The organism is Aeromonas sp. FDAARGOS 1410 (assembly GCF_019048745.1).
GTDB classification, from domain to species: domain Bacteria; phylum Pseudomonadota; class Gammaproteobacteria; order Enterobacterales; family Aeromonadaceae; genus Aeromonas; species Aeromonas jandaei.
The window spans coordinates 485,001-541,130 of record NZ_CP077401.1 but is presented as its reverse complement, the minus strand read 5'-3'; the positions used below and the strand labels follow the sequence as shown (position 1 = coordinate 541,130).

Sequence of the window (56,130 nt, the reverse complement as noted above, 5' to 3'; positions counted from 1 at the left end):
ATTCAGGTATTGCAGGCCATTCGCGAGCATCACCCCAATCCTGTGCTGGTGTTGTCGGCCCGCGATTCTGAGCAGGAGAAGGTGCGGCTGCTGGATGCCGGCGCCAACGACTACATGAGCAAGCCGTTCGGCATCGGCGAGATGATGGCCCGCATCCGCGTGCTGTTGCGCCAACGTGCTGGCGTCAGCAGCGGCGAACGGCGCCACTTCCCCCAATGCGGCCTGACGCTTGATGTCAGCAGCCACAAGGTGACCATGAAGGAGGAGGAGATCCCCCTCTCCCGCAAGGAGTTCGCCCTGTTGCAGGCGCTGGTGTGCCACCCCGGCAAGCTGGTGATGCAGACCCAGCTGCTCAATGACATCTGGGGGCCGAGCCACAAAGAGGACACCCACTACCTTCGCATCGTCATCGCCAGCCTGCGCAAAAAGCTGGGGGATAACCCCCAGCAACCGACGCTTATCGAGACCGAATCCGGTATCGGCTACCGCTTTATCGGCAACTGACGTTTCACGTGGAACGACGCCCGCAGCAAATCAGCGCCAACAGACCACAGCCACTCAGCAACAGGCCGAGATCCTGCAATCCGGCCGCCACCGCCAACCCCAGACTGAGCAGCAGGTAGTAGCCAAGCCCGAACAGGGCGCCAGCGCTGCCCGCTACCTCGCGATAGGCCAGCAGCGCCTGACTCAGCACATTGGGGATAGCCAGCCCGAAGGCCACCACCACACCCATCATGGGCAACAGGAACCAGAGGCTGGACTGACTCGCCCAGACCAGCAGCCCGGCGACCAGCGCCAGAGCGCAAGCCAATCTGACCAGAGATGACGGCAGCCACCCCCTCCCCAGCAGATGCTTGTTGAGCAGGCTGCCGAGCAGAGTCGCCAGCGCCAGCAAGATCCCCGAATAGCCAAACTCGCCGGTGCTCAATCCCAATCCGGCAAACAGGAAGGGGGCCAGACTGTAGTAGCCAAACAGCATAGTGTTGAACAGGGCGACCAGCATGGCACTGCGCCAGAGTCCGCCATCCTTGATCATCCGACACGCCAGCGGCCAGAGCGCGACTCGTTGGCTGGTGGCCGGACGGGTTTCCGGCAACTGCCAGCAGGTCACCAGCAGCAAACCTACTGCCAGGACCAGCAGACCGCTGAACACCCCGAGATAGCCGAACCCGCTCGCCAGCTGGCCACCACTGAGCAGCCCCAGCACCGGACTGAGTGAGAGCGCAATGCCCATCACCGAGAAGACCCGCGCCAGATCGCAGCCCTGATAGCTATCGCGCAGCATGGTCTGGGTCACCACGGATCCCACCGCGGCGCCAAAGGCCGAGATAACCCGGGCCAGCAGCAGGGTTTCAAACTGATTGGCCAGCAGCGCCAGCAGGGTGCCAACGCCATAGGTGAGCAGACCCGCCAGCATAGCGGGACGGCGCCCAATCAGATCGCAGAGCCGCCCCCAGCAGACCACGCCCACCGCAAACGCCAGAAAATAGACCGAAAGGGTCTGGGATGCCTGCCCTTCGCTCACCCGAAACTGGGTAGCGATGTGGGTCAGGACCGGGCTGTAGATGGTCTCCACAATTTGGGGAAACATCATCAATCCCACCACCAGCCAGAGCGGTGGCAACTTGTTGTTCATGACAAACCTCCTTCACAAGAGGTCGCCATTCTAGAGAGATGCCGATTGTCTGATTACAATAAGCAGGACTATAAACATCAAAAATCGGACATATGGCCTTTATTCTTCCCGATCACCCTTTTGACCCCGACCAGCTGACGGGCAGCGTGATCGGCATCGCCTCCGCCCTCGGCTGGCACGACTCGGGCCGGCATCAGCATCAGCGCCATCAGCTGCTGTTCGCTCAATCCGGCTGCATGACCATGGAGCTGGAAGGTCGGGTCTGCCTGCTGCCACCCACCCGCGCCGCCTGGCTGCCAGCGGGCACCGCCCACCGGGTACTGATGCGCGGTGTCGTCGCCTACCGATCCCTCTACTTCCAGCCGCACCCCGAGTTGCCCGGCACGGTCGAAGTGCTGGCGGTCAATCCGCTGCTGCACGAACTGATCGAACGGATGGCGCTCTGGCCGTGGGACAAACCGCAAGAGCAGCAACAACGGACGGTGGCTCTGTTTATGGAAGAATTGAGGCTGGCGCCGCGGGAGTCGTGGCAGTTGCCGCTGCCGACCGATCCCAGACTGGGCGACTGGCTACAGCAGTTGAAGCGGGGAGATGCCCTGCCGGAGCGGCTCAATCAGTTAGCCGGACAGATAGGCGCCAGTGACAAGACCATTGGCCGCATCTTTATGCGGGAGACAGGCATGAGCTATCAGGCGTGGCGTCAGCAGTGGCGGCTGTTGCACGCCATGGAGCTACTGGCAGAAAGCGAGTCCATCAGCCGGATTGCCGCTGCGCTGGAGTTCTCCAGCGACAGCGCCTTTATCAGCTTCTTCAAACAACATACGGGACAAACCCCCCTGCGCTACCTCAACTCTCAGGGTGAGTCGCCACAGCCTGGCTCGCCTCCACCACCAGGGTATCCAGCGCCAGCGGTTTGAGGTTGTGCAGCGCATCCTGCACCACGGCATGGGATGCCTGTTGCAACTCGCTCTGCACATCCTGATCCAGCTGGGCACTCTCCAGCTCGGGCCGCGGGTTTTCGTTGGCCATCACGTTCAGGCTCAGGGCACTCACAATCAGGGTAGCGATCAGGCTTTTCATCTGGTTTGCTCCGGTATGGTTGAGATGACCAGATAGCTATTCCAATAGTTGTGCCAATCCTCATGCAATTCATAACATGATGATTTTGTTTAAATTAACTATCTTGCGATACCAAATTGAGTCGCAAAATGCATCCCGCCCAGTCATTTTTAAACCAACAGTTGGTGATTTTAACCACGCTTGATTTTTGCACCATGTTCCACGTGGAACGTCCCATCTTTTTGATCGACACCCGCTTTTAAACTGAGCTATGGTGCTACATCCCCGTAACTCAAATCTGGATCTGTCACTGAATGGAATTTTCCTTGTTCGGCGAGAAGTTCACTCGCCACGCCGGTATTACCCAACTCATGGATGACCTCAATCAGGGGCTGACCAATCCGGACGCCATCATGCTGGGTGGCGGCAATCCGGCCCCCATCCCCGCCATGCTGGAACGCTTTCAGGCCGAGGCCAAGAGCCTGCTCGACAACGGCGAGCTGGTCAAAGCGATGGCCAACTACGACGGCCCGCAGGGCAAAGACAGGTTCACCAAAGCGCTGGCAGCCCTGCTCAGCAAGGAGCTGGGATGGGATATCTCGGCCCGCAATATCGCCCTGACCAACGGCAGTCAGAATGCCTTCTTCTACCTGTTCAACCTGCTGGCCGGTGAATTTGCCGATGGCCGCAAGAAAAAGGTGCTGTTCCCGCTCGCCCCCGAATACATCGGCTATGCCGACTCGGCGCTGGCCGACGACTACTTCGTGGCCTACAAGCCCACCATCGAGAAACTGCCCGATGGCCAGTTCAAATACCACGTGGATTTCGAGAGCCTGCAGGTGGGTGACGACATCGGGGTGATCTGCGTCTCCCGCCCGACCAACCCGACCGGCAACGTGCTGACCGACGAAGAGATCGAACACCTCGACCAGATCGCCCGCGACAAGGGAATCCCGCTGCTGATCGACAACGCCTACGGCGTTCCCTTCCCGGGCATCATCTTCAGCGAAGCCAAGCCGTTCTGGAACGCCAATACCATCCTCTGCATGAGCCTCTCCAAGCTGGGCTTGCCGGGCACCCGCTGCGGCATCGTCATCGCCGACGAGAAGATCATTCAGGCCATCACCAACCTGAGTGGCATCATCAATCTGGCGCCGGGCAGTCTGGGCCCCGCCATCACCATCCCGATGATAGAGAGCGGCGAGATCATCGCCCTCAGCGAACAGGTGGTTAAGCCCTTTTATCAGCAGAAGGCGGAGCTGGCGGTACAGCTGCTGCGCGAAGCGATCCCCGACCCGCGCTTCCATATCCACAAGCCGGAAGGCGCTCTCTTCCTCTGGCTCTGGTTTGAAGGCTTGCCGATCCACTGTCAGGAACTCTATGAGCGACTGAAGGCGAAGAACCTGCTGATCGTGCCGGGTCACTACTTCTTCCCCGGCATTGATGACCCCGAGTGGCGCCACAGCCAGGAGTGCATCCGCCTCAACTACTCCCAAAGCGAGGAGCTGGTTCGCCGCGGCATCGCCATTCTGGCCGATGAAATAAACACCCTCTACGCCGGCTAAGTCAGTCCGGCCAGCCAAAAACAGAAAGGCCTGCATCTGCAGGCCTTTATTGTTTATCGCGATCCGGTTTGCTTAGCCGGGCAGCGCCAGCTGCTCGGGTTTGCCGATCGGGATGGCGCGGGGCTTGAGCGCCTCCGGCAGTTCGCGAGCTAGGTCGATGGTCAACAGACCATGCTCCAGCTTGGCGCCCTGCACTTCCACGTGCTGGCTCAGCTTGAAGGCAAGCTCGAAGTCGCGCTCGGCAATCCCCTGATGGAGGAACTGACGCTCACCGGCCCCAGCTCCTTTGCGACCCTTCACCTTGAGGGAGCCGTTTTCGGTCTCCAGCTCCAGCTCTTCGCGCTCGAAGCCAGCCACGGCAACCGTGATGCGATAGCCATCCTGATCGCGCTTTTCGATGTTGTACGGGGGGTAAGCGGCGGTCTTCTGCTCGAACAAACCTTCCAGCTCACGGGCCATCCGCTCGAAGCCGACGGCGTTGGAATAGAGATGAGAAAAATCGAGGTTACGCATAATCCTATCCTTCTAATAAGCAACAGGTTCAACTCTCCACAGGCCCGTCATCGGCACCCGGGAAATTTTAAAATTTCAGTGAATTCAGGCTATCAGCCGTTGATCTCGATCTTGCGCGGCTTCATCGCCTCAGGCACTTCACGCACCAGCTCGATGTGCAGCAAGCCGTTTTTCAGGTCGGCCCCTTTCACCCGCACATAGTCGGCCAGCTGGAAGCGGCGCTCGAAACCACGTTCGGCGATCCCCTGATAGAGATAGTTGCGCCCGGTGTCGGCCTGCTTGTTGCCCTTCACCGTCAGCAGATTTTCCTGGAAGCTCAGCTCCAGCTCTTCCTGGGTAAAGCCCGCCACCGCCATGCTGATGCGGTAGTCGTTGTCACCCAACTGCTCGATGTTGTAGGGGGGGTAACCGGCATTGCCATTGCTGGCCGCAGATTCGATGAGATTTGCCAGACGATCGAAACCGATGGCAGAACGATAGAGCGGAGAAAAGTCGATAGAACGCATAGTATTACCCTCTTGTGAGCGATAACGGATTTTTTGCCCTCCTTATGGACGGGCACCTGGTCGAAACCTCTGTCGAGCGTTCCGGCCTTGTTACCTATATAGGGGCTCACTTTTTCCTTTCAAGGGGATTTTTTCAAATTTTTTAAATGGCCGCGCCGACCTGTTGAACATCAACCTGTTGGCCCGATAGTGATGATAATCGACCCGTGGGCCACTGATGGCAACTCGCTCCGTCTCCCATAATTGGTTGCATATCCACCAGCCAACATGGAGCCATCCCATGAAGATTACCCAGGTTCGCAACGCTACCTTGCTGCTCGACTATGGCGGCACCCGCTTTCTGATCGACCCCATGCTCTCGGCCAAAGGGGTCTTCCCCGGCTTTGAGGGCACCGCCAACAGCCAGCTGCGCAATCCGCTGGTCGAGCTGCCGCTACCGATAGATGAGCTGGTCGATGTGGATGCCGTTATCATCACCCACAACCATCCCGACCACTGGGATGACGCCGCCAGAGCCCTGATCCCCAAGCATCTGCCGCTCTTGGTGCAACATCAGAAAGATGCCGATGCCATTCGTGCCAGTGGCTTTGAGGATGTACGCCTGCTGAGCGACCAGCCCGAGTTTGCCGGCATTCGCCTGCAGCAGACCGGTGGCCAGCACGGCAGCGACCAGTTGATGGCGGTACTGGGCGAGCGCATGGGAGAAGTGTGCGGTGTGGTCTTCTCCCACCCCGATGAACAGTGCCTCTATCTGGCCGGTGATACCATCTGGCATCCCCGGGTCGAGCAAGCCCTGCAACAGCATCAACCCGAGGTCATCATCCTCAACTGTGGCGATGCACAGGTGCCCGGGCTCGGTTCCATCATCATGGGCAAGGAAGATGTCGCCGCCGTTTATCAGGCCGCACCGCAGGCCACGCTGATCGCCAGCCATATGGAGGCGGTCAACCACGCCGTGCTGTCGCGCCAGGAGCTGCGCGACTATCTGGCGGAACGGGGCATGATGGATCGGGTACGGGTGCCGCAAGATGGCGAGGCGATATCGCTGTGACCCGCAGGAGGGCCATGCCAGACATGGCCCTTCGGCTTTCACTACCGAACGCTTATGATGAGTGGTCTGCGCGCAGAGAGGAGCCAACACCATGACCACCCCGATCGTTGCCGTGGTGACCTTCGATCACTTCAGCCCTTTTCACTGCGCCGTCCCCTGCCTCATCTTCGGCGATATTCTGCCGGGCCAACCGCTGTTCGAGCTCAAGATCTGCTGCGGCGATGGCAACCCTCATTCACGCTCGGCGCAAGGCTTCACTATTCAGGCTCCCCATGGGCTGGAGGTGCTGGCCGAGGTGGAGATCATCGTTATTCCCTTCTGGCACGACCCGGCTGCACGGCCACCCGCAGCGCTGCTCGATGCCCTGATTGCCGCCAGAGCCAGAGGTGCCCGACTGGTCGGGCTCTGTCTCGGCACCTATGTGCTCGCCTACGCCGGGCTGCTCAATGGTCGCAAGGCATCGACCCACTGGGAGTACGAACAGGATTTCTGCCACCGCTTTCCCTGCGTGCAGCTCGATACCAACGCCCTCTATGTGGATGACGAGGGGCTGGTCACCTCGGCTGGCACTGCCGCCGGGTTGGACTGCTGCCTCTATCTGGTACGCCAGTACCACGGCTCGGCCATCGCCAACAAGGTGGCGCGGCGGCTGGTGATCCCGCCTCACCGGGAAGGGGGCCAAGCCCAGTTTATCGAGCAGCCGGTGCCCGCCTCCACCCGCGATGTCCGGATGAACCAGTTGCTCGATCACCTGCGTGCCCATCTGGCCGAGCCTCACACCCTGGACTCTCTGGCAGATCTCACCCTGATGAGTCGACGCACCTTTACCCGCCGTTTTCATCAGGCAACCGGCCTCTCGGTGGGTGAATGGCTGCTGGCGGAGCGGCTCAGGCGCAGTCAGGAGCTGCTGGAGGTAAGCGGCCATTCCATTGATCGCATTGCCGAGATTGTCGGCTTCAAAAGTGCCACCTCCCTGCGTAATCACTTCCGCGCCCGCTTTGCCATCTCTCCAAGCGAGTGGCGACGATCTTTTCGCGGCAACAATGTCTGATGACATCCTCTATACCCGTTCACTCCGCTATGGCAGGCTAACCAGAGATCCCGAGGAGTCATCCCATGTCCCGTTCCGAACGCCTGCTGGCCCTGCTCCAGCTGCTGCGCGGCCACCGTTACGCCATCACAGGCGCGGAACTGGCCAGCAAGCTTGGCATCAGCCTGCGCACCCTCTATCGGGATATCGCCACCCTGCAGGCGCAAGGTGCCCATATCGAGGGTGAACCAGGGATCGGCTATGTGCTGCGTCCCGGCTTCATACTGCCGCCATTGATGTTCAATGAAGAGGAGCTGGATGCACTGGTGCTGGGGTCACGTTGGGTCGTCGCCCACGGTGACGGATCCTTGAGTGCATCGGCCAGCAGTGCGCTGGCCAAGATAGAAGCCGTGCTGCCCGCCGACTATCGCCAGCAGCTCCAGAGCAATGCCCTGCTGATCGGCACCTCCCGCAGCAACAGCCTCACCGATGAAGCCCCGCTGCGCAGTGCCATCCGCCAGCAACGCAAGGTGATCCTGGGCTATCGCGACCTCAAGGATGAGGCCTCTGAGCGCACCGTCTGGCCCTTTGCCCTCGGCTACTTCGAACAGGTACGGGTACTGGTGGCCTGGTGCGAACTGCGTCAGGGCTTTCGCCACTTTCGGGTTGATCGCATCACCCGGATGCAACCGCAAGATTGCCGCTATCCCAAAAGCAGAGAGAGCCTGCTGAAGGAGTGGCGCGCCACCCAGCAGATCCCGCAGCCGAAATTCATTGCTGACAGAAACTGACAGCAGGTAGCGCCATGCTGACGGGGTCGGCGCCGATGTGCCATCTCATCAGCAAGGAGCATCACCATGTTAGTCCCCCAGTTCACCATCCTCTACGTTGCCAATCCGACCCGCAGCGCGCTCTTCTACCGCGAGTTGTTCGGTCGCCAGCCGGTGGAGGAGTCACCTACCTTTGCCATGTTCGTGTTCGAATCGGGCGCCAGACTGGCACTCTGGTCCAGCGCCACAGTCGAGCCCGCAGTAACCCAAACGGCCGGAGCGATGGAGCTGGCCTTCACCCTCCCCGATGATGATGCCGTCGATAGCCTGTCTGCCGAGTGGCTGGCGCGCGGGCTCACCCTGATCCAGGCGCCGACCAAGATGGAGTTTGGCTACACCTGCATGGCCCTCGATCCGGATGGCCATCGTCTGCGCCTCTACTGCCCGGCACCTGAGCTGGGGTAAATCCGGTTCAATGTTCCACGTGGAACGTGCCCATCCCATTGGCTGTGTTATCATCTGCGCGCATCATTTTATGGATAAACAATGACCACTCGACATAATCCACTCAAACTGTATCAGCCAGAGAACTGCACAGCCGATGAACTGAGCGAGAAGCAGTTGGCACTTTTTGCCCTGCTGCAACTGCGTGAGCAGGAGTTTGGCTTCAACCCCAACGTCATCGTCCACTACCCGGAAGCCAGCTTTCTCGGTACTCCGCTCGATTATCTGGATCAGCTGATCGATGAACAACGGCAGCAGGGCCACCTCATCAATGAGGTGGTGATACTCACCACGTATCAGGAGCTCTATTCCCCTCTCACTCAAAGCGGTTATCAGACCGAAGCCGTTCATATGCCCGCAGGCCCGGATCACACTGCAATCTTCAGAGCGCATTGCGGTTCTCAGCCAGCAGGCAAAACCCTCTACATCGAAGCCGTCAATGAGCAGGATCCCAAAATCCGGCCGACCTTTGTTTTGATGCTGCATGATGAGAATGGTGAACTGCAGGGAGGCATGTCCGGGTCTATCTACTCCACAGACAATCGGCGATTCGCCTATATCGGCACTGTGGTGGTGCAACCGGGGCAACCCGCAGGAACCGGCACCCTGCTCGCCAATACCGTGCTGGAGTACCTGACGCAGCAAGGGGTTTACGAGGTCAATCTCGGTACCCAGACCGCCGAGCCTTTCTATACCAAGCTGGGGTTCAGGGTCATCCACCACATAGTGCCAGCGTTGCGTCACCGCACGGCTAGCGATGGTGCCGAGCTCCCACACAATCTGGTCATCATGAGCAAAATGCTCTGATAAAGCAGACTGCAGATGTAAAAAAGCCGCTCTTGTGAGCGGCTTTTTACTGCAACCAGCGAGTCTGATTAGACGTCGAGGTTGGCTACGCGCAGGGCGTTGGTCTCGATAAAGTCGCGACGCGGCTCTACTGCATCACCCATCAGGGTGGAGAAGAGCTGGTCGGCACCGACGGCATCATCGATGGTGACGCGCAGCATGCGACGGGCTTCCGGATCCATGGTGGTTTCCCACAACTGGTCCGGGTTCATCTCGCCCAGCCCTTTATAGCGCTGGATGTAGATGCCACGTTTGCCTTCGCCCATCAGCCACTCGACCGCTTCGACGAAGCTGGAGACCGGCTTCACCTTCTCGCCACGCTTGATGTAACCGCCTTCCTCGATCAGGTTGGCGATCTCCTTGCCCAGCGAGACCAACTGACGGTACTCGGAGGATTGCAGGAAGTCGTAGCTGATCGGATATTCGCGGTCGACACCGTGCTGACGTACCACGGCATGCGGCACGAAGAGGCGGCGCTCTTCATCGCGGCGAACCTGCATCTGGTACTGGATGCCCTGGTTGCTCTCGTTGAGCACGGCTTCCATACCCTGACACCAGGCCAGCAGATCGCTCTCGCTGTTCAGCAGCGCTTCGTTCAGCTCCGGCTGATAGATCAGCTGGGTCAGAACCGCTTCCGGTGCACGGCGAGACATGCGGGTGATCAGGTGAGTCACCGAGCGGTGCTGGTTGACCAGACGCTCCAGAGCCTCGCCACCAATGGCCGGGGCAGACTCATTGACGTGCAGGGTCGCACCATCCAGCGCCATGGCGGTCTGGTACTGCAGCAGCGCATCTTCGTCTTTCAGATACTGTTCCTGCTTGCCCTTCTTCACCTTGTAGAGCGGCGGCTGGGCGATATAGACGTAGCCACGCTCGATGATTTCCGGCATCTGACGATAGAAGAAGGTCAGCAGCAGGGTTCGGATGTGCGCACCATCGACGTCCGCATCGGTCATGATGATGATGTTGTGATAACGCAGCTTGTCCGGGTTGTACTCGTCGCGACCGATACCGCAACCCAGTGCGGTGATCAGGGTGCCTACCTCTTGTGAGGAGATCATCTTGTCGAAACGGGCCTTCTCTACGTTCAGGATCTTGCCCTTGAGCGGCAGGATGGCTTGGTTCTTCCGGTTGCGACCCTGCTTGGCGGAACCGCCAGCAGAGTCCCCTTCCACTATGTAGAGTTCGGAGAGTGCCGGGTCTTTTTCCTGACAGTCAGCCAGCTTGCCGGGCAGACCGGCGATATCCAGCGCGCCTTTGCGGCGGGTCAGCTCGCGGGCCTTGCGGGCCGCTTCACGGGCACGGGCCGCATCGATGATCTTGTTGACCACGATCTTGGCATCGCCCGGGTTTTCCAGCAGGAAGTCGGCCAGCTTCTCACCCATCGCCTGCTCGACAGCAGTCTTCACTTCGGAAGAGACCAGCTTGTCCTTGGTCTGGGAGGAGAACTTGGGATCCGGCACCTTGACGGAGATAACGGCAATCAGACCTTCACGCACGTCATCACCGCTGGCGGCAGATTTGGCCTTCTTGCTGTAGTCCTCTTTCTCCATGTAGGAGTTGAGGGTACGGGTCAGCGCGGTACGGAAACCAACGAGGTGAGTACCACCATCGCGCTGCGGAATGTTGTTGGTGAAGCAGTAGACCCCTTCCTGATAGGCGTCGTTCCACTGCATGGCGACTTCCACACCGATGCCATCCTGTTCGGTGGTGAAGTGGAACACCTTCGGATGGATCGGGGTTTTGTTCTGGTTCAGGTACTCAACGAACGCCTTGATACCGCCTTCGTAGCAGAAGTGCGCCTCGCGGCCATCACGCTCATCCATCAGACGGATGGAAACACCGGAGTTGAGGAAGGAGAGTTCGCGCAGACGCTTGGCCAGGATCTCGTAGTGAAACAGGGTGTCGCTGAAGATGGTCGGGCTCGGCCAGAAGCGAACTTCGGTCCCGGTGCCAGTGCTGTCACCGATCTGCTTGAGCGGAGCCTGCGGCTCACCCAGATGATAGGTCTGTTCGTAGACGTGGCCGTTACGACGAATGGTCAGCAGCAGCTTGTCAGAGAGCGCGTTAACAACGGAGACGCCGACGCCGTGCAGACCACCGGAAACCTTGTAGGAGTTGTCATCGAACTTACCGCCAGCGTGCAGTACGGTCATGATGACTTCGGCAGCGGAGCGGCCCTCTTCCGGGTGAATATCGACCGGAATACCACGGCCGTTATCGCGCACGGAGACGGAGCCATCGGAATGGATCTTGACCTGAATATCGGAGCAGTAGCCAGCGAGCGCCTCGTCAATGGAGTTATCGACGACTTCGAACACCATGTGGTGCAGACCCGAGCCATCATCCGTATCGCCGATATACATCCCCGGGCGCTTGCGGACCGCATCCAGGCCCTTCAGCACCTTGATATTCGAGGAGTCGTAAGTATTTTCACTCATAGCTTACTCTCTGCCTTCTCTAACGTTTCGGAGATCTTGCCTTGTTCCACGTGGAACAACTTGCAGTCATTCGCATCCATCATGTCTGCGAGCTGACCGGTATCGATGGCGGTGATAAACACCTGGGACGCGCACTGCTTCAGCCTTGCGGCCAGGAGGCGACGCTTCTCGACATCCAGTTCAGAGGCAAAATCGTCAATTAAAAAAATACAGCCACGGCTGCTATGTTGATTCAAATAGAGCCCTTGGGCCAAGCGCATGGCACAAACCAGCAGCTTGAGCTGACCCCGGGACAAAATATCCTGAGCAGGCACCCCGTTCGCCTTGAGGCGCACATCGGCTTTCTGCGGACCGACACCGGTGTAGCCCAGCGCCCGATCCCGCTCAAACCCCGCCTCCAGCAGTTCGTTGAGGGGGGTATCTTTCTCCCAGCCCCGGTAAAAACCAAGACTGATATCGAATTCCGGCAGAAAATCCGCCGTCATCTCCTTGATCAGGGGCGTAATGGCCTGACAATAACTGGCGCGAAAGCCTGCCAGTTCACCACCCAGCCGCACCAACTCCTGATCCCAGAACGCCAGCTGACGATATTGGGTGCTCTGGCGCAGCAGAGCATTGCGCTGTTTCAGCAGCCGCCGCACCCGCCCCCACAGGGCAAAGAAGGTGGGCTCCTGATGAAATACCCCCCAATCGAGCCAGGCCCGACGAGCCTGCGGCCCCCCGGTCAACAGATTGAAGCCATCCGGATGGATGAGTTGCACCGGCAGCAGTTCGGCCAGATCGGCCAATCGCTGCGCCTGTGCTCCGGCAATCTTGAGCTGGGTCTCGCCACTCTTGTCCTTGGCAAGACCGATAGGCACCTGACGCCCATCCAGTTCGCACTGGGCAAACAGGGTAAACGCCCTCTCCCCCTGACGGATAACCCGCCCGGTCAGATGAGTGCGAAAGGAGCGCCCCAGACCAAGGTAGTGAATGGCTTCCAGCACGCTGGTCTTGCCGCTGCCATTGCACCCGACCAGAATATTGAGGCCGGGTGACAACGCGAGACTGGCTTGCTGGATATTGCGAAAGTCGCTGAGCTGGAGTTTGACCAGAGACACGACTAGATCCGCATCGGCATTACCACGTACTGAGCATCCTGATTTTCAAAATCCTCAATAATGGCGCTGCTGACGGAATCGCTCAGGCTAACCCGGATTTGCTCACATTTTAACGTATTCAGCACGTCCAGCACATAAGAGACGTTGAATCCGATCTCCATCTCGCCAGCAGCGTATTGTACGTCAAGCAGCTCTTCCGCTTCTTCCTGTTCCGGGTTGTTGGCGGTGATGCGCAGCAGGTTTTCCTGCAGATTGAGACGCACCCCACGGAATTTTTCGTTGGAGAGGATCGCTGCGCGGGCAAACGCCTGACGCAGATCCTCGCGACCAGCGATCAGGGCCTTGTCGCTGTTGCGCGGAATGACCCGGCGCCAGTCCGGGAAACGGCCATCCACCAGCTTGGAGGTAAAGATGAAGCCGTCGAGAGCGGCGCGCAGGTTGCTGCGACCGATCTGCAGCCGTACCGGCTTGTCTTCCGCTTCCAGCAGACGCACCAGCTCCAGCACCCCTTTGCGCGGCAGGATAACCTGATGATCGGGCAGCGATTCCCCCACAACCTCGCGGCGGCAGGTGGCCAGACGGTGACCGTCGGTCGCCACGGTACGCAGACCGTGACCTTCGCTTTCGAACAGCATGCCGTTCAGGTAGTAACGCACATCCTGGCTGGCCATGGAGAACTGGGTCGCATCGATCAGCTTCTTCAGCTCCAGCTGGCTGATATCGAACTCGAGCACGGATTCCCAATCCTCGATGTTCGGATACTCGGTCGCCGGCAGGGTCGACAGATTGAAACGGGAACGGCCGGAACGGATGATCAGGCGATCGCCTTCGGTATTGAGGCGGATTTCAGCGCTTTCCGGCAGACCACGGCAGATATCCAGCAACTTGCGCGCCGGCACAGTGGTGCGGCCATCTTCACTGGTACCATTCAGATAGACCTGACCGATCATCTCTACTTCGAGATCGGTGCCGGTCAGCGACAGCAGACCGTTGCTGACATCAAGCAGCACGTTGCCGAGGATCGGCAGGGTCGGTCGGCCACCCAGGGCACCGGACACCAGTTGCAGAGGACGTAACAGGGCCTCACGGCTAATTTCGAGCTGCATCTGTGCTCTCCGTTATCAGGAAGAAAGGGTACGGATCAGGTTGGAGTAGTCCTCCTTGATGTCGTGACTCTCCTCCTTCAGCTGCTCGATCTTGCGGCAGGCATGAAGAACGGTGGTATGGTCACGGCCACCAAAGGCATCACCTATCTCCGGCAAACTGTGATTGGTCAGCTCCTTGGCCAGAGCCATCGCCAGCTGGCGCGGGCGGGCCACGGAGCGGGAACGACGCTTGGAGAGCAGATCCGCAAGCTTGATCTTGTAGTACTCCGCCACCGTCTTCTGGATATTGTCGATGGTGACCAGCTTCTCCTGCAACGCCAGCAGATCGCGCAGCGCTTCGCGTACGAAGTCGATGTTGATGGCGCGACCGGTAAAGTTGGCGTTGGCGATCACCCGGTTGAGGGCCCCTTCCAGTTCACGGACGTTGGAACGCAGCCGTTTGGCAATGAAGAAGGCCACTTCGTCCGGCAGGTGGATCTGGTTCTCGTCCGCCTTGCGCATCAGGATGGCGACGCGGGTCTCCAGCTCAGGCGGCTCGATCGCCACGGTCAGGCCCCAGCCAAAGCGGGACTTGAGGCGATCCTCGACACCGTTGATCTCTTTCGGATAGCGATCCGAGGTGAGGATGATCTGCTGGTTGCCTTCGAGCAAAGCGTTGAAGGTATGGAAGAACTCCTCCTGGGAGCGCTCCTTGTTGGCGAAGAACTGAATGTCATCGATGAGCAGGGCATCGACGCTGCGGTAGTAACGCTTGAACTCTTCAATAGCGTTGTTTTGCAGCGCTTTCACCATGTCCTGCACGAACCGCTCGGAGTGCATATAGATGACTTTCGCATCTTTTTTGCTCTCCTTGATGGCATTGCCAACGGCGTGCAGCAGGTGGGTTTTACCCAAACCGGTACCGCCATAGAGGAACAGCGGGTTGTAAGCGCCACCCGGATTGTCCGCCACCTGACGGGCCGCAGCACGAGCCAACTGGTTGGACTTACCCTCGACGAAATTCTCGAAGGTATAGTTCACGTTGGTGTTGCTCTTGTGGTTCGGCTCGGGTTTGGTTTCGGGCTTGCTTTCCCAGCTCTTCTGCAAGTTATTCACAGGAGCAGCACCCTGCGCCGGCGCTCTGCTTGCAGCGACGGTGACGGGGTGGGGGCGATTGCCAATATCAAAACGCAGGGCGGGGCCATCGACCCCGCAAAGTTCGTTAATGATGCCGTTCACCCGGATGAGGTACTTGTCTCGTACCCAGTCCAGAACGAAGCGATTCGGTGCATACAGGGTCAGAGTATTGTCACTCAACTCCGCTTGAAGCGGCCGGATCCACATGCTGAATTCTGCCGAGGGCAACTCATCTTGCAGCCGGTTAAGGCACTGCTGCCATAGCGAAGCAGTCACTCTAAACTCCTGTCGATTGATTAACTAAAGACCGGCTATTCTACGTTTTTAGCCGCCGGATCTCCAGCCGTGACCCCGCGGATCCAGCAAATAAGATCCTTGACTTTCAAGGATCCAGCGCCTCCGGATCATCTTTCATCCCCAAAGTTACCCACAGCTTGATCCACTGCTGCAACTGGCGGATCTCATGCTGCACTCCTGTTATTTCATATAACCAAATGTCATTTATTTTTTAAATTTTATTCCAATAACATCAGCGCCAAAGCAGTTATTACAACTACAAATACAAGACATTTAGAGAGAGAAACCCCATGAAAACTTCCATCAAGCTTATTTCCGGCGCAGCCATCCTGTTGGCTACCCTGTCTGGTCAGGCCATCGCCCAGGAGACCATCAAGGTCGGTATGTCCGGAAAGTACTTCCCGTTCACTTTCGTCAAGCAGGACAAGCTGCAGGGCTTTGAAGTGGATATGTGGAACCAGATCGGCGAGCGCACCGGCTACAAGGTCGAGTTCGTGACCGCCAGCTTCTCCGGCCTGTTCGGCATGCTGGAAACCGGCCGTGTCGATACCATCTCCAACCAGATCACCATCACTGACGAGCGCAAGGCGAAGTACGACTTCTCCCAGCCCTACGTCTATGACGGCGCCCAGATCGTGGTCCGTCAGGGCAACAACACCATCCACGGCATCAAGGATCTGGAAGGCAAGAAGGTCGCGGTCAATCTGGGCTCCAACTTTGAAGAGCTGCTGCGCAAGAACGATCCGAACCACAAGATCGATATCCGCACCTATGACTCCGCCTTCGAGCAGGATGTCGCGCTGGGCCGCATCGACGCCTTCGTGATGGACCGCGTCTCCACCGCCCAGCTGATCAAGGAGTCCAAGCTGCCGCTGCAACAGGCTGGCGCACCGTTCGAAACCATCGAGAACGCCCTGCCCTTCCTGAAGACCCCGGAGAAGCAGGCGCTGCTGAAGAAGGTCGATGAGGCTCTGGCCGCCATGCGCAAGGATGGCTCCCTGCGTCATATCTCCGAGAAATGGTTCGCGTCCGACATCACTGACAAATAAATGATGCACTTCGATATCGAGTACACCCTGGGGCTGTTTCCCATCCTGCTCAAATATCTGGGCACCACGATGGAGATGGCCCTGTGGGGATTCGCGTTGGCACTCGTACTGTCGCTGGCCCTGGCGATAGTACGGGTCTTTCGCATCCCCGTGATCCACTGGCTGGCGATGCTCTATATCTCGTTCTTTCGGGGTACACCGCTGCTCGTCCAGCTGTTTCTGCTCTATTACGGGCTGCCACAACTGTTCCACGTTTTTTCCGGGATGGATGCCTTTACCGCCGCCATCATAGGTCTAACCCTCCACTTTGCCGCCTACATGGCCGAGTCGATCAGGGCGTCGATCCTGGGTATACACAAGAGCCAGATGGAAGCGGCGCTCAGCATTGGCATGAGCCGGCTGCAGGCGATGCAGCGGATCATTCTGCCGCAGGCGGCACGCATCGCCACTCCGTCGCTGATGAACTACTTCATCGACATGATCAAGAGCACCTCGCTGGCCTTTACCCTCGGTGTGGCCGAGATCATGGGCAAGGCGCAGATGGAAGCCTCCTCCTCCTTCAAGTTCTTCGAGAGCTTTATGGCGGTGGCGCTTATCTACTGGGTGGTGGTCATCTTCTTTACCCGCTTGCAGCACCTGCTGGAAATTCGTCTCAACCGTGCCTATTAAAGGAGGGCTCTCATGATCAAGCTAACCGGCCTCTCCAAGGCATATCACGGCAATCAGGTGCTCAACGGCATCGATCTGGAGGTAAAGAAGGGGGAGATAGTGGTCATTATCGGCCCCTCCGGCACCGGCAAGTCGACCCTGCTGCGCTGCCTGAACCTGCTGGAGACCCCGGATGCGGGTTCGCTTGCCATCGACGATCTGCAGCTCAATCTGGCAAATGCCAGCGAGCAGCAGGCCATCGAGCTGCGCAAGCGCGCCTCCTTCGTGTTCCAGAACTACGCCCTGTTTGCCAACAAGACGGCGCAGGACAACATCGCCGAAGGGCTGATCACCGTCTGGAAACAGCCAAAGGCGGAAGCCCGTGCTACCGCCCTCGGCATCCTTGAGGATATAGGTCTTGCCGACAAGAAGGACGCCTATCCGGCCTCCCTCTCCGGCGGCCAGCAGCAGCGGGTCGGCATCGGTCGGGCCATGGCGGCCCACTCCAAGGTGATCCTGTTTGACGAGCCCACTTCGGCGCTCGATCCGGAATGGGTCGATGAAGTGCTCGGGCTGATGAAAAAGCTGGCTAGCCAGCACCAGACCATGGTGGTGGTGACCCACGAGATTGAATTCGCACGGGATGTGGCCGATCGGGTGATCTTCATGGAAGGGGGACGGATCGTCGAGCAGGGCCCGCCGGATCAGATATTGGTCGATCCCAAGGATCCCCGTACCCGGGAGTTCTTGCGGAAAGTCCTTAAATAGCTCTCTCTTTGGCGGCCTGGCCGCCTTTTTTATTGAGGGATCCCTTGTTTAACACCGGGTTGCCAGTATAATCCGGAGCCCTCGATCCTCTGGATCCTCACGCTCGGCAGTAGCCTTTTCAAGGCCACCGCAGGATGAGAGGGAACGGCGGATTGACTAAAAGCCGAACTCTGTTTAGAATTCGGCCTCTTTTGCTAGTCGTCACACGCTATAGCTGGCGCGTCGGCTAAGTGTGACAATCAAAACTGTACAGTAATACGGAATCGAATCATGAAACGTACTTTTCAACCGTCCAACCTGAAGCGCAAGCGCTCTCACGGTTTCCGCGCCCGCATGGCAACAGCCAACGGTCGTAAAGTTCTGGCCGCTCGTCGTGCCAAGGGTCGTGCCCGCCTGGTAGTCTAATGCCTACCCAGCACACCTTCTCTCGGGAGTTACGTCTGTTAACTCCCGAACACTTCAAACGCGTTTTCGCCGAGCCTGTCCGGGCCGCCTCTCCGCAGATTACTCTTCTCGCCTCTCCCAATTCGCTCGAACACCCTCGTCTTGGTCTCGCTGTGCCCAAAAAAGCACTCAAGCGTGCCGTCTGGCGTAACCGTGTCAAACGGGTGGTTCGGGAAAGTTTCCGCCTCAAACAACATCAGCTGCCCGCTATCGACATCGTGGTGATCGCCAAGGCCGGTGTGAAAGAGATGGATAACGAGGAACTGTTCAAGTTACTGGAAAAGCTATGGCGCACTCTGTCACGCCGTTGCAATGGGTAGCTATCAAACTGATACGCCTGTATCAGCTAATCATTAGTCCCCTGCTGGGGCCGCGCTGCCGTTTTACCCCGACTTGTTCCCAATTTGCGATAGAAGCAATCCGACTTCACGGTTTCATAAAAGGCGTTTGGTTAGCCAGCAAACGTCTATTAAAATGCCATCCCTTATCCGAGGGTGGTTATGACCCGGTTCCGCAACCAAAGCGAAGAAACTGAAGACTATGGAATCACAACGCAATCTACTCCTGATCGGTTTGCTGTTCGTGAGCTTTTTGCTCTGGCAACAGTGGGAGTCCGACAAGGCTCCCAAGCCGGCCCCGACTACCGTGGCCCAAACCGAACATTTCGTACCTGAAGCCGGTCAATCCGGTGATATTCCTCAGGTTTCCGAGCAAGCCAATGCGACTGCCGCACGCAAGCTGATCACCGTCTCCTCCGACGTGCTCAAGCTGACCCTGGATACCCAGGGTGGCGACATCGTCTCTGCTGAACTGCTGGCCCACAAGCTGGAAGAAGGCAAGGATCAACCGTTCGTACTGCTGACCAGCCAACCTGAGCATCTTTATGTTGCCCAGAGCGGTCTGGTTGGTCGCGATGGTCCTGACAGCCAGGCCCAGGGTCGTCCCACCTATGAAGCCGCCCAGACAAGCTACCAGCTGGCTGATGGTCAGGATCAAGTCGTCGTACCGATGACCTGGACCGACAGCAAGGGCGTTGTCTTCACCAAGGAGTTCATCCTCAAGCGTGGTGACTATGCCGTTGGCGTCGACTACAAGATCGACAACAAATCCGCCGAGCCGGTACAGGTGCAGTTCTACGGTCAGCTGAAGCAGACCGTGGCGACTCCGAAAGACCAGCAAGGCCATGCCATGGTAGCCAGTGCTTACCGCGGCGGTGCCTTCTCCACTGAAGATACCCGCTACAAGAAGTACACCTTCGACGAGATGAAGGATGCCGACCTGAGCAAGACCACCAAGGGTGGTTGGGTCGCCATGCTGCAACACTACTTCGTCTCTGCTTGGGCTCCGAACGCAAACGATACCAACAGCTTCTACAGCCGTGTGATCCCGGGCAAAGGCCAGGCAATCATCGGTTACAAGGCGCCGATGGTTGACGTGGCTGCCGGTCAACAGGCCGAAGTGACCAGCAAACTGTGGGTTGGCCCCAAGCTGCAAGACCAGATGGCCAAGGTGGCAAACCACCTCGACCTGACCGTCGATTACGGCTGGCTGTGGTTCATCGCCCAACCGCTGCACTGGCTGCTGACCGTGTTCCACGGCTTCGTCCAGAACTGGGGTGTGGCCATCATCATGCTGACCCTGCTGGTGCGCGGCATCATGTTCCCGCTGACCAAGGCCCAGTACACCTCCATGGCCAAGATGCGCATGCTGCAACCCAAGATTGCGGCCCTGCGCGAGCGCTTCGGCGACGATCGCCAGAAGATGTCTCAGGGCATGATGGAGCTGTACAAGAAGGAGAAGGTCAACCCGCTGGGTGGCTGTCTGCCGATCCTGGTTCAGATGCCCATCTTCATTGCTCTCTACTGGGCACTGATGGAGTCTGTTGAGCTGCGCCACGCGCCGTTCGCCCTGTGGATCACCGACCTGTCAGTGAAGGACCCCTTCTTCGTGCTGCCAATCCTCATGGGTGCCTCCATGTGGTATCTGCAGAAGATGAGCCCGACCACCGTGACCGACCCGATGCAGCAGAAAGTGATGCAGTTCATGCCGATCATCTTCACTTTCATGTTCCTCTGGTTCCCGGCTGGTCTGACTCTCTACTGGCTGGTAAGCAACGTTATCTCCATCACCCAGCAGACCATCATCTATCGTCAGCTGGAGAAGAAAGGCCTGCACACTCGTAACTGATGCGCAGCTAATCTTCCCGTGATGACAAAAGAGGCGGCCTTCGGGCCGCCTTTTTTATTACAATGTCTCCCACTACGTTTTCCTATCAGCGAACAAACGAGCCAAGCAAGATGACTACAGATACGATCGTGGCCCAGGCCACCGCCCCCGGCCGTGGTGGCGTCGGCATAGTCCGGGTATCCGGCCCCGCCGCCGAACAGGTTGCCGAGATAGTGCTCGGTAAGTGCCCGCGGGTACGCTACGCCGAATATCTGCCGTTCAGGGATGAGCAAGGCGAAGTACTGGATCAGGGCATAGCCCTGCTGTTCAAGGCCCCCAACAGCTTCACCGGCGAAGATGTGCTGGAGCTGCAGGGCCACGGTGGCCCCGTCATCATGGACATGCTGATCCGCCGGATTCTGCAAATTGAAGGGATCCGCCCTGCTCGCCCCGGCGAGTTCAGCGAGCGCGCCTTCATCAACGACAAGCTGGATCTGGCCCAGGCCGAGGCGATTGCCGACCTTATCGAAGCCTCCAGCGAACAGGCTGCCCGCAGCGCCATGCACTCCCTGCAGGGGCAGTTCTCCAGCAAGATCCAGCAGCTGGTGGAAAACCTGACCAGGCTGCGTATCTATGTGGAAGCGGCCATCGACTTCCCGGACGAGGAGATCGACTTCCTCTCCGATGGCAAGGTGGCGGGCGACCTCTACGCCATCATGTCCGAGCTGGACGACGTGCGTGGTGAAGCCAAGCAGGGCGCCCTGCTGCGGGAAGGGATGAAGGTGGTGATCGCCGGTCGTCCCAACGCCGGCAAATCGAGCCTGCTCAACGCTCTGGCAGGCCGTGAGTCAGCCATCGTTACCGAGATTGCCGGTACCACCCGCGACGTGTTGCGCGAGCACATCCATCTCGATGGCATGCCGCTGCATATCATCGACACCGCCGGCCTGCGCGACACCCAGGACAAGGTGGAGCAGATCGGTATCGAGCGCGCCTGGGCCGAGATCGAACAGGCCGATCGGGTGTTGTTTATGGTGGATGGCACCACCACAAACGCGGTCGACCCGCGCGAGATCTGGCCGGAATTTGTTGATCGGTTGCCAAAAAACATCGGCCTCACCGTCATTCGCAACAAGGCCGATCTGACCGGTGAAGATCTGGCGCCGAGCCAGGAGCAGGGCCACGCCGTCTATCGCATCTCCGCCAAGACCGAGCTGGGGCTACCCGCCCTGCGCGAGCACCTGAAGGCTTGCATGGGCTTCCAGGGCAACACCGAAGGGGGCTTTATGGCCCGCCGCCGCCATCTGGATGCACTGGAGCGCGCCGCCGAGCGGCTGTTGGTGGCCAAGGAGCAGCTGGAAGTGTTCGTTGCTGGCGAGCTGGTGGCCGAAGAGCTGCGTCTGGCGCAGGAGTCCCTCTCCGAGATCACCGGCGAATTCAGCTCCGACGATCTGCTGGGCCGCATCTTCTCCAGCTTCTGCATCGGCAAATAAGCCGGTTCGGCAGACAATAAAAAGCCCGGGTTCGTCCCGGGCTTTTTTGTGCATTTTTCGTCCACAAACCTAGAGGCGGCGCAGGCACCACATGAAGTAAGCGCCCCCTAACAGGGTGGAGACCAGTCCGACCGACACCTCCTGCGGGAAGAGGACCTGCTGGCCGACCCAGTCAGCCGACACCATCAACAGGGCACCGGAAGCGGCGGCCCCAAGCAGGTGCCAGCGTGCCCGCACCAACCCCATCAGCTTGGCCATATGTGGCGCCAACAGACCGACGAACGAGAGCGGCCCGACCACCAGGGTGGCACTGGCGGTGAGCACGGCCACCAGCAGCAGGATGGCAAGCTGGGCACGGTTGAGGCGAATACCGAGTGCAGTGGCTACCGCCGCCCCCATCGGCAGCAGATCGAGCCAGCGGCTCACCAGCAGGCAGGCTGCCAGCATCAACAGCGCCAGCCCCACCAGCCCATAGGCCACCGGCAGGGTGACGTAATAGGTGGAGCCGGACATCCAGGAGAGCAGTTGCTGCACCCGCATGTCGCCGTTGGCCAGCGCGATGGCCTGCAGCGGCTCAAACAACGCCGTGATGGCGATGCCGGAGAGCAGGATCCGCTCCGGCTGGAAGCCGTGCTTGCGATTAACCAGCACCAGCAGCAACAGGCAGCCGAAGGCACCGAGCAGGCCACCGGACAGCATCAGCGGCAGGGGCAATGCAGGCAGCAACAGCGCCGTCGCTATCACCCCCATAAAGGTGCCACAGCTCACCCCCAGCAGCTCCGGGCTCGCCATAGGATTGTTGCTGACCCGCTGCAACAGGGTGCCCGCCAGCGCCAGCAGCACGCCAGCCGCCCCCGCCGCCAGAGTGCGCGGCAACCGCCACTCCAGCTGGGCCTGCCAGCGGAGCCAGCTTGGCCAACTCCAGCCCGCCATTCCCTGCCCAACCAGCAGGGAGGCGACCACGGCCAGCAGCAGCCCGACCAGCAACAGGCCAATAAGGCGAGCCGGAGCCGGATGGCGAGCCACCAGCAGGCCGGCGTTTGCCTTAGGCGTACCCGACTTGATACCCAGGCGCGGGATCAGCCAGAGCAGCAGCGGCGCCCCCAGCAGGGCGGTCATGGCGCCGGTGGGGATCAAGACTGGCCAGAAGCGGCTCAGGCTCTGCAGCAACAGATCGGTCGCTGCCAGCAGCAGGGCGCCGAGGATCGGTGCCCACAACAGGCGCTGGCCGAGCTGGCGGATCCCGAGCAGCCGCACCATGGCGGGTGCGGCCAGCCCGATAAAGCCGATCAGCCCCACCACGCTCACCACGCAAGCGGTGACAAACACCGCCAGCCCCAGTCCGGCAAAACGCAGATGCTGAAGGGAGACCCCCAGACTGCGGGCACTGGCATCATCCAGCTCCAGCACCGCCAGCGGGCGCACCAGTACTGCGGCCAGCAAAGCGGCTGCCAGCAGGCGGGGTAACAGGTAACTCACCCCGCTCCAGCTGTTCTGCACTAGCGAGCCACTGCCCCACACCAGCAAGCCTTTCAGCTCCTCCTGAAAGAACAGCAAGAGCCCCATGCTGATGGCCGCCAGATAGAGGTTGATCACCAGCCCGGCAAAGACGATGACCACCGGATTGAGCTGGCGACGCCAGGCCAGGGCAAACACCAGTGCCATCGCAAGGCTGCCACCGGCCATGGCGATCCACTCCCGCCCCAGCAGCAACCAGGAGGGGGCAAACAGGGTCACCATCATCAACGCCAGTTGGGCACCGGAGGCCACCCCCAATGTGGTCGGTGACGCGAGCGGGTTGCGCAGCACCTGCTGCATCAGGGTGCCTGCCAGCCCGAGCGCCGCCCCGGCCAACAGGGTGACAGCCAAGCGGGGCAGCCAGCTGAAATGCACCACCGCTTGGCTGACATCATCCAGATTGGGGGCGAAGAGGCTCTGCCACCAGAGCGCACCGGGCAGCTGGCGAGCCAGCTCCCAATACGCGAGCAAGAGGGTCAACCCCAGCAGGATCGAGACAGGCCGCAGCAGCGGCGATGTGAGCAGTCGCTTCATCGGCTAGCCTCCATACGCTCGGCATCTTGCAGCAATGCATCGCTGAGCAGACCGGCGAAACGGCGGGCTGCAAGTACGCCGCCAAAACTCCAGACCGCAGGCAGATGCAGCACGGGCGCCTGCCTTACCAGCGGCAGATGCTGCCACAACCCAGGCTCATGCAGCCGTTCGCTCACCCCTACTGGGATGGGATCGACCACCACCAGCCGCGCGGTTGGCAAGGTCATAAACTGCTCGATGCTGACCACCGAGAAACCCCAGTCATTGGTCTGCTCCTGCCAGCCATTACGCAGCCCAAACCGCGTCATCACCGCATCGAACAGACTGTGGCGACCAAACACTCGCACATGGCGCTCATCGATAAACTGAACCACCAGCAGGGGCGGCAGATCCGCAGGCAATCCGGCCTTAATACTGGCCAGTTCCTGATCCAGCTCGGCCAGCAGCTGTTCGCCCTCGGCGGTTTTGCCCACCATACGGGCGAGGGTCAGGGTCACCTCGTGCAGCCGCTGCCACAGATCGGTTTGCCCATCATAGAGGGCAATGGTGCTCACCGGTGCAATGCGGGAAAGAGTTGGCGCCAGCGGAGCTGCCAGCGGCGAGATGAGGATGCGATCGGGTTTGAGCTCCGCCAGCAGCTCGCGGTTGGGCTGGGTGCGCAGGCCGATATCCACCACCTCGGCGGGTAGCCGTGGCTCGCCGACCCATGCCTGATAGGGGCCTGCCTCCCCCACCGCCAGCGGCGTCACCCCGAGCGCCAGCAAGGTTTCGGCAATGGTCCAGTCGACAGTAGCGATACGGGGTAGCGGTGCAGAGGCGATCGGGGATGTGTCGGCCTGTGCCGCTAGTGGCAGCAGCAGCAGGCTGATAAGGCAGGGTGCCATCTTCTTCAATAAACGGTTCAAGAGAGCCCCCCGGTCAGACGATGGCGATGGGATGGGCATGGGCCGGGTGGCGAATGACCTCCATCGGGATGCCATAGATGGCGTGCAGGGTCTCGCTGGTCATGATCCCCTCAGGTTCGCCATGGGTAAGCAGGCGGCCGGAATGGAGCGCCACCAGCCGATCGCAGAAGCGGGAGGCCATATTGATGTCGTGAATGACGATGATAACCCCAAGGTTGAGCTGACGGCTCAACTGCTTGACGAGCGTCAGCACCTCCACCTGGTGGGCCACGTCCAGCGCGGCCAGCGGCTCGTCCAGCAGGATGAAGCGGCTCTCTTGGGCCAGCAGCATCGCCAGCCAGACCCGCCCCCGCTCGCCGCCGGAGAGGGTATCCACCAGCCGATCGGCAAAACGTTCGGTATGAGTCAGAGCGATGGCACGCTCGACTTGACGGTGATCCTCCGCCCCCATCCGGCCCAACAGGCCGCGCCAGGGATAGCGGCCCATCTCCACCAGCTCCCGCCCGAGCAGATTCTCGGCGCTCGGCAGATGCTGGGGCAGATAGGCCACCTGACGGGCAAACTCCCGGTTGCCCCAGTCGGGCAGCGGCTTGCCATCGAACAGGATCTCGCCGTCGCTGAGGGGTTGCTGGCGTGCCAGCAGCTTGAGCAGGGTCGATTTGCCCGACCCATTGTGGCCGATGAGGCCATAGACCTGTCCCTGCTCGAAACGCAGGTCGGTGGGGTGCAGCAGCGTGCGGTCATTGACCGTGAAGCTGGCTGATTTCATCTCAAACATAAGCAATTCCTGTGCTGGCTTGCCGCCAGTCTCATCGGTGCCGGTATCAAGCCGGCACCTCGCAATCCAGATGGGCGATCGCATCGCGGCTCACTTCGGCGCGGCGCGCCCCGGTCAGCTCAGTGAGCTGGCCCTGGCGCATCTCCAGCAGGCGATCGGCCAGCGGGAAGTAGTGATCGTCGTGACTGATGGCAATCACCGTCTTGCCCATCTCCTTGAGGCGCGGCAACAGCACCTGATAGAAGATGCGGCGGAACTGGGGATCCTGATCCGCAGCCCACTCGTCGAACAGCATCACCTCGCGCTGCTCGGCCAGCGCCAGCAGCAGGGCGACCCGCTTGCGCTGCCCTTGGGAGAGATCGATATCGGCGATAAAGCCATGCTCAATGGTGAGCTTGCTGCCCATCTGCAACAGCTCCAGCCACTCGGCCACCAGCTCATCCTTGGGTTCCGGCCCCAGCAGGTGCTGGAACAGGTGATAGTCGGTGAAGATGGCGGAGAAGAGCGCCAGATAGCCGTTGCGATCGGTGATCGGCTCACCATCCAGCAGGATCCGGCCCGATACCGGCTGGTAAAGGCCGGTCAGCAGCATGGCCAGCGTCGACTTGCCGGATCCGTTGCCACCGATGATGAAGATCTGCTCCCCCTTTTCGATGACCAGATCGATGGGACCGACCGCAAAACCGCCCTCCCCCTGATAGTGAAAGCTCACCTGCTCCAGCTCGATACGCTGCCAGGGGCGGATGGCGGGCGGCAGCGGGAAGTCCGCATCCGGCTCGGCCAGATTGAGGGCGGCGATCTTGTCGAACGCCACCTGAGCGGCAAGCAGGGTCGGCAGGGCGCCAATCCCCTGCAACAGCGGGGTGCGCAGGAACAGCAGGGTCAGCGCAAAGGTGGCGGCCACATTGGTGTTGGCCCAGCCAAGGCCGTTAGCCAGAAAGAAGACCAGACCGATGGCCCCCAGCATCATGATATTCGACCAGTTCACCGCGCTAAGGTGATAGGTGTCGGCGCGAATGATCTGCTGGCGGTAGTCACGGGCATTTTGCTCATAGAGCTGGTGGTAAACGAAGTGAGCCCGCTCGCGGTTGAGCGCCAGCTCCTTGCTGCCAGCGATGATGGCCTGATAGTTCTGATAGAGCCGATCTTCGGCCTGACGCATGTGGGAGAGATGGCGATAAACACGGTTCACCAGCAGCCAGCCCACCACCATGGTGACGGTGACCCAGAGCGCGGTCACCCCGAGCAGAGCGGGAGAGAGCCAGCCGAGGTAAAGGGCAGAACCCAGCGTGAGCACCAGCCCCTGCACCAGCTCAGGCAGGCGCACGAAGGCAATGGTGATCTGGCCGATATCGCTGGAGAGGGAGGCCTGCAGCGGCCCCTGACCAATCTGGCGGATGCGGGCGACATCGGTATCCAGCAGTTGCTTGAGCAGACGGCCTCGCAACCGGTAGACAAAATGGTGACCGAGAGTGGTCAGGGCCAGCTGAGATCCGAGTGTGATCACCAGCAGCAACACAATCAGGCCGACCAGCTGACCGAGGATCGGCAGCGGATCACCTATAGATTCGATAAGAGACTGATTGATAAAAGCAATGACGCCAATCCCGCTGACGGCACTGAGCAGACTGAGCAGGGTAATGGTGATAAAGGGCCAACGATATTGGCGATAAACCAGAGACAAGAGTTCCATAACGGACCGGTATTCCAGAGAGATCAGAACAACTGCGGGTGAAAAGAAGGGCGGGAATCCGGTTCCCGCCCGACTTCGATTACCAGCGGTAGTTGATGCTGCCCACTACGCTGCGCGGCTCGCCGTAGTAGCAGTAGTAGTCACAACTGGCCACGTAGGTTTCACCCAGCAGGTTGTTGACGTTGAGCTGGGCACGCCAGTTCTTGGCAAAGTCATACCCGATCATCGCATCCCAGACGGTATGGGCTGGCACCTCGGCAGAGCCGTAGATGGGGGTATAGTCCGCATTCACGGCGCCAATACCCACGCTGGAACCGATATAACGCACACCGGTCCCCAGCTCCAGACCCGAAGCTACCCCTTGCTGCACCTTGTAGTTACCCCAGAAGGAGGCGATGTGGCGCGGGATCAGGCTGGCACGGCGATCGCCACTGCCGGTGTCGTTGGTTTTGGCATCGGTGTAGGTATAAGCAGCGGTCAGACGCAGCGCATCGGTCACCTGCACGCTCCCTTCCAGCTCAACCCCCTGAGAGGTCACTTCACCCGCCTGGGTCTGCTGGCCGGAACCGGTAGAGACCAACGAGTTGGTCTGGGCCAGATCGAACAGCGCCAGATTGATGTAACCGTCGAGGAAGGCAGGCGCATACTTCACGCCGGTCTCGTAGAGCTTGCCCTTGAGCGGCTTGTAGGAGTTTCGGGTGTTAGGATCGATCCCCGGCAGCACCTCGAACGACTCGGCATAGGCAAAGTAGGGAGAGAGGCCGTTGTCAGCCAGATACATCAGGCTGCCCGAGAGGGATAGCTCGTGATCGTACTGGCGCTCGTCCTTGCTGGTATTGGTGTTGTGGGTCTCCACATAGTCAAAACGGCCACCGGCAGTCAGCAACCAGCGATCGTCCCAGCGGATCTGGTGCTGGGCATAGAGGCCGCTCTGGCCCTTGCTGCTCTTCTGGTGAGTGGCGGTCGACTCGTCAAAACCGTGGAAGCCGCTGTAATCCGGGTTCATGGTATTGATGGTGCCCATACCGTAGTTGTCGGCCTCGACCCCTTCATTGACATGACGCTGCAGATCTACCCCCAGCAGCAAGGTCTGCTCGGAGCTGTCAGTGTTCCAGTAGCCCACCATCTGGTTGTCCATAGTGGCACTCTTGGTATTGCCATCGCGGTAAACCAGGCCACGACTGGCGGTTGTGCCTTCATAGGTCGGGAAGATATAGGTCTGGCGCAGCAGCAGATCGTTGTAGTTGAAGCGAACGTTCTGCTTGAACTCCCAGGTCTGATTGAGCTGGTGGGCCAGCTCGTAACCGGTGGAGATCTGGGTATTGCGGTTGCGATCGTAATCCGGCTGGCTCAGGTTAGTGGAGGGATCAATCTGGCCACCTGACGTATTCAGGGTGCCATAAACCGGGAAGAAGCCGTTGGTCGGGACCCCTTCGTCGTGCAGGAAGCTGGCCAGCAGGGTCAGACTGGTACGATCCGAAAGATCGAAGGTGACGCTGGGCGCCAGATAAACCCGATCGTTGTAAGTACCGGTAAGCACACCATCACGCTCTTTATAAAGAGCAACCATGCGGTAGCGGCTGTTGTCGGAGAGCGCATCAGAGACGTCCACCCCGACCTGACGATGATCCCGGCTGCCAAGCTGCAGATCCACCTGCCCCTGCGGCGTGGCGGTCGGTCGCTTGCTGATGGCATTGATCACCCCGCCCGGAGGCGCCTCACCGTAAAGGATCGAGGCTGGCCCCTTCAGCACTTCCACACTCTCCAGACCAAACGGTTCCGGCGTCCAGACGTAGTAGCCGGTGCCAAACAAGCGGTTGCCATCCAGATAAGAGGCGGCATCGAAGCCACGTACCTTGAACCAGTCGGTGTTGTTGTCGGAACCATAGAGACCAGTCAATACGCCGGAACGGTAGCGAATCGCTTCATCCAGCTGCAACACGGCGTGCTGATCCAGTTCCTCGCGATTAACCACGGAGACGGCGCGAGGGGTCTCGGCCATCGGCACTTCCACCTTCATGGCCGTACCTGTCACCACCATGGTTTCGCTGGCTTTGGGCAGCTCAGCGGTGGTTTGTTCGGCCATCAGCGGCAGGGAGACGAGCAAACCGGAGAGCGAAAGCACGCCGAAGGCGCCCTTCTTGCCGGGTCCTGTAATGTATTTTTGCGCAATCATATTAAAGTCTCGTTTATCAATGAGTTATGTTGTTTTAATTGTTATTTGTGGTCGTTTTTCACGACATCACCCTGTTCCATGGGCGAATAAAGCAGCGCAATCCTACTACAGGAGCCGTGATCGAATCGATTCAATAATTGCTAATCATTTGCATCTACATTGTTATCTAGCTGCATCGTTGGCAAGATTTCGCAGGAGATGGGAGCCATCAGGAGAGCTATGAGCGGAGAAGAAAATGGAGAGGAATATAAAGAAGCAGAAAAAAGATCGGCAGGATGGATCCGGTGGCATTATCTGACTGGATCCATTATCCCCAAGCTTTATCCATATTTATCCACACCCTTTGGCGGTAGAATCCGGCTTTCCGTTTCTTTGTCTGAAATCAGGATCCATTCCATGGCCAAACTCAATATCGTCGTCGGCTCCATGCTGGGCGCCGCCGAATATGTCGCAGACCACGTCGCCAACCTGCTGGAACAGGCTGGCCACCAGACCCGGATCCACAACCCGGCCCAGCTGGCAGAGGTGCTGGATGATGCGGGATCCATCCTGCTGGTGGTCACTTCCACCCATGGTGCCGGGGATGTGCCCGACAACCTGCAACCCTTCACCAAGGATCTTGCCGAGCAGCATCCGGATCTTAATTCATTGAAATATGGCGTGATCGCCCTTGGCGACAGCAGTTATGACACCTTTTGCCAGGGTGGCAAGACGCTGGATCGGCTACTGGCCGAGTGTGGTGCCAGCCGGATCGGCGAACGACTCGACATCGATGTAACCCGTTACGAGATTCCGGAAGATGCAGCAGAAGCCTGGATCCATAACTGGATGACCATGATCGCCTGATCACTCACGGGAGATCCGCAATAAAAGTGCGATCTCCCGACTTATCCCCAGATCGGCTATCCACCAGGTTATTAACAGCTGGATCTTGCCAAGTTGTTCTACACGGTTACCCACAGCAATCCATGTAAATGTGCATAACTACAGGTTTAACCTCTGTAAAACCTATAGTTATCCTATGAATGAGATCTTGTGCAGGTTTGCACTGTGCATAAAAGTCAGGGTTGTCCCACGGTTCAAGGAGCCAGGATCCAAGCTTTTCCACAAGCTGGGATCGCCTTTAACTGAATGATCTTTATGATCAAAAAGTGCTTATCAACAGATCTGGCTGATCCTAATAAAAGATCCAGTAAAAGATCGATCTAAAGATCCTTAAGATCTATTTAGTGGATCCTCTCTTCATACTGAACGTTAAGTAGACGTTCCCCTCAGGGCGTGAAACAGATAGAATGTTCCGCCTTTTAGCCCAGGCAAAAACAGATCTTCAGGCGTGCAGATCAAGGTGATCCCAATGCAATACCATGAACAATTTGATGTGATCGTCGTCGGTGGCGGTCATGCCGGAACCGAAGCAGCAACAGCGGCAGCCCGTATGGGCATGAATACCCTGTTGCTGACCCACAATATCGATACGCTGGGACATATGTCCTGCAACCCGGCGATCGGCGGGATCGGCAAGGGACACCTGGTCAAGGAAGTTGACGCTCTCGGCGGGATCATGGCGCGTGCCATCGATCTTGGTGGGATCCAGTTCCGCACTCTCAACTCATCCAAAGGGCCGGCAGTACGCGCTACCCGCGCTCAGGCAGATCGCCTGCTTTACAAGGCTGTCGTGCGCCAGATGCTGGAGAACTACCCCAACCTGAAGATCTTCCAGCAGGCCTGTGACGATCTCATCATGGACGGGGATCGTGTTGCCGGTGTGGTGACCCAGAGCGGGATCCGCATTAGCGGCAAGACGGTGGTGCTGACTGTAGGTACCTTCCTGAATGGTTTGATCCATATCGGGATGGAGAACTACAAGGGCGGCCGTGCCGGGGATCCTCCCTCGATCGCCCTCGCCCAGCGTCTGCGCGAACTGCCGCTGCGCATCGATCGCCTCAAGACCGGCACACCGCCCCGCATCGATGCCCGCAGCGTCGATTTCTCCGTAATGCAGGAGCAGCACGGTGACGATCCGCGTCCGGTATTCTCTTTCATCGGTGATGCCAGCCAGCATCCCCGTCAGGTGCCTTGCTACGTAACTCATACCAACGAGCGCACCCACGATGTGATCCGCAATAACCTGGATCGCAGCCCCATGTACGCCGGGGTGATCGAAGGGATCGGCCCGCGCTACTGCCCGTCGATCGAGGACAAGATCACCCGCTTTGCCGACAAGACTGCGCACCAGATCTTCGTCGAGCCGGAAGGCCTGACCACCCATGAGCTTTACCCGAACGGGATCTCCACCAGCTTGCCGTTTGATGTGCAGGTGCAGATCGTTCGCTCCGTACGTGGCTTCGAGAATGCCCACATCACCCGCCCGGGTTATGCCATCGAGTACGATTTCTTCGATCCGCGGGATCTCAAGGCCAACATGGAGAGCAAGTGCATTCCAAACCTGTTCTTCGCTGGCCAGATCAACGGGACGACCGGTTACGAAGAGGCTGCGGCACAAGGCCTGATGGCTGGTCTGAACGCGGCCCTGCGTGCGCAGGACAAGGATCCATGGCATCCGCGTCGGGATCAGGCCTACATGGGCGTGATGATGGACGATCTCTCCACCCTGGGTACCCGCGAGCCCTATCGCATGTTCACCAGTCGTGCCGAATATCGCCTGCTGCTGCGTGAAGACAACGCCGATATCCGCCTGACCGCTATCGGTCGCGAGCTGGGTCTGGTGGATGACGAGCGCTGGAGCAAGTTCAACGCCAAGATGGAGCAGGTAGAACTGGAGCGTCAGCGTATGCGCTCGACCTGGATCCACCCGCAGCATCCGTCGCTGGAGGCGGTCAATGCCCTGGTCAACACCCCGCTGACGCGCGAACAGAGCCTGGAAGAGCTGCTGCGCCGTCCGGAAGTGACCTACGATGCCCTGATGACCATCGACGGGATCGGCCCTGCTGTGGCGGATCCTGCCGCTGCCGAGCAGGTGGAGATCCAGATCAAGTACGCCGGTTACATCGATCGTCAGCAGGACGAAGTGGAGAAGCAGCTGCGCAACGAGAACACCCTGTTGCCGCTGGATCTCGACTATCGCGATGTGAATGGCCTCTCCAACGAGGTGAAAGCCAAGCTCAACGATGCCAAGCCGCAGACCATCGGTCAGGCTTCCCGCATCTCCGGCATCACCCCGGCGGCCATCTCCATTCTGCTGGTGCACCTGAAAAAACACGGCCTGCTGCGTAAAACCGCCTGAGGATTCTTACCGTTGGAAAATATGCTGGAAAGATTGAACGGCCTGCTCATGCAGGCCGGAATTGTTATCACCGATACCCAAAAGAGCCAACTGGTGCAGCTGGTCGAGTTGCTGCACAAGTGGAACAAGGCTTACAATCTCACCTCGGTTCGTGATCCGGACGCCATGCTGGTCAAGCATATCCTCGACAGTCTGGTGGTAAGCCCCCACTTGCACGGGGAGCGCTTCATCGATGTGGGGACCGGTCCCGGCTTGCCTGGACTGCCGCTGGCCATCATCAACCCGGACAAGCAGTTCGTTCTGCTGGACAGTCTGGGCAAACGGATCAACTTCATCCGCCAGGTCATTCTGGAGCTGGGGTTGACCAATGTGACGCCGATCAAATCCCGGGTGGAAGAGTATCAACCCGAAGTCGGGTTTGATGGTGTACTCAGCAGAGCGTTCGCTTCGCTGGAGGACATGCTGAGCTGGTGTCACCACCTGCCGTCAGAACAGGGCAGCTTCCTCGCGCTCAAGGGACAATATCCCGCAGAGGAGCTGGTCCAGTTGCCTGCCAATATCCGTCTGGTAGCCTGTCATGAGTTGCGGGTGCCGGAGCTGGAAGGCGAACGTCATCTGCTGGAATTCAAACATATCCAGCCCGAATAGGGTCGCAGTTTCATTTAGGGGATAGTGTGGGAAAAGTCATTGCCATAGCCAACCAGAAGGGTGGAGTGGGTAAAACCACCACCTGTGTGAACCTGGCCGCCTCCATGGCCGCCACCCGGCGCAAGGTGCTGGTGATCGATCTGGATCCGCAGGGCAATGCCACCATGGGCAGTGGCGTCGACAAGTACGAAGTCGAGCGCACCGCCTATGAGCTGCTGATCGAAGATGCCCCCATCAGCGAGGTGATCATCCCCGAAACTTCCGGTGGCTATCACCTGATTGCTGCCAACGCCGACGTGACCGCGGCCGAAATCCGCCTGATGGAGTTTTTCGCCCGCGAGATCCGCCTGCGCAATGCGCTGGCCTCGGTGCGGGACAAGTACGACTACGTCTTCATCGACTGTCCCCCTTCCCTCAACATGCTGACCGTGAATGCCATGGCCGCCGCCGACTCCGTGTTGGTGCCCATGCAGTGCGAATACTATGCGCTGGAGGGACTCACCGCCCTGGTCGATACCATCAGCAAGCTGGCCGCCGTGGTCAATCCCGATCTCAAGATCGAAGGGGTGCTGCGTACCATGTACGATCACCGCAACCGGCTGGCCAATGATGTGTCCGATCAGCTAAAACAGCACTTCGGCGACAAGGTCTACCGCACCATCATTCCCCGCAACGTCAGACTGGCGGAGGCACCGAGCTTCGGTGCGCCGGCCATGCACTATGACAAATCATCGGTGGGCGCCAAGGCCTACCTGGCTCTGGCTGGCGAGATCCTTCGCCGTCAGGAGCAGGAACGTCAGGCGACCATCGCAGACCGAGAGAGCGTATGACTCCGAAAAAACGTGGACTGGGCAAGGGGCTGGATGCTCTGCTCAGTACCAGCACGGCTGCCCGCCAGAAACAGGTGATGAGCGATCAACGTACCGAGCAGGCCATGGCACCCACCAATCAGGGTGAGCTGCGCAAGCTGCCGGTCGAGTGGCTGCACTCGGGCAAGTATCAGCCACGCAAGGACATGTCGCAGGATGCGCTGGAAGAGCTGGCCAACTCCATCCGCGCCCAGGGGGTGATCCAGCCCATCGTGGTGCGCCCGGTCGCCGAACACTCTTTTGAAATCATCGCTGGCGAGAGGCGCTGGCGCGCGTCCCAGCTGGCCCGACTTGAAGTGGTACCCTGTATCGTCAAGGATGTACCTGACGAAGCTGCGGTGGCCATCGCGCTGATTGAGAACATCCAGCGCGAAGATCTCAACGCCATCGAAGAGGCGGTCGCCCTGCAGCGACTGCTGACCGAATTTGAACTCACCCACCAGCAGGTGGCCGAGGCGGTGGGCAAGTCCCGCACCACGGTGACCAACCTGTTGCGTCTCAACCAGCTCAACGATGACGTGAAGCGTTTCGTCGAGCATGGCGATCTCGACATGGGCCATGCCCGTGCCCTGCTGGCCCTGAGTGGCCAGGCCCAGTCCGAACTGGCCAAGCTGGTTGCCCAGAAAGGGCTGACTGTGCGTGATACCGAAAAGCTGGTGCAAAAGGCGCTGGAGCCGGCAAAAGCCAGGGTCGAACCGGTCCGCGATCCCCAGTTCGGTTACCTGGAGCGTCAGCTGGCTGAAAAAATTGGCAATCAGGTACAACTTCAGCCTGGCAAGCGGGATAGCGGAAAGTTAGTAATTAGTTACGAGAACTTGTCCGATTTGGACCGCATATTGGGCTATTTTGGCGTGTCGGAATCGTGATTTTTACGCTTTTTGTAGTAATAAAACATCCATTCCTTTTGATATGGGCATAACCCTGATTTTGCGCTGAAAGCCGCAAAAATTAAGGATTTTTGTCATATTGCAATAGTGGCCCTCAAGGGTATAATTTGACCGGCTTTTAGAGCTGTTAACATGGGGTCTTCGGATCCCGATTTTTTACAGTTCTGTAATGTTCAGGGGTAGGTTGGTGAAGCAGAAAATAGCCTTGGAAGGTTTGACACTGGCCTTGGTTATGCTCGTTTGTCAGCTGGTCCTGATCCTGGCGATGAGTGCCGTCTGGTATTACCTGACTGGTGCCAGCGCCGGTTATTCCGCCCTTTACGGAGGGGGGATGTACTGGGTTCCTCAGGCCTTGTTCACTCTCTGGGTACTGCGCCGCAAGGTAACGGCCGAGAGTGTGGGTCTGGTTCTGCGGGACTTTTATGGTGGGGCAGGGATTAAGCTCATTACTACAACAGGTCTATTCGCCCTGATGTTTGGTGCGGGAGTCGAGGTCGTTACCGTCTCGTTTTTCGCCACTTATATCCTCGCCCTCGTTGTACAGTGGATAGTCTCATTCACGCTTAACAACCACTATTAGGAAAACTCATGTCTGCAACCGGAGAAGTCCTGACTCCTCAGGGATATATCTCCCACCACCTGACCCACCTGCAAGTCGGGTCCGGGTTCTGGACGGTGAATATCGACTCAATGGTATTTTCCGTCGTGCTAGGCGCCCTGTTTATCCTGTTGTTCCGCAAAGTAGCCGTCAACGCTACCAGCGGGGTGCCGGGTAAGCTGCAGTGCTTTGTGGAGATGCTGGTCGAGTTTGTGAATGGTAACGTCAAAGACATCTTTCACGGTCGCAACAAGGTCATCGCACCTTTGGGGCTGACGGTGTTTGTCTGGATCTTCCTGATGAACCTGATGGATCTGATCCCTGTTGACTTTATCCCTCACGCTGCACAATTGATGGGTATTCCCTATCTGCGTGTGGTTCCCTCCGCTGACGTTAACATCACCATGTCCATGGCTTTGGGCGTGTTCTTCTTGATTCTGTACTACAGCATCAAGGTCAAGGGTATCGGCGGGTTTGTGAAGGAGCTGACTCTTCAGCCTTTCAATCACCCGGCTGCCATCCCGGTTAACCTCATCCTGGAAACTGTTACGCTGGTATCCAAACCGGTCTCTCTGGGTCTTCGACTGTTCGGCAACATGTATGCTGGCGAACTGATCTTTATCCTGATTGCGGGTTTGCTACCCTGGTGGTCACAGTGGATTCTGTCCGTGCCTTGGGCAATTTTCCACATCCTGATCATCACTTTGCAGGCATTCATCTTCATGGTTCTGACCATCGTCTATCTGTCGATGGCGCAGGAAGACCATTGATGATGCGACTCAAATAATCCTTTTTATACAATCAATTACATCTAAATAAATGGAGATCCTCATGGAAAACTTGAACATGGACCTGCTGTACATCGCTGCTGCAATGATGATGGGTCTGGCTGCTATCGGCGCTTCCATCGGTATCGGTATTCTGGGTGGTAAATTCCTGGAAGGTGCTGCTCGTCAACCTGACCTGATCCCTGTTCTGCGTACCCAGTTCTTCATCGTAATGGGTCTGGTCGATGCGATCCCGATGATCGCCGTTGGTCTGGGTCTGTACGTGATGTTTGCGGTTGCTGGCTAAGTCGTTACGACATCTCCAGGCATAACCCATTAACTAACTAAAGAGGACATCGGCTGTGAATATCAACGCCACCCTCCTCGGCCAAGCAATTGCTTTTTTCTTCTTCGTAGTGTTTTGCATGAAGTACGTATGGCCGCCGTTGATTGCTGCCATCGAAGCCCGTCAGAAAGCTATTGCTGATGGTCTCTCTTCTGCAGAGCGTGCCAAGAAAGATCTGGATTTGGCCAAGGCCAACGCCGTCGATCAGCTGAAAGAAGCCAAGCTCCAGGCTGCTGAAATCATTGAACAGGCCAACAAACGCAAGGCCCAGATCATTGATGAGGCAACTGTCGGAGCCCAGTCTGAGCGGGAAAAAATCCTGGCTCAAGGCCGTGCCGAGATTGAAGCTGAACGTCATCGTGCCAAAGAAGAACTGCGCAAGCAGGTTGCTGCTCTTGCCATTGCTGGTGCAGAGAAGATCCTGGCGCGCCAAATCGACCAGGCTGCCAACAGCGACATCGTCGACAAACTGGTAGCAGAACTGTAACGGGAACGGGGCTATGTCTGAACTGACTACAATCGCTCGCCCCTACGCCAAGGCTGCTTTCGAGTTTGCCGTTGAGCACAAGGCGGTTGATCAGTGGCTGGGGATGCTCAGCTTCGCTGCACAAGTAGCGGAGAACGAGACCATCCACTCCCTGGTAAACGGCTCTGTGGCTGCCGAAGAGCTGGCAAAACTGTTTGTCAGCATCTGCGGTGAGCAACTCGACGAGCATGGCCAGAACCTGATCCGGGTAATGGCTGAGAATGGTCGCTTGGGTGTGCTGCCGGCGGTCGTTGCCGAATTTGTGGTGTTCAAGGCTGAACTGGATAAAGAAGTTCAGGCTGACGTGACATCGGCGATTGCACTGACCGACCAGCAGAAAGCCAATATTCAGGCTTCTCTGGAACAACGTCTCGCGCGCAAAGTGAAGCTGAATTGCAGCATCGATGCGTCCTTGATGGCCGGGGTGCTCATCAAGGCCGGTGATCTGGTTATCGACGGAACTGTCCGCGGTAAGCTGGATCGCATGGCTGACGCGCTGCAATCTTGATTGGGGTATTAGAGCATGCAACTGAATTCCACTGAAATCGCCGAGCTGATCAAGCAGCGCATTGCGCAGTTTGATGTAAAGAGCGAAGCGCGTAACGAAGGTACCATCGTCTCTGTAAGCGACGGTATCATTCGTGTCCACGGCCTGGCCGATGCCATGCAGGGTGAGATGATCGAGCTGCCGGGCAACCGCTACGCTCTGGCATTGAACCTGGAGCGTGACTCCGTTGGTGCCGTAGTAATGGGTCCCTATGCCGATCTGGCCGAAGGGATGAAAGTAAAAGGTACTGGCCGCATTCTGGAAGTGCCGGTTGGTCGTGGTCTGTTGGGCCGGGTGGTCAACACCCTGGGTCAGCCTATCGACGGTAAAGGTCCGGTCGAGCACGATGGCTTCTCTCCGGTAGAAGTGATTGCCCCGGGCGTTATCGAGCGTAAGTCTGTTGACCAGCCTGTCCAGACCGGTCTGAAAGCCATCGACGCCATGATCCCTATCGGTCGTGGCCAGCGTGAGCTGATCATCGGTGACCGCCAGGTAGGTAAAACTGCCATCGCGATCGACACCATCATCAACCAGAAAGACTCCGGCATTAAGTGTGTCTACGTTGCGATTGGCCAGAAGGCCTCCACCATCGCCAACGTGGTGCGCAAGCTGGAAGAGCACGGTGCTCTGGCCAACACCATCGTGGTGGTTGCCTCTGCTTCCGAAGCTGCTGCCCTGCAGTATCTGGCTCCGTACTCCGGTTGCTCCATGGGTGAGTACTTCCGTGACCGCGGTGAAGATGCCCTGATCATTTATGATGACCTGTCCAAGCAGGCCGTTGCATATCGTCAGATCTCCCTGCTGCTGCGCCGTCCGCCAGGACGTGAAGCATTCCCGGGCGACGTATTCTATCTGCACTCCCGTCTGCTGGAGCGTGCTGCTCGCGTCAACGACGAGTACGTAGAGAAGTTCACCAAGGGTGAAGTGAAGGGCAAAACCGGTTCTCTGACCGCGCTGCCGATCATCGAAACCCAGGCTGGTGACGTATCCGCGTTCGTTCCGACCAACGTGATCTCCATCACCGATGGTCAGATCTTCCTGACTTCCCAGTCTTTCAACGCCGGTATTCGTCCTGCGGTTGATCCGGGTATCTCCGTATCCCGTGTGGGTGGTGCCGCCCAGACCAAGATCGTCAAGAAGCTGTCCGGTGGTATCCGTACCGCGCTGGCTCAGTACCGCGAACTTGCTGCGTTTGCCCAGTTCTCTTCCGACCTGGACGATGCGACTCGCAAGCAGCTGGACCACGGTCAGAAAGTGACCGAGCTGATGAAGCAGAAGCAGTACTCTCCGATGAGCGTTGCTCACCAGTCGCTGGTGCTGTTCGCCGCGGAAAAAGGCTATCTCTCCGATGTCGAGCTGAACAAGATCCTCGATTTCGAAGCCGCTCTGCTCTCTTTCGCCGATACCCAGCATGCCGAGCTGATGGCTGAAATCAATGCCAAGGCTGACTACAACGACGCGATCGTTGGCAAGCTGACTGCGTTGCTGGACAACTTCAAGGCAACCCAGACCTGGTAAGCGTGTGTGGCAGCGCAAGCTGCCACCTGATGGAGAGAAGAGATGGCCGGCGCAAAAGAGATACGTAACAAGATCGGGAGTGTGAAAAACACTCAGAAGATCACCAGCGCTATGGAAATGGTGGCAGCAAGCAAGATGCGCCGTGCGCAGGATCGCATGTCTGCCAGCCGTCCGTACGCTGAAACCATGCGCAAGGTGATCGGCCATATCGCTCAGGGGAACCTGGAATACAAGCACCCCTACCTCATCGAACGTGAGGTCAAGCGAGTGGGTTACATCGTCGTCTCCACCGACCGTGGCCTGTGTGGTGGTCTGAACATCAACCTGTTCAAGGCTGCCCTCAATGATATGAAGCAATGGAGCGCGAAAGGTGCCAAGGTTGACCTGGCTCTGATCGGCAACAAAGCCTCCAACTTCTTTGAACGGCACGGCGCCAAGGTGAAAGCTCACGTCGCAGGACTGGGCGATAACCCGAGCGTCAATGACCTGATTGGTTCAGTCAAGGTCATGCTGAAGGCTTACGACAACGGTGAGATTGACAAGCTGTATCTGGTGTACAACAAGTTCGTCAACACCATGGTGCAGCAACCACGGGTCGATCAACTGCTGCCTTTGCCCGTAACTGAAGACAGCAAGCTCGCCAAGAAACACCACTGGGATTACCTCTATGAGCCGGATCCCAAGAAGCTGCTGGATACCCTGCTGGTTCGCTATGTCGAATCTCAGGTTTACCAGGGTGTAGTGGAAAACTTGGCCAGTGAACAGGCAGCCCGAATGGTTGCCATGCAAGCCGCGACTGACAACGCCGGTAACCTGATTAACGATCTGCAACTGGTATACAACAAGGCCCGTCAGGCCAGTATTACCCAGGAGCTGACAGAGATCGTATCCGGTGCTGCTGCGGTGTAAGGCAAGGGTTATCAAAGGTTTAGAGGATTTGACATGAGTAACGGTTTCATCGTCCAAATCATCGGCGCTGTAGTGGACATCGAGTTCCCGCAGAATGCCGTGCCCCAGGTGTACGATGCACTGAAGGTCGTTAGCGAAGGTCAAGGCCAGGGTCTGGTGCTGGAAGTTCAGCAACAGATCGGTGGCGGCGTCGTTCGTTGCATCACCATGGGTTCCTCCGACGGTCTGCGTCGTGGGTTGGAAGTAATGAATAGCGGTAAATCCATCCAGGTTCCGGTCGGTACTGCGACTCTGGGTCGGATCATGAACGTACTGGGCGAGCCAATCGACGAGAAAGGCCCAATCGGTGAAGAAGAGAGCTGGTCAATCCACCGTGAAGCCCCCAGCTACGAAGATCAGTCCAACAGCACCGAGCTGCTGGAGACCGGCATCAAGGTTATCGACCTGGTATGTCCGTTCGCCAAGGGTGGTAAAGTGGGTCTGTTCGGTGGTGCCGGTGTAGGCAAAACCGTAAACATGATGGAGCTGATCCGTAACATCGCGATCGAGCACAGCGGTTACTCCGTGTTCGCCGGTGTAGGTGAGCGTACCCGTGAGGGTAACGACTTCTACCACGAGATGATGGAGTCCAACGTACTGGACAAAGTATCTCTGGTTTACGGTCAGATGAACGAGCCGCCCGGAAACCGTCTGCGCGTAGCGCTGACCGGCCTGACCATGGCCGAGAAGTTCCGTGACGAAGGTCGTGACGTGCTGTTCTTCGTGGACAACATCTATCGTTACACCCTGGCCGGTACGGAAGTATCCGCACTGCTGGGCCGTATGCCTTCCGCAGTAGGTTACCAGCCGACTCTGGCCGAGGAGATGGGTGTTCTGCAAGAACGTATCACCTCCACCAAGACCGGTTCCATCACCTCCGTACAGGCCGTTTACGTTCCTGCGGATGACTTGACTGACCCGTCTCCGGCGACCACCTTCGCCCACCTGGATGCGACCGTCGTACTGTCCCGTCAGATCGCGGCACTGGGTATCTACCCGGCCGTTGACCCGCTGGACTCTACCTCTCGTCAGCTGGATCCGCTGGTAGTTGGCAAAGAGCACTACGAGACTGCTCGTGGCGTTCAGACCGTACTGCAGCGCTACAAAGAGCTGAAGGACATCATCGCCATCCTGGGTATGGATGAACTGTCAGAAGAAGACAAACTGACCGTAGCCCGTGCCCGTAAGATCGAGCGTTTCCTGTCCCAGCCGTTCTTCGTAGCAGAAGTGTTTACCGGTTCTCCGGGTAAATACGTGCCGCTGAAAGAGACCATCCGTGGTTTCCAGGGCATCCTGAAAGGCGAGTATGACGATCTGCCCGAGCAGGCGTTCTACATGGTTGGCGGTATCGACGAAGTCGTCGAGAAATCCAAGAAACTGTAAGCCTCTACTGGAGGGCCCATGGCTGAGATGATCTCCTTTCACCTGGATGTGGTGAGCGCCGAAGGAAAACTGTTTTCCGGTCGCGTGCAATCCGCTCAGGTATCAGGCTCCGAAGGTGAGTTGGGTCTCCGCCACGGTCATGCTCCGTTGCTGACTGCCATCAAGCCGGGCCTGGTCCGCTTGGTGAAGCAGAATGGAACTGAAGAGGTGCTGTACATCTCCGGCGGTATGCTGGAAGTACAACCCGAAGCCGTGACCGTGCTGGCGGACACCGCGATTCGTGCCGACGACTTGGATGAGGCGAAAGCCCAGGAAGCCAAGCGCGCAGCCGAAGAGCGGATCCACAGCTCCCATGGCGATATGGACTACGCCCAGGCCGCTACCGAGCTGGCCAAGGCGATGGCTCAACTGCGAGTCATCGATATCGTCAAAAAGAATTACCGCTAATAACGGTGATGTAAAAAGCGACCTTCGGGTCGCTTTTTTTTTGCCCGTTGGATAGACTCCGCCGAGTATTTCCTCATGTTCCAAAGGTCAATTTATGTCCCTCAACGTCGTGATCCTGGCTGCGGGTAAAGGCACCCGCATGCGCTCTTCCCTGCCCAAGGTACTGCACCCGGTTGCCAACAAACCCATGGTCTCCCATGTGATCGATACCGCCCGTCAGGTCGGTGCCGAGCAGCTGCATCTAGTTTATGGCCATGGTGCCGAGCTGCTGAAAGAGCGGATCGTGGCGGCTGATGTCAACTGGGTGTTGCAAGCCCAGCAGCTGGGAACCGGTCACGCCGTTGCCCAAGCCATCCCGTTCTGGAAGGATGAGGACGACGTGCTGGTGCTCTACGGCGATACTCCGCTGATCCAGCCCGAGACCCTGCAGCGCTTGCTCGCCGCCAAAGCGGAAAACGGGATGGCACTGCTGACCGTGGTGCTGGACAACCCTACCGGCTATGGCCGCATCGTCCGGGAAAATGGTCAGGTAGTCGGCATCGTCGAGCAGAAGGATGCCAACGCTGAACAGCTGGCGATCCGTGAGGTAAACACCGGCGTGCTGGTGGCCAATGGGGGCCAGCTGCGTCAATGGTTGTCTCGTCTCGACAACAAAAACGCTCAGGGCGAGTTCTATCTGACCGATGTGATCGCGATGGCTCACGGCGATAATTGCCCGATTGCCGCCGTTCATCCGGAGCGCGCCGCCGAGGTGGAAGGGGCCAATAATAGGATCCAACTGGCTCAGCTTGAGCGCAGCTATCAGCAGATGCAGGCCGAGAAGTTGATGATTGCAGGTGCAACCATGATCGACCCTGCACGCTTTGATTTGCGTGGGGTTTTGGAAATTGGTGAAGAGGTCGTTATTGATGTAAACGTCATCATTGAGGGCAAGGTGACTCTTGGCAACCACGTCCGTATCGGTGCCGGTGCCGTGCTGAAGGATTGCGTCATTGGCGATCACACCGAAGTGAAGCCCTACACCATCGTTGAAGGGGCTCAGGTGGCAGACCTGTGTTCGGTCGGCCCGTTTGCCCGTCTGCGTCCGGGTGCCGTGCTGGAGCAGGATGCCCACGTCGGCAACTTCGTCGAGATGAAGAAGGCTCGTCTGGGGGTTGGTTCCAAGTGTGGTCACCTCACCTATCTGGGGGATGCCGAGGTGGGTGCCAAGGTGAATATCGGTGCCGGTACCATCACCTGCAACTACGACGGTGTGAACAAATTCCAGACCATCATCGAGGATGATGTGTTTGTCGGTTCCGATACCCAGCTGGTGGCGCCGGTGCGCATTGGCAAGGGGGCGACTCTGGGGGCGGGTTCTACCATCACCAAGGATGTGGCCGCACACGAACTGGTGATCACCCGGGTGCCCCAGCGTCACATCAAAAACTGGGCTCGCCCGGTCAAGAAGAAGTGATGCCCGATCAATGAAATGCAAACCGGCGCCTGATGGCGCCGGTTTTGTTTTCATTTCTCCTGCCCGCTGGCGGGGGGCGTCGGGACATTCCCCATCACCTTATACCAGTCGAGCTTGCGGGTCAGCAGCATGATCAGCGCCAGGGTTGCGAACAGCAGCAGGGCGCCGAGCAGCAGAGCTATCTCTTCGGCCTGCAGCAGGCTGTAGAGAATGGCATAGACCAGCCCGAGCAGCGCAGCAAAGCCGATCCCCTGCTTCGGGCCACCCAGCACATGGCTGAGGTAGAAGCCGTTGAGCAGCACGCTGGCCAGCGCGGCCACCAGATAGGCCCAGCCAAAGCCGAGGTGTTCGGTCAGGGCCAGTAGCACCAGATAGAAGATGGCCAGCCCCATGCCTACCAGCGCGTACTGGATCGGGTGAACCCGCAGCCCCTTGAGCAGCTCGAACATGAAGAAGCTGATAAAGGTGAGACCGATGAAGAGCAGGGCATACTTGGCCGCCCGTTCGTTGAGCTGATAGTGATCCACCGGTTGCACCAGACTGACGCTGAAGGTGGGCAGTTCTCCCTCCCCGCCGTTCATCGCCCGGTTGAAGCGGCTCTCCATGTCGGTGGCGAACCAGCTGGTCTGCCAGCTGGCGCTGAACCCCTCCTGATTGAGGCTGCGACTGGCCGGCAGGAAGTCGCCGATAAAGTTGGGGTGGGGCCAGTTGCCGGCCAGTTGCAGCTTGCTCTCCCGGCCGAGCGGCACCACTTCCAGCTCGTTCATCCCCTGCAGATTGAGCTCCAGATGGAAGGTACCATCCTGCTGAGGCAGGCTGTCGAGAGGAGCATGGATCCCGGCCAGGGTGCTGCCGAGGCGGGCACCCGGAGCAAAGGGGGTGCGAAGCTTGCCGAGCTGCAACTCGGGCACGCTGTTGATGCCGCGGGCATCGGAGAGCACCAGACTCAGGTAGGGTTTGCCTGCCACCAGCTCATCATCCCCGGCGAGCGGCGTGCTCTCTTGTAGTTGAGCCGCTGTTGGCAAACGGCCGGAGAGGGAGAGCCGGGTCTGATAGACCTGCGCCTGATAGATGCCGAGCTTGCGCGGGGTCACCTCCATGGTGGCCTGCACGTCCAGCTGTTCCGGCAGCAGGTAGCGATAGGTCTGCTCCTGACGGACGAAGCGCTTGCCATCCTGCTCGACCGTCACCGAACGGGTATAGGGCTGCACGATAACCGGCCCCATCAGCCGTTGCGGGCCACTGCTGCTGGCCATGATGCTCTGAATCGCCTGATTGCGGTAAATCTGCCGCTCCCGGTTCAGCTCCATGATGGATTGCACCGGTACCATCAGCAGCAGGCTGAGCAACAGCAGCAGAAAGATCTTGTGGGTGAATATCTGTTTGACCATGACACGTCTCCTTGTTCTGTGGAGCGAGTCTGTCAGTCTGGCGTGAAGTGGTGATGGGCTTGTGTGAAGTGGCTGTGAACTGAGCAAAACGGCGCCATCAGGCGCCGTGGAATTGTTCAGGGGCGGGAGCGCACCAGCCGGGCGGCTTGCGCGAAGCGATCGGTATGGCCATCGATCACTCCGTGTATAAAGTCGATGTAGTAGACCAGTTCCGGCATCTCCTCGATGGTGCTGGATGTCCAGTAGGGAGCGGCATTTTCCCCGTTGTCATGGATGTCCGGAAAGAAGTTGGGGTCTGTCATCGGCGCCCGGCAATTTTCGTCGAGCAGGGTGAAGAGCTCCTGGATGGTGGGGAGACGCCACCCCTCGCCAAGGCGGGCCGCTTCATCCTTGGCTTCAAGCAGCGTCAGCAGGGCCGGTGTGCCCACGCACCCTTTCCCCTCCTGCCACTCGCTGCCCAGGCTGCACGCCTGCCATTCGAGGTGGTTGAGCCGATCATGGATGACTCCCCCTTGCCGACTCAGGCGATCGGAGAGGTCGCAGGCGGCCAGCGCCATGCTGGCCGGAAGCCAGAGCAGCCACAGGAATAATTTCATTTTTGTCTCTTGTGCGGATGGCGGTCAGCCCGGTGTCGGCGGGCTGACCCTGATGATCGGAGCGGGCTGCGAAGCTTTGGCCTCCAGCCCTGTCGTCAGGTTATGTGGGGATCAGAGCTTCTTGAGTTGTGCGGGCAGGGCGGCCAGCACCTCTTCTTTCGCTTTGAGCGAGGCGAATTGCTTGCCCGGTTTCTGCACTACTGTGTGGACGAAGATCTGCTGCTTGCCCGGTTTGCTGGCCCAGCCGACGAACCAGCCGATCTGCTGATCGCGGTTGAGGCTGCCATCCAGCTTCTTCGGGTAGCCCATGCCGGTCTTGCCGTGGATCTGCCAGCCGTCGATCTCGCTCACCTTGAGGATATTGGCGGTGTACTGCAGGGTCTGCGCCGAGACCGGCAGCTTGCCGCTCACCATCTTGCCGAGGAAGCGAGCCTGCTCCTCCGGACTGATGGCGAGGCTGGAGCTGAGCCAGGCCTGGGTCAGGCCGTCATGCTTGCCCGGATTGCCGGAGAGATCCCGGTTGCCGTAGTCGAAGCGGTCGACGTATTGCTGGAAGCGCTCCATCCCCAGCCACTCGGTGATCTGCTGGGAGAACCAGACCACCGAGTAGGTTTCCCAGCGGCGCGGGGTAGTGGTTTCGCGCCAGGCGGGCAACCAGCCGTCATAGCTCGACTTGTAGGGCAGCGCCGGATGCTCTTCATCCACCAGAAAGCCACTGTCATAACCCATCAGCGCCAGCGGGATCTTGAAGGTGGATGCGGGCGGCAGCTGGCTGGAGCAGTCCCCTTCGCTGGAGAGAGTCTGACCGTTGCCATCGGCATAGAGAAAACAGCCGCTGGCGGCGGAGGCCGGTACTGCGCAGAGCAGACCGGTAGCCAACAGGCCGGAAAGAAGCAGGCGAGACATGGGGCGATTCCTTGGGTTGATAAGTGAAAGAGCGGCAGGATAGCGCCGCTCTGTGTGGTGAATGTGAAGTGGCCGTTGCTAGATGAGCGGCAGCCAGAATTCGGCCACTGCACCACCCTCCGGCCGGTTGGCGAGGGTCAGACGGCCGCCATGCTGGTGGGCCACCTCATGGGCGAAACTGAGCCCGAGACCACTGCTCTTGCCCTTGTCGGGGCGCGGCAGGGAGTAGAAGCGCTCGAAGATCCGTGGCAATGCGTAGTCGGGAATGCCGGGGCCGCTGTCGGTGACCCGAAAACAGTAGCCATCCTCCTGCTGGGTGCCGCTGAGAGTGACGCTGGCGCCTGCCGGTGAAAAGTCGATGGCGTTGTCCAGCAGGTTGCCGATGGCCTGCTCCACCAGCAGCGGGTCCCACTTCTGCTTGGGGGCACCGGCCAGCTCGGCGACCAGCGCTACCTGCCGGCGCTGGGTGATAATCTGGCGGGCATCGAGCGCCCGCTTACCGAGCCCGGCCGGTTCTACCGCTTGCCGATCCAGCCCCTGCCCCGACTCCAGCCGCGCCAGTTGCAGCATCCGTTCGATCAGCTGCTGCATGCGGGCACTCTCCTGATTGATGTTGCCGATAAAGCGGCTGGCCACCTCGGGGGGCGGCGTTTCGGCCAGGATCTCCCCTGCCCCGCGAATGGCGGCCAGCGGGCTCTTCAGCTCGTGGGTCAGGCTGTGGACATAGCCCTCGATATAGCTCTTGCCATCTAGCTGGTGGCGCATGGTTTCGAGGGCGTGGCCGAGCCGATCCAGCTCGACGGTGTACAGTTGCGGCAGTGGCGCAGCTTCCCCCTTGCTGACCGATTCGGCGTAGTGCACCAGTTTGCCGATGGAGCGGTTGAGCCACCAAACCAGCAGACTGCCGATCAATAGCGAGATGAACAGCATCTGGCCGGCGGCCTGCAGCAGTTCCCGTTCACCCCGCTCGATGGCGGGCATCAGGGTGCGATTCGGTTTGGCGACGGTGAGGGAGCCGATGATCTCTGTCCCCTCCCGCAGCGGTGCCGCCACATACATGGTCGAGCTGGCGGCATCGTCGGGATCGGTGCGGGTGCTGCGGGCGCCATACTGACCGCGCAGGGTGCGGTAGACATCGTTCCAGCGGGAATAATCCTTGCCCAGATCCGTGCCGTCGGAGTCGTAAATCACCATCCCCTGCCGATCCGTCACATAGATGCGGTACTCCGCCTGCTGTTTGAGGTGGCCGTCGATCATCGCATTGATGGGATTCTGGTTGAGACGGGCGAAGGCGCTGGCCAGCCGCCCGTTCATCATATTGCCCTCTTGCAGATCATCGAGCGCCAGCGGCGCCAGCAGTTGGGTCATGTCGACCAGGGTATCCTCGGTGGCGCTGCGCACTCCGGGTTTGATCTCCTCGACGAAGATCTCCAGCACGAACCAGGCGGCCAGCGCGAAGATCAGCAGCAGGCCGCACAGCAGTTGCAGTCCGAGTCTCATGCCAGCTCCAGGCTATAGCCCAGCCCGCGATGGGTGAGGATCAGGTTGGCTTCGGGATCATGCTCGCGCAGCTTGGCGCGGATGGTCTTGATATGGGTATCGACGGTGCGGTCCAGACTCTCTTCGGCATCCTGCCACACCAGATCCATCAGCTGCTGGCGGGAGTAGACCCGGCCCGGCGCCTGCATCAGGGTCTTGAGCAGCAGATATTCGTAACGGGTGAGGGCCAGCGGTTGACCGCGAAAGTGAATACGGGCTCGCTCCTCATCCAGTGCCAGTAGCGGGGCTGGCTGGGTCGAGGGCTGGCTGCGGCGCAGGATGACCCGCACCCGGGCACACACCTCCCGCGGCGAGAAGGGTTTGGCCACATAGTCGTCGGCGCCGATCTCCAGCCCGATCAGCCGATCAATCTCCTCGCTGCGGGCGGTGAGGAACATCAGGGGAGTGTCGGTCAGCGTTCTGACCTGCTTGCAGAGCTCGAAGCCGCTGATGTCGGGCAGCCCCACATCGAGGATCAGAAAGTCGGGCCGGCTCTGGGCCAACCGGCTCAGCAGCTGCTGGCCCAGAGTGAACCACTCCACCTCGAAGCCATCGGTCTGCAGGGCATAAATCAGGGTATCGGCGATGCTGGCCTCATCTTCCACCAGCCAGATAACTCTCTTTTGCATGGCATCCTCGTCGCAAATCGGCTTCTCATTCTGGCATTGAAGCAAAGCGGATCCTATTTGCTGTTTTATTTTTCCAAAAAAGGCGCTAACATTTCGATGCTCTTTCGAATCGAAACTTAAAAATGACCAAACGTAATACTCAGCAGCGCCGTCACATCATAGTCACCCTGGTACAAGAGCAGGGGGAAGTGAGCGTCGATGCCCTCGCCAAGCACTTTTCTACCTCTGAAGTAACCATCCGTAAAGATCTGGCCGTGCTGGAGACCGGTGGTCTGCTGCTGCGTCGCTACGGTGGCGCCGTTCCCCTCCCCTCCGAGATGGTGGTGGAGTCGAACCCCGAACAAGTTTCGAATCGAAAGTTGGCGATTGCCCGTGCGGCAGCCGAACGGCTGCGTGATCACAACCGCGTCATCATCGACAGCGGCAGCACCACCAGCGCCATGATCCCGCTGCTTGGCAACAAGCGCGGCCTCATCGTGATGACCAACTCCCTCAACGTGGCGGGCGTCCTGCGCGAGCTGGAGAACGAACCCACCCTGCTGATGACCGGCGGTACCTGGGATCCCCACTCCGAATCCTTTCAGGGTCAGGTGGCGGAGCAGGTGCTGCGCTCCTACGACTTCGACCAGCTCTTTATCGGGGCTGACGGCATCGACCCGGATCGCGGTACCACCACCTTCAACGAGCTGGTGGGCCTGTCGCGGGTGATGGCCGAGGTGTCGCGGGAGGTCATTGTGATGGTCGAATCGGAAAAGATCGGCCGCAAGATCCCCAATCTCGAACTTCCCTGGTCGAGCATCCATACCCTGGTGACCGACGAGGGACTGGCCAGCGAGGCCAGAGAACAGATTCAAGCCCAAGGGGTGACGCTTATCTGTGCCCCGGTCACTTGCTGACATCGAGCTCTGAACCATCCAACCGAATTTACGATTTGCATCTCAAGGAGAAGTGTATGTGTGGCATCGTCGGGGCTGTAGCCCAACGTGATGTGGCTGAAATTCTGGTAGAGGGGCTGCGCCGCCTCGAGTACCGCGGTTACGACTCGGCCGGTGTGGCGGTGTTCAGCGCCAGCCAGCCGCTGCAGCGGGTACGCCGTCTGGGCAAGGTGGCCGAGCTGGCCAAGGCGCTCGACGAGCAGTCCGTCCACGGTGGTACCGGCATCGCCCACACTCGCTGGGCAACCCATGGCGAGCCCTCCGAGCGCAATGCCCACCCCCATGTCTCCGACCATATCGTGGTGGTGCACAACGGCATCATCGAGAACCACGAAGAGCTGCGTGAAACCCTCAAGGGGCTGGGCTACGAGTTCAACTCGGATACCGATACCGAGGTGATCGCCCATCTGGTGCACCACGAGCTGAAATCCGCCGACTCCCTGCTGGCTGCCATGCAAAAGGCGGTGAAGCAGCTGCGCGGTGCTTACGGTACCGTGGTGATGGACAGCCGCGACGACAGCCGCGTGGTCGTTGCCCGCTCCGGCTCGCCGCTGGTGATTGGCCGCGGTATCGGCGAGAACTTTATCGCTTCCGACCAGCTGGCCCTGCTGGCGGTAACCCGTCGCTTCATCTTCCTGGAAGAGGGGGATGTGGCCGAAGTGACTCGCCGCGACGTGCATATTTTCGACGTCACCGGCAACCCGGTTGAGCGTGAGGAGAAAGAGTCCGATATCTCCCACGATGCCGGTGACAAGGGTGAATATCGCCACTACATGCTCAAGGAGATCCACGAGCAGCCCAAAGCGATCACCAACACTCTGGAAGGGCGTCTGGGCAGCGATCACGTGGTGGTCGAATCGTTCGGCAACGGCGCGCGCGCCATCTTCGAAAAGGTGGAGCACGTACAGATCGTTGCCTGCGGTACCTCCTACCACTCCGGCATGGTCGCCCGTTACTGGTTTGAAGAGATTGCCGGCGTCTCTTGCGATGTGGAGATCGCCTCCGAATTCCGTTACCGCAAATCCGTGGTGCGCCCCAACAGCCTGCTGATCACCCTCTCCCAGAGCGGTGAGACCGCCGATACCCTGGCTGCTCTGCGTCTGGCCAAAGAGTCCGGCTATATGAGCTCGCTGGCTATCTGCAACGTACCGGGCTCCTCGCTGGTGCGTGAATCGGCGCTGGCCTTTATGACCCGTGCCGGTGCCGAAATCGGCGTTGCCTCCACCAAGGCATTCACCACCCAGCTGGCTGGCCTGCTGATGCTGGTGGCATCTGTCGGTCACTGCCGCGGCAACCTGAGTGCGGCTGCCGAAGCCGAGCTGGTCAAGGCGCTCCACGCCCTGCCCCAGCGCATTAAAGAGAGCCTGGCGCTGGCCAAGCAGATCGAGACGCTGGCCGAAGAGTTTGCCGACAAGCAGCACAGCCTGTTCCTCGGCCGTGGCAGTCAGTACCCCATCGCCATGGAAGGGGCGCTCAAGCTTAAAGAGATCTCCTATATCCACGCCGAAGCCTATGCCGCTGGCGAGCTGAAGCACGGCCCGCTGGCGCTGATCGATGCCGAGATGCCCATCATTGTGGTGGCGCCGAACAACGATCTGCTGGAGAAGCTGAAGTCCAACGTGGAAGAGGTGCGCGCCCGTGGCGGTATCCTCTACGTCTTCGCCGATACCGATACCGGCTTCAAGAGCGACGAGACCATGCGGGTCATGAACCTCAACCATGTGGAAGAGGTGATCGCCCCCATCGTCTATACCGTGCCGTTGCAGCTGCTCTCCTACCACGTTGCCCTTATCAAGGGCACCGACGTGGATCAGCCGCGCAACCTGGCAAAATCGGTGACGGTCGAGTAAGTCGCTGTCAGAGATAAAAAAAGAGCCGCAATTGCGGCTCTTTTTGTTGCTGCTCCCAGCTCAGGAGAGGCGCAAGTTGGTGATGGTCACCTCGTCTAGAGAGGGCACTATAATGCCGCTGGTGATCCCCTTGGCGATGGCCTGACTGCGGTTCTTCGAGTCGGTCTTGTTGGTCACCTGATTGAGATGGAAGTTCACCGTCCGTTCGCTGATGCCGAGGATGGTGGCGATCTCCCAGGAGGTTTTGCCCTCGCTGGCCCAGAACAGGCACTCCTTCTCCCGATCCGACAGCTCGGTCAGATATCTCATCAGATCGGGGCGGCTTTTGATCAGCTGCAGCGCCGAGTTGAAGATGTAGCTGGCGCAAAACGACAGCAGGGGAACGTTTTCAAACATCAGATCGGTGTTGGATTTGTCCTTGGTGATGAATGAGAGGATTCCGTGCTCTCCCTGCGGGGTGTGCAGCGGGAAGGAGACGCCGTTGCGCACCCCGAAATCGGCAGCCAGATTCATCACGTCGCGGCTGGCGCTGGGCAGCCAGGGCGAGTCGCAGTCGAGTTTGTTCCAGAAGATCGGCTGGGTCTGTTTCAGCCCCAGATAGACCACCGGATCCTGGGTCAGATACTGGTTTTCGCTGTAGGCATCGAACCAGCTGGTCGGACAGTTGTTGAACAGTGCCACGTGGGATTTTTGCATGCTGATGGGGAAAATAATCAGCAGCCGGAAGTAATCAAAGCCCATTTGATGACTAAAGCGCTCCAGCAGCTGCTGGATATCGCTGGTTTTTGTTGCCTTGGTGAACTTGTCGATGTGTTCCCAGATAGCATCGTTGAGCATGACTTTCTCCTTTTTCGATCTCTATCACACTGATCGAAAAGATTTTTCTCGTTATTTATGTTTTTTTGAGATGGCACTCGATGCCATTTATCCGTGCGTGTCTAAAAATTATCCTGTTTTTGTGCATAAAGGCCAAGAAAATCCTCTCGTTGCCAGCCTGCACGCCATTTGAGATAATGATAATAGTTATCATTAATAAGACGTGATTCCATGAACAAGTTATGGGGTGTGGCACTGTTGCCACTGTCAGTCCACTTTGCTGCGGTCGGTGACGAGCTGGTTGCTCCCGCCCTCAAGAACAGCATAGCCGCCGGGAAAGCTTCCCAGCAGCGGGTGGAAAAAGCCGCCGATGCCGCCGTTGCCGCACGACTGGAGCTGCAAAATGCCCAGCTGCAACTGCGTGACCTCGAAGCCTACAACCGCTACATGCAATCTCTGGTGGCCGATCAGCAAAATGAGCTGGGCAAATTGAGCCAGCAGCTGGAAGCGGTGCAAGAGACCCGTCAGGGATTGATCCCGCTGATGCTGCAGATGCAGGCCGATCTGGAACAGCTGGTGCAAAACGATATCCCGCTGCGCAAGGAAGATCGTCTGGCGCGGGTTGAACAGTTGAAAGCGACCTTGGCCCGTGCGGACGTAAGCGAGGCGGAGAAATTCCGCCAGTTGCTGCAGGCCTATCAGATCGAAGCCGAATATGGCAGTCGGATGGATAGCTATTCCGCCGAGCTGGAGCTGGATGGTGCCCCGCGTCGGGTTGATGTGCTGGCGCTGGGTCGGGTCTCCCTGCTGGCGATGACTGCCGATCGCAGTCAGGCATGGCGCTGGTCTGCCGAGGCGAAGCAGTGGCAAGCCCTCGACAGCCAGTGGCTCTCTCCCATCGCCGAGGCGATGGATGTGGCCGCCGACAAGAAAGTTCCCCAGTTGCTCAATGTCCCCTTCTCTGTCAGCCGCAGTCAGGAGGCCCAATCATGAGAGTCGCCATGAAATGGTTCCCCCTCCTAATTGCCCTCTCCTGTGGTGCCAATGCCGCTGTCGCCAATGATGAGTGGCAACAGCAGGAACAGGCTCGCGAACAGCAGGCTCAACAAGATCTGGCATCTGTTTCCAAAGAGCTGAACAGTGCCCGCGCCAAATTGGCCGAGGCCCAGCGCCTGAGCAAGGAGCTGGCTGGCAAGTTTGCCAGCAACGAGAAGCAGTTGACTGAGCTTAACGCCCAGTGGGAGCAAGCCTCCGGCGACATGAACGAGATCTTCGCTGTCACCCGTCAGGGCGCCAGCGATGCGGTCAAGCTGCTGAGCGAATCCGCCGTCGAGGGCCAGTACCCGGAGCGTCTTACCCCGCTGAAAACCATGGCACAGGAGAAACAGGTGCCGGATCGCGCCGCCCTCGCCCTGCTGCCCGCCACTCTGCTGCAGGAGATCCGCGAATCTGGCCGGATTGCCCGGTTCAACGGCAAGGTGCTCGATGCCCAGGGGGCTGCCAGCGAGCAGTCGCTGACCCGGGTTGGCAGTTTTGCTCTGCTGGGGAGCGAAGGCTTCCTGCAACCGACCGCCGAAGGCCTGAGCCCGGTACTGGGTCTGCCCGGTAGCGTGCTCTCTGCCGCTGCCGCTTATCAGGGTCAGGAAGGGGAAGCGCTGCCGCTGGATCCTTCTCATGGCACTCTGCTGGCGATGCTGGCGCAAGCGCCCACCTTCTGGCAGCAGGTACAGCAAGGTGGTCAGGTTGGCGCCATTATCGTGCTGCTGGCTGCCATCGGCTTGGGGATTGCGGCGGTACGGCTGTGGAGCCTCTCCCGCGAACTGACTCTGGTGCGCCGCCAGCTCAAGAGCGGCGAGTATCACGCCGACAACGCCCTCGGTCGGGTGCTGACGGTGGCGGACAAACACCCCGGGCTGAGCATGGAGACCCTCGAACTGCGTCTTGATGAAGCGATCCTGCAGGAGACCCCTCGCATGGAACGTGGCATCGGCATGGTCAAGGTGATCGCGGCCATCGCTCCCATGCTGGGTCTGCTCGGTACCGTGACCGGGATGATCGGCACCTTCCAGGCCATCACCCAGTTTGGTACCGGCGATCCCAAGATCATGGCGGGCGGCATCTCCATGGCGCTGGTCACCACTGTACAGGGTCTGGTGGCGGCCATTCCGCTGATACTGGCCCACAGCCTGCTGCAATCCCGCTTCACCGAGCTCTCCAATGTATTGGAGCAGCAGGTGGCCGGCATTCTGGCTGAGCGCGCCGAGATCAATAACAACGGGATGGAGCGAGCAGCATGATGCTCGACATCTGGCAACAGCTGCAGAGCTTCATGGGCCGTGGCGGTCCGGTGCTCTGGGTCATTCTGGCCCTGCTGGTGCTGATGTGGATTTTGATGATCGAGCGACTGCTCTACCTCAATCTGGGGTTCGGCCCGTTGCAGCAACAGCTGCTCGGTCGCTGGCAAGCCCGCAGCGAGCGCCACAGCTGGCACGCCCGGGCGATCCGCGGGCGCTGGCTGGCCGAGGCCGAGCTTGAGCTCAACCGTCATCTGATCTTCATCCGCACCCTGGTGGTGCTCTGCCCCATGCTGGGGTTGCTGGGCACAGTGACCGGCATGATCGGCGTATTCGATGCGTTGGCTGCGGCCAACCGCTTTAACCCGGAGAGCATGGCGGGCGGGATCTCCCGCGCCACCATCCCCACCATGGCTGGCATGGTGGTGGCGCTCTCTGGCGTGTTGTTACTCAGTCGGCTCGAGAGTCAGGCCAAGCGTGCGCTGGCCAAGACCCGGGACGGCCTGCGAGAAGAGAAGGTAATGCAATGAGACGGCAATCCAAACGCCAGCGTGACGAAGTGCAGATCGACATGACCCCCATGCTGGATATCGTGTTCATCATGCTGATCTTCTTTATTGTCACCACCTCCTTCGTGCGTGAAGCCGGGCTCGAGGTGCACAGGCCCCAGGCCAGTCAGGCCAAGGCGCAGAAATCCTCCAGCATCATGCTGGCTATCGGGGCTCAGGGTCAGATCTTCCTCGACCGCAAGCAGATCGATGTGGAGCGGGTACAGGCCAGCATCGCCCGCCTGCTGGCGGAGCAACCCGATGCCAGTCTGGTGATCCAGGCCGATGAGCGGGTGCCCCACGGCAAGGTGGTGCGGGTGATGGATGAGGCCAAGGCGGCGGGTATCGCCAATATCGCCGTGGCGGTGGCGCCGAAATGAAATACAAGCTGATGAGCCTGGGGCTGGGGATTGCCCTCAGTCTGGGCATCCTGCTGTTTATGGCCACACTGGTTGAACCGCCCCGGGGCGAGAAGGTGGCGAGCGAACAGAAGCCCATCGTCATCAATATGCAGAACGAGGTGACCGAGGTGCAGGTACGCGAGCGTCCGGTGCCGCAGGAGCCCGAGCCTCTGCCAGAGCCTCCTGCCGCATTGGCCTCCACACCGCTGCCGATGCCCGCAGCGGCCCCCTTGGCGGCTGTTGAGCCGAGTCTGGATCTGGTTTCCAGCCTCAGCGCGGTGCAGGTCTATGCCCCCGGTGTAGCGACCAGTACCGCACCGGTATTGAGT

Annotated in this window: 57 protein-coding genes (2 of these 57 running past the window's edge); 38 read left to right on the top strand and 19 right to left on the bottom strand. The window is 59.0% G+C overall.

The genetic code is table 11. The annotated features are described in order from the left end of the window. Positions 1-504, top strand: partial view of a response regulator gene (locus tag I6L40_RS02530; protein WP_120415979.1) — the 3' portion only. Its footprint begins 180 nt before the window's first position; the window shows 504 of its 684 coding nt (coding positions 181-684); the start codon falls outside the window, past its left edge; its stop codon occupies positions 502-504. A 4-nt stretch (positions 505-508) separates the two neighbouring features. Here I6L40_RS02530 and I6L40_RS02525 read toward each other — a convergent pair whose 3' ends face one another. Continuing rightward, on the bottom strand, positions 509-1,636 hold the full coding sequence (locus tag I6L40_RS02525) for a multidrug effflux MFS transporter (protein WP_216994948.1): 1,128 nt from the start codon (positions 1,634-1,636) through the stop codon (positions 509-511). Positions 1,637-1,728: 92 nt separating this feature from the next. Here I6L40_RS02525 and I6L40_RS02520 point away from each other — a divergent pair, with 92 nt between their 5' ends. After that, positions 1,729-2,553, top strand: coding sequence for a helix-turn-helix transcriptional regulator (locus tag I6L40_RS02520; RefSeq protein ID WP_216994947.1), 825 nt, complete (start codon positions 1,729-1,731; stop codon positions 2,551-2,553). Here I6L40_RS02520 and I6L40_RS02515 read toward each other — a convergent pair. Continuing rightward, entirely contained in the window at positions 2,483-2,716 is a 234-nt protein-coding gene (locus tag I6L40_RS02515; RefSeq protein WP_216994946.1) for a hypothetical protein, read from the bottom strand. The two genes, I6L40_RS02520 and I6L40_RS02515, sit on opposite strands and share 71 nt — an antisense overlap. A 293-nt stretch (positions 2,717-3,009) precedes the next feature. Here I6L40_RS02515 and I6L40_RS02510 point away from each other — a divergent pair, with 293 nt between their 5' ends. Beyond that, positions 3,010-4,260, top strand: a complete 1,251-nt coding sequence (locus I6L40_RS02510; RefSeq protein ID WP_127007973.1) for a valine--pyruvate transaminase — start codon at positions 3,010-3,012, stop codon at positions 4,258-4,260. 72 nt (positions 4,261-4,332) lie between these two features. On the opposite strand, the gene I6L40_RS02505 is transcribed toward I6L40_RS02510, so the two are convergent. Together I6L40_RS02505 and I6L40_RS02500 are read right to left on the bottom strand one after the other, a co-directional pair. Next, a complete protein-coding gene (locus I6L40_RS02505) occupies positions 4,333-4,773 on the bottom strand; it encodes an Hsp20 family protein (RefSeq protein ID WP_216994945.1) in 441 nt (146 codons plus the stop codon). 92 nt (positions 4,774-4,865) lie between these two features. After that, positions 4,866-5,279, bottom strand: a complete 414-nt coding sequence (locus I6L40_RS02500; RefSeq protein ID WP_005339298.1) for an Hsp20 family protein — start codon at positions 5,277-5,279, stop codon at positions 4,866-4,868. A gap of 280 nt (positions 5,280-5,559) precedes the next feature. Between I6L40_RS02500 and I6L40_RS02495 the strand changes: the two genes are divergently transcribed. From I6L40_RS02495 to I6L40_RS02475, 5 genes are all read left to right on the top strand, one after another. Beyond that, a complete protein-coding gene (locus tag I6L40_RS02495) occupies positions 5,560-6,330 on the top strand; it encodes an MBL fold metallo-hydrolase (RefSeq protein ID WP_071914542.1) in 771 nt (256 codons plus the stop codon). A gap of 91 nt (positions 6,331-6,421) precedes the next feature. Next, positions 6,422-7,381, top strand: a complete 960-nt coding sequence (locus I6L40_RS02490; RefSeq protein WP_071914539.1) for a helix-turn-helix domain-containing protein — start codon at positions 6,422-6,424, stop codon at positions 7,379-7,381. A gap of 65 nt (positions 7,382-7,446) precedes the next feature. Further along, on the top strand, positions 7,447-8,151 hold the full coding sequence (locus I6L40_RS02485) for a YafY family protein (RefSeq protein ID WP_071914536.1): 705 nt from the start codon (positions 7,447-7,449) through the stop codon (positions 8,149-8,151). Between the two features lie 66 nt (positions 8,152-8,217). Beyond that, positions 8,218-8,595 carry a VOC family protein gene (locus I6L40_RS02480; protein ID WP_216994944.1) on the top strand — a complete coding sequence of 126 codons (378 nt, stop codon included), beginning with the start codon at positions 8,218-8,220 and terminating at the stop codon, positions 8,593-8,595. Positions 8,596-8,676: 81 nt separating this feature from the next. Next, positions 8,677-9,441, top strand: coding sequence for a GNAT family N-acetyltransferase (locus tag I6L40_RS02475; protein ID WP_071914530.1), 765 nt, complete (start codon positions 8,677-8,679; stop codon positions 9,439-9,441). A gap of 68 nt (positions 9,442-9,509) precedes the next feature. On the opposite strand, the gene gyrB is transcribed toward I6L40_RS02475, so the two are convergent. From gyrB to dnaA, 4 genes are read right to left on the bottom strand one after another with little or no spacing between them, the layout of a single operon-like run. Next, positions 9,510-11,921: a DNA topoisomerase (ATP-hydrolyzing) subunit B gene (gene gyrB, locus I6L40_RS02470; protein ID WP_042031093.1), complete on the bottom strand. Its 2,412-nt coding sequence runs from the start codon at positions 11,919-11,921 to the stop codon at positions 9,510-9,512. Beyond that, positions 11,918-13,021, bottom strand: a complete 1,104-nt coding sequence (recF, locus tag I6L40_RS02465; protein WP_033115255.1) for a DNA replication/repair protein RecF — start codon at positions 13,019-13,021, stop codon at positions 11,918-11,920. The genes gyrB and recF overlap by 4 nt, the downstream gene beginning before the upstream one ends. Before the next feature lie 2 nt (positions 13,022-13,023). Then, a complete protein-coding gene (gene dnaN, locus I6L40_RS02460; RefSeq protein ID WP_071914528.1) occupies positions 13,024-14,127 on the bottom strand; it encodes a DNA polymerase III subunit beta in 1,104 nt (367 codons plus the stop codon). Positions 14,128-14,142: 15 nt separating this feature from the next. Beyond that, positions 14,143-15,519 carry a chromosomal replication initiator protein DnaA gene (gene dnaA / locus I6L40_RS02455; protein ID WP_033115253.1) on the bottom strand — a complete coding sequence of 459 codons (1,377 nt, stop codon included), beginning with the start codon at positions 15,517-15,519 and terminating at the stop codon, positions 14,143-14,145. Between the two features lie 311 nt (positions 15,520-15,830). Between dnaA and I6L40_RS02450 the strand changes: the two genes are divergently transcribed. The 8 genes from I6L40_RS02450 to mnmE all read left to right on the top strand — a co-directional run bounded on the left by I6L40_RS02450 (position 15,831) and on the right by mnmE (position 22,108). Further along, positions 15,831-16,589 (top strand): amino acid ABC transporter substrate-binding protein, encoded by a 759-nt coding sequence (locus tag I6L40_RS02450; RefSeq protein ID WP_216994943.1) that lies wholly within the window; start codon positions 15,831-15,833, stop codon positions 16,587-16,589. Next, positions 16,590-17,258, top strand: a complete 669-nt coding sequence (locus I6L40_RS02445; protein ID WP_104016737.1) for an amino acid ABC transporter permease — start codon at positions 16,590-16,592, stop codon at positions 17,256-17,258. Positions 17,259-17,270: 12 nt separating this feature from the next. Further along, positions 17,271-18,005, top strand: a complete 735-nt coding sequence (locus tag I6L40_RS02440; protein ID WP_071914524.1) for an amino acid ABC transporter ATP-binding protein — start codon at positions 17,271-17,273, stop codon at positions 18,003-18,005. Between the two features lie 270 nt (positions 18,006-18,275). Further along, positions 18,276-18,410: a 50S ribosomal protein L34 gene (rpmH, locus tag I6L40_RS02435; RefSeq protein ID WP_005307156.1), complete on the top strand. Its 135-nt coding sequence runs from the start codon at positions 18,276-18,278 to the stop codon at positions 18,408-18,410. Further along, the gene (gene rnpA / locus I6L40_RS02430; RefSeq protein ID WP_005342318.1) at positions 18,410-18,769 is read left to right on the top strand and encodes a ribonuclease P protein component; all 360 of its coding nucleotides are present in this window, start codon (positions 18,410-18,412) and stop codon (positions 18,767-18,769) included. The genes rpmH and rnpA overlap by 1 nt, the downstream gene beginning before the upstream one ends. Beyond that, complete coding sequence (gene yidD, locus I6L40_RS02425; RefSeq protein WP_010672280.1) at positions 18,736-18,984, top strand: membrane protein insertion efficiency factor YidD; 249 nt, start codon at positions 18,736-18,738, stop codon at positions 18,982-18,984. Before rnpA ends, yidD begins: the two co-directional genes overlap by 34 nt. Before the next feature lie 5 nt (positions 18,985-18,989). After that, the gene (yidC, locus tag I6L40_RS02420) at positions 18,990-20,636 is read left to right on the top strand and encodes a membrane protein insertase YidC (protein WP_041210478.1); all 1,647 of its coding nucleotides are present in this window, start codon (positions 18,990-18,992) and stop codon (positions 20,634-20,636) included. A gap of 110 nt (positions 20,637-20,746) precedes the next feature. Continuing rightward, positions 20,747-22,108 carry a tRNA uridine-5-carboxymethylaminomethyl(34) synthesis GTPase MnmE gene (gene mnmE, locus I6L40_RS02415; RefSeq protein WP_201909987.1) on the top strand — a complete coding sequence of 454 codons (1,362 nt, stop codon included), beginning with the start codon at positions 20,747-20,749 and terminating at the stop codon, positions 22,106-22,108. Positions 22,109-22,177: 69 nt separating this feature from the next. Here the strand turns inward: mnmE and fhuB are convergent, their stop codons facing one another. From fhuB to I6L40_RS02390, 5 genes are all read right to left on the bottom strand, one after another. Beyond that, entirely contained in the window at positions 22,178-24,160 is a 1,983-nt protein-coding gene (gene fhuB, locus I6L40_RS02410) for a Fe(3+)-hydroxamate ABC transporter permease FhuB (protein ID WP_216994942.1), read from the bottom strand. Further along, entirely contained in the window at positions 24,157-25,044 is an 888-nt protein-coding gene (locus tag I6L40_RS02405; RefSeq protein ID WP_216995400.1) for an ABC transporter substrate-binding protein, read from the bottom strand. The genes fhuB and I6L40_RS02405 overlap by 4 nt, the downstream gene beginning before the upstream one ends. Positions 25,045-25,078: 34 nt before the next feature. Continuing rightward, positions 25,079-25,843 (bottom strand): ATP-binding cassette domain-containing protein, encoded by a 765-nt coding sequence (locus I6L40_RS02400; protein WP_124930500.1) that lies wholly within the window; start codon positions 25,841-25,843, stop codon positions 25,079-25,081. Positions 25,844-25,889: 46 nt separating this feature from the next. After that, positions 25,890-27,536: a multidrug ABC transporter permease/ATP-binding protein gene (locus I6L40_RS02395; protein ID WP_216994941.1), complete on the bottom strand. Its 1,647-nt coding sequence runs from the start codon at positions 27,534-27,536 to the stop codon at positions 25,890-25,892. A 79-nt stretch (positions 27,537-27,615) separates the two neighbouring features. Further along, the gene (locus tag I6L40_RS02390; RefSeq protein ID WP_216994940.1) at positions 27,616-29,712 is read right to left on the bottom strand and encodes a TonB-dependent siderophore receptor; all 2,097 of its coding nucleotides are present in this window, start codon (positions 29,710-29,712) and stop codon (positions 27,616-27,618) included. Positions 29,713-30,108: 396 nt separating this feature from the next. Here I6L40_RS02390 and mioC point away from each other — a divergent pair, with 396 nt between their 5' ends. The 15 genes from mioC to glmU all read left to right on the top strand — a co-directional run bounded on the left by mioC (position 30,109) and on the right by glmU (position 43,896). After that, positions 30,109-30,558 (top strand): FMN-binding protein MioC, encoded by a 450-nt coding sequence (gene mioC / locus I6L40_RS02385; RefSeq protein WP_216994939.1) that lies wholly within the window; start codon positions 30,109-30,111, stop codon positions 30,556-30,558. A 508-nt stretch (positions 30,559-31,066) separates the two neighbouring features. Continuing rightward, complete coding sequence (gene mnmG / locus I6L40_RS02380; protein ID WP_216994938.1) at positions 31,067-32,956, top strand: tRNA uridine-5-carboxymethylaminomethyl(34) synthesis enzyme MnmG; 1,890 nt, start codon at positions 31,067-31,069, stop codon at positions 32,954-32,956. A 21-nt stretch (positions 32,957-32,977) separates the two neighbouring features. Then, a complete protein-coding gene (rsmG, locus tag I6L40_RS02375) occupies positions 32,978-33,604 on the top strand; it encodes a 16S rRNA (guanine(527)-N(7))-methyltransferase RsmG (RefSeq protein WP_216994937.1) in 627 nt (208 codons plus the stop codon). Between the two features lie 26 nt (positions 33,605-33,630). Next, positions 33,631-34,434, top strand: a complete 804-nt coding sequence (locus I6L40_RS02370) for a ParA family protein (protein WP_033115245.1) — start codon at positions 33,631-33,633, stop codon at positions 34,432-34,434. Beyond that, on the top strand, positions 34,431-35,339 hold the full coding sequence (locus I6L40_RS02365; RefSeq protein ID WP_042031087.1) for a ParB/RepB/Spo0J family partition protein: 909 nt from the start codon (positions 34,431-34,433) through the stop codon (positions 35,337-35,339). Before I6L40_RS02370 ends, I6L40_RS02365 begins: the two co-directional genes overlap by 4 nt. A 190-nt stretch (positions 35,340-35,529) precedes the next feature. Further along, the gene (locus I6L40_RS02360) at positions 35,530-35,940 is read left to right on the top strand and encodes an ATP synthase subunit I (RefSeq protein WP_033115243.1); all 411 of its coding nucleotides are present in this window, start codon (positions 35,530-35,532) and stop codon (positions 35,938-35,940) included. 8 nt (positions 35,941-35,948) lie between these two features. Then, on the top strand, positions 35,949-36,728 hold the full coding sequence (gene atpB, locus I6L40_RS02355; RefSeq protein ID WP_033115242.1) for a F0F1 ATP synthase subunit A: 780 nt from the start codon (positions 35,949-35,951) through the stop codon (positions 36,726-36,728). Positions 36,729-36,789: 61 nt separating this feature from the next. Further along, positions 36,790-37,032, top strand: a complete 243-nt coding sequence (gene atpE, locus I6L40_RS02350) for a F0F1 ATP synthase subunit C (RefSeq protein WP_005307205.1) — start codon at positions 36,790-36,792, stop codon at positions 37,030-37,032. 55 nt (positions 37,033-37,087) lie between these two features. Further along, complete coding sequence (atpF, locus tag I6L40_RS02345; protein WP_005342350.1) at positions 37,088-37,558, top strand: F0F1 ATP synthase subunit B; 471 nt, start codon at positions 37,088-37,090, stop codon at positions 37,556-37,558. A 13-nt stretch (positions 37,559-37,571) separates the two neighbouring features. Next, entirely contained in the window at positions 37,572-38,105 is a 534-nt protein-coding gene (gene atpH / locus I6L40_RS02340; RefSeq protein WP_124242563.1) for a F0F1 ATP synthase subunit delta, read from the top strand. Positions 38,106-38,120: 15 nt separating this feature from the next. Continuing rightward, a complete protein-coding gene (atpA, locus tag I6L40_RS02335) occupies positions 38,121-39,662 on the top strand; it encodes a F0F1 ATP synthase subunit alpha (protein ID WP_042031086.1) in 1,542 nt (513 codons plus the stop codon). A gap of 42 nt (positions 39,663-39,704) precedes the next feature. After that, on the top strand, positions 39,705-40,571 hold the full coding sequence (gene atpG / locus I6L40_RS02330) for a F0F1 ATP synthase subunit gamma (protein ID WP_041210471.1): 867 nt from the start codon (positions 39,705-39,707) through the stop codon (positions 40,569-40,571). Positions 40,572-40,604: 33 nt separating this feature from the next. After that, a complete protein-coding gene (gene atpD / locus I6L40_RS02325; protein WP_026455856.1) occupies positions 40,605-41,993 on the top strand; it encodes a F0F1 ATP synthase subunit beta in 1,389 nt (462 codons plus the stop codon). Between the two features lie 18 nt (positions 41,994-42,011). Beyond that, the gene (locus I6L40_RS02320; RefSeq protein ID WP_033115239.1) at positions 42,012-42,440 is read left to right on the top strand and encodes a F0F1 ATP synthase subunit epsilon; all 429 of its coding nucleotides are present in this window, start codon (positions 42,012-42,014) and stop codon (positions 42,438-42,440) included. A 94-nt stretch (positions 42,441-42,534) separates the two neighbouring features. Beyond that, positions 42,535-43,896: a bifunctional UDP-N-acetylglucosamine diphosphorylase/glucosamine-1-phosphate N-acetyltransferase GlmU gene (gene glmU, locus I6L40_RS02315; RefSeq protein ID WP_216994936.1), complete on the top strand. Its 1,362-nt coding sequence runs from the start codon at positions 42,535-42,537 to the stop codon at positions 43,894-43,896. 50 nt (positions 43,897-43,946) lie between these two features. Here the strand turns inward: glmU and creD are convergent, their stop codons facing one another. The 5 genes from creD to blrA form a co-directional block, all read right to left on the bottom strand. Continuing rightward, the gene (creD, locus tag I6L40_RS02310; RefSeq protein WP_071914504.1) at positions 43,947-45,287 is read right to left on the bottom strand and encodes a cell envelope integrity protein CreD; all 1,341 of its coding nucleotides are present in this window, start codon (positions 45,285-45,287) and stop codon (positions 43,947-43,949) included. 116 nt (positions 45,288-45,403) lie between these two features. Beyond that, on the bottom strand, positions 45,404-45,883 hold the full coding sequence (locus tag I6L40_RS02305) for a DUF1566 domain-containing protein (protein WP_216994935.1): 480 nt from the start codon (positions 45,881-45,883) through the stop codon (positions 45,404-45,406). Between the two features lie 111 nt (positions 45,884-45,994). Then, positions 45,995-46,789: an OXA-12 family class D beta-lactamase gene (gene blaOXA, locus I6L40_RS02300; protein ID WP_216994934.1), complete on the bottom strand. Its 795-nt coding sequence runs from the start codon at positions 46,787-46,789 to the stop codon at positions 45,995-45,997. Positions 46,790-46,867: 78 nt separating this feature from the next. Next, positions 46,868-48,289 (bottom strand): beta-lactam sensor histidine kinase BlrB, encoded by a 1,422-nt coding sequence (gene blrB / locus I6L40_RS02295; protein WP_216994933.1) that lies wholly within the window; start codon positions 48,287-48,289, stop codon positions 46,868-46,870. Further along, positions 48,286-48,957 (bottom strand): beta-lactam response regulator transcription factor BlrA, encoded by a 672-nt coding sequence (gene blrA, locus I6L40_RS02290; protein ID WP_071914498.1) that lies wholly within the window; start codon positions 48,955-48,957, stop codon positions 48,286-48,288. Before blrA ends, blrB begins: the two co-directional genes overlap by 4 nt. 122 nt (positions 48,958-49,079) lie before the next feature. On the opposite strand from blrA, the gene I6L40_RS02285 reads away from it, so the two are divergent. Continuing rightward, a complete protein-coding gene (locus I6L40_RS02285) occupies positions 49,080-49,853 on the top strand; it encodes a DeoR/GlpR family DNA-binding transcription regulator (protein WP_216994932.1) in 774 nt (257 codons plus the stop codon). Between the two features lie 56 nt (positions 49,854-49,909). Further along, positions 49,910-51,742 (top strand): glutamine--fructose-6-phosphate transaminase (isomerizing), encoded by a 1,833-nt coding sequence (glmS, locus tag I6L40_RS02280; protein WP_216994931.1) that lies wholly within the window; start codon positions 49,910-49,912, stop codon positions 51,740-51,742. A 60-nt stretch (positions 51,743-51,802) separates the two neighbouring features. Here glmS and I6L40_RS02275 read toward each other — a convergent pair whose 3' ends face one another. After that, a complete protein-coding gene (locus tag I6L40_RS02275) occupies positions 51,803-52,579 on the bottom strand; it encodes a LuxR family transcriptional regulator (protein WP_033115220.1) in 777 nt (258 codons plus the stop codon). A gap of 210 nt (positions 52,580-52,789) precedes the next feature. Here I6L40_RS02275 and I6L40_RS02270 point away from each other — a divergent pair, with 210 nt between their 5' ends. The 5 genes in view from I6L40_RS02270 to I6L40_RS02250 are tightly spaced (each overlapping or abutting the next) and all read left to right on the top strand, a layout consistent with a single transcriptional unit that may run on beyond the window. Continuing rightward, entirely contained in the window at positions 52,790-53,551 is a 762-nt protein-coding gene (locus I6L40_RS02270; RefSeq protein WP_216994930.1) for a DUF3450 domain-containing protein, read from the top strand. Then, positions 53,548-54,855, top strand: a complete 1,308-nt coding sequence (locus tag I6L40_RS02265; RefSeq protein WP_216994929.1) for a MotA/TolQ/ExbB proton channel family protein — start codon at positions 53,548-53,550, stop codon at positions 54,853-54,855. Before I6L40_RS02270 ends, I6L40_RS02265 begins: the two co-directional genes overlap by 4 nt. Beyond that, the gene (locus I6L40_RS02260) at positions 54,852-55,382 is read left to right on the top strand and encodes a MotA/TolQ/ExbB proton channel family protein (RefSeq protein ID WP_216994928.1); all 531 of its coding nucleotides are present in this window, start codon (positions 54,852-54,854) and stop codon (positions 55,380-55,382) included. The genes I6L40_RS02265 and I6L40_RS02260 overlap by 4 nt, the downstream gene beginning before the upstream one ends. Next, positions 55,379-55,780 carry a biopolymer transporter ExbD gene (locus tag I6L40_RS02255; protein WP_005321875.1) on the top strand — a complete coding sequence of 134 codons (402 nt, stop codon included), beginning with the start codon at positions 55,379-55,381 and terminating at the stop codon, positions 55,778-55,780. The genes I6L40_RS02260 and I6L40_RS02255 overlap by 4 nt, the downstream gene beginning before the upstream one ends. Continuing rightward, positions 55,777-56,130: the 5' portion of an energy transducer TonB gene (locus tag I6L40_RS02250; protein WP_216994927.1), read on the top strand. Its footprint extends 309 nt past the window's final position; the window shows 354 of its 663 coding nt (coding positions 1-354); its start codon is at positions 55,777-55,779; its stop codon lies beyond the right edge, outside the window. Before I6L40_RS02255 ends, I6L40_RS02250 begins: the two co-directional genes overlap by 4 nt.

Excerpts from the sequence above, each read along its gene's own strand:
- I6L40_RS02445 (WP_104016737.1), top strand. The coding sequence starts at position 16,590 with ATGATGCACTTCGATATCGAGTACACCCTGGGGCTGTTTCCCATCCTG.
- blrA (WP_071914498.1), bottom strand. The coding sequence starts at position 48,957 with ATGCAAAAGAGAGTTATCTGGCTGGTGGAAGATGAGGCCAGCATCGCC.
- mnmE (WP_201909987.1), top strand. The coding sequence starts at position 20,747 with ATGACTACAGATACGATCGTGGCCCAGGCCACCGCCCCCGGCCGTGGT.
- fhuB (WP_216994942.1), bottom strand. The coding sequence starts at position 24,160 with ATGAAGCGACTGCTCACATCGCCGCTGCTGCGGCCTGTCTCGATCCTG.
- blrB (WP_216994933.1), bottom strand. The coding sequence starts at position 48,289 with ATGAGACTCGGACTGCAACTGCTGTGCGGCCTGCTGCTGATCTTCGCG.
- I6L40_RS02440 (WP_071914524.1), top strand. The coding sequence starts at position 17,271 with ATGATCAAGCTAACCGGCCTCTCCAAGGCATATCACGGCAATCAGGTG.
- mnmG (WP_216994938.1), top strand. The coding sequence starts at position 31,067 with ATGCAATACCATGAACAATTTGATGTGATCGTCGTCGGTGGCGGTCAT.
- atpE (WP_005307205.1), top strand. The coding sequence starts at position 36,790 with ATGGAAAACTTGAACATGGACCTGCTGTACATCGCTGCTGCAATGATG.
- I6L40_RS02255 (WP_005321875.1), top strand. The coding sequence starts at position 55,379 with ATGAGACGGCAATCCAAACGCCAGCGTGACGAAGTGCAGATCGACATG.
- gyrB (WP_042031093.1), bottom strand. The coding sequence starts at position 11,921 with ATGAGTGAAAATACTTACGACTCCTCGAATATCAAGGTGCTGAAGGGC.
- I6L40_RS02510 (WP_127007973.1), top strand. The coding sequence starts at position 3,010 with ATGGAATTTTCCTTGTTCGGCGAGAAGTTCACTCGCCACGCCGGTATT.
- atpB (WP_033115242.1), top strand. The coding sequence starts at position 35,949 with ATGTCTGCAACCGGAGAAGTCCTGACTCCTCAGGGATATATCTCCCAC.
- I6L40_RS02270 (WP_216994930.1), top strand. The coding sequence starts at position 52,790 with ATGAACAAGTTATGGGGTGTGGCACTGTTGCCACTGTCAGTCCACTTT.
- glmU (WP_216994936.1), top strand. The coding sequence starts at position 42,535 with ATGTCCCTCAACGTCGTGATCCTGGCTGCGGGTAAAGGCACCCGCATG.
- glmS (WP_216994931.1), top strand. The coding sequence starts at position 49,910 with ATGTGTGGCATCGTCGGGGCTGTAGCCCAACGTGATGTGGCTGAAATT.
- I6L40_RS02500 (WP_005339298.1), bottom strand. The coding sequence starts at position 5,279 with ATGCGTTCTATCGACTTTTCTCCGCTCTATCGTTCTGCCATCGGTTTC.
- I6L40_RS02450 (WP_216994943.1), top strand. The coding sequence starts at position 15,831 with ATGAAAACTTCCATCAAGCTTATTTCCGGCGCAGCCATCCTGTTGGCT.
- I6L40_RS02395 (WP_216994941.1), bottom strand. The coding sequence starts at position 27,536 with ATGGAACTCTTGTCTCTGGTTTATCGCCAATATCGTTGGCCCTTTATC.
- rsmG (WP_216994937.1), top strand. The coding sequence starts at position 32,978 with ATGCTGGAAAGATTGAACGGCCTGCTCATGCAGGCCGGAATTGTTATC.
- I6L40_RS02520 (WP_216994947.1), top strand. The coding sequence starts at position 1,729 with ATGGCCTTTATTCTTCCCGATCACCCTTTTGACCCCGACCAGCTGACG.
- yidC (WP_041210478.1), top strand. The coding sequence starts at position 18,990 with ATGGAATCACAACGCAATCTACTCCTGATCGGTTTGCTGTTCGTGAGC.
- creD (WP_071914504.1), bottom strand. The coding sequence starts at position 45,287 with ATGGTCAAACAGATATTCACCCACAAGATCTTTCTGCTGCTGTTGCTC.
- I6L40_RS02360 (WP_033115243.1), top strand. The coding sequence starts at position 35,530 with ATGTTCAGGGGTAGGTTGGTGAAGCAGAAAATAGCCTTGGAAGGTTTG.
- I6L40_RS02390 (WP_216994940.1), bottom strand. The coding sequence starts at position 29,712 with ATGATTGCGCAAAAATACATTACAGGACCCGGCAAGAAGGGCGCCTTC.
- rpmH (WP_005307156.1), top strand. The coding sequence starts at position 18,276 with ATGAAACGTACTTTTCAACCGTCCAACCTGAAGCGCAAGCGCTCTCAC.
- I6L40_RS02260 (WP_216994928.1), top strand. The coding sequence starts at position 54,852 with ATGATGCTCGACATCTGGCAACAGCTGCAGAGCTTCATGGGCCGTGGC.
- I6L40_RS02275 (WP_033115220.1), bottom strand. The coding sequence starts at position 52,579 with ATGCTCAACGATGCTATCTGGGAACACATCGACAAGTTCACCAAGGCA.
- yidD (WP_010672280.1), top strand. The coding sequence starts at position 18,736 with ATGGCGCACTCTGTCACGCCGTTGCAATGGGTAGCTATCAAACTGATA.
- I6L40_RS02495 (WP_071914542.1), top strand. The coding sequence starts at position 5,560 with ATGAAGATTACCCAGGTTCGCAACGCTACCTTGCTGCTCGACTATGGC.
- I6L40_RS02480 (WP_216994944.1), top strand. The coding sequence starts at position 8,218 with ATGTTAGTCCCCCAGTTCACCATCCTCTACGTTGCCAATCCGACCCGC.
- atpA (WP_042031086.1), top strand. The coding sequence starts at position 38,121 with ATGCAACTGAATTCCACTGAAATCGCCGAGCTGATCAAGCAGCGCATT.
- blaOXA (WP_216994934.1), bottom strand. The coding sequence starts at position 46,789 with ATGTCTCGCCTGCTTCTTTCCGGCCTGTTGGCTACCGGTCTGCTCTGC.
- atpG (WP_041210471.1), top strand. The coding sequence starts at position 39,705 with ATGGCCGGCGCAAAAGAGATACGTAACAAGATCGGGAGTGTGAAAAAC.
- mioC (WP_216994939.1), top strand. The coding sequence starts at position 30,109 with ATGGCCAAACTCAATATCGTCGTCGGCTCCATGCTGGGCGCCGCCGAA.
- I6L40_RS02320 (WP_033115239.1), top strand. The coding sequence starts at position 42,012 with ATGGCTGAGATGATCTCCTTTCACCTGGATGTGGTGAGCGCCGAAGGA.
- I6L40_RS02285 (WP_216994932.1), top strand. The coding sequence starts at position 49,080 with ATGACCAAACGTAATACTCAGCAGCGCCGTCACATCATAGTCACCCTG.
- I6L40_RS02485 (WP_071914536.1), top strand. The coding sequence starts at position 7,447 with ATGTCCCGTTCCGAACGCCTGCTGGCCCTGCTCCAGCTGCTGCGCGGC.
- dnaN (WP_071914528.1), bottom strand. The coding sequence starts at position 14,127 with ATGCAGCTCGAAATTAGCCGTGAGGCCCTGTTACGTCCTCTGCAACTG.
- I6L40_RS02505 (WP_216994945.1), bottom strand. The coding sequence starts at position 4,773 with ATGCGTAACCTCGATTTTTCTCATCTCTATTCCAACGCCGTCGGCTTC.
- I6L40_RS02405 (WP_216995400.1), bottom strand. The coding sequence starts at position 25,044 with ATGGCACCCTGCCTTATCAGCCTGCTGCTGCTGCCACTAGCGGCACAG.
- I6L40_RS02305 (WP_216994935.1), bottom strand. The coding sequence starts at position 45,883 with ATGAAATTATTCCTGTGGCTGCTCTGGCTTCCGGCCAGCATGGCGCTG.
- I6L40_RS02525 (WP_216994948.1), bottom strand. The coding sequence starts at position 1,636 with ATGAACAACAAGTTGCCACCGCTCTGGCTGGTGGTGGGATTGATGATG.
- I6L40_RS02490 (WP_071914539.1), top strand. The coding sequence starts at position 6,422 with ATGACCACCCCGATCGTTGCCGTGGTGACCTTCGATCACTTCAGCCCT.
- atpD (WP_026455856.1), top strand. The coding sequence starts at position 40,605 with ATGAGTAACGGTTTCATCGTCCAAATCATCGGCGCTGTAGTGGACATC.
- atpH (WP_124242563.1), top strand. The coding sequence starts at position 37,572 with ATGTCTGAACTGACTACAATCGCTCGCCCCTACGCCAAGGCTGCTTTC.
- I6L40_RS02400 (WP_124930500.1), bottom strand. The coding sequence starts at position 25,843 with ATGTTTGAGATGAAATCAGCCAGCTTCACGGTCAATGACCGCACGCTG.
- I6L40_RS02475 (WP_071914530.1), top strand. The coding sequence starts at position 8,677 with ATGACCACTCGACATAATCCACTCAAACTGTATCAGCCAGAGAACTGC.
- rnpA (WP_005342318.1), top strand. The coding sequence starts at position 18,410 with ATGCCTACCCAGCACACCTTCTCTCGGGAGTTACGTCTGTTAACTCCC.
- I6L40_RS02265 (WP_216994929.1), top strand. The coding sequence starts at position 53,548 with ATGAGAGTCGCCATGAAATGGTTCCCCCTCCTAATTGCCCTCTCCTGT.
- I6L40_RS02515 (WP_216994946.1), bottom strand. The coding sequence starts at position 2,716 with ATGAAAAGCCTGATCGCTACCCTGATTGTGAGTGCCCTGAGCCTGAAC.
- I6L40_RS02365 (WP_042031087.1), top strand. The coding sequence starts at position 34,431 with ATGACTCCGAAAAAACGTGGACTGGGCAAGGGGCTGGATGCTCTGCTC.